The organism is Achromobacter colocynthidis (assembly GCF_057334535.1).
Genome location: NZ_JBHFIZ010000006.1, coordinates 1 through 56,375 on the forward strand (window position 1 = coordinate 1; position 56,375 = coordinate 56,375).

Below are 56,375 nucleotides of genomic sequence, written 5' to 3' on the forward strand. Positions count from 1 at the left end.
GGTCATAGCTGTGGGTGCCGCGGGGCAGCAGCCGCAGGACGTATTCCGCGCCAATGATGGCAAACAGGAATGCCTTGGCGTTGCGGTTCAGGGTGGAAAAGAACACCCAGCCCCCCGGTTTCACCAGGGTGGAGCAGGCACGCACGATGGACGCCGGATCGGGCACGTGTTCCAGCATTTCCATGCAAGTGACCACGTCGTACTGGCCGGGCTGTTCGGTAGCCAGTTCTTCCACGGGCACTTTGCGGTATTCCACTTTCACGCCCGACTCCAGGCCATGCAGGCGAGCCACCTTGAGAGATTTGTCCGCCAGGTCGATACCGGTTACGTCCGCGCCGCCGCGCGCCATCGCCTCAGACAGGATGCCGCCGCCGCAGCCGACATCCAGCACCTTTTTGCCGGCAAGGCTGCCCGCGCATTCCTGAATCCATTCCAACCGCAGCGGATTGATGGCGTGCAGCGGCTTGAACTCGCTTTCGGGATCCCACCAACGGCTGGCCAAGGCACTGAACTTGTCGAGTTCAGCCTGATCAGCATTGACGGCAGGGCGGTCGGAGTCGTGAATTTGCGTGGTCATGGGAAGGTCCAGCGAAAGGCGACGCTATATATATAGAGGGGCCCGCCGTGCGCTGCCGGACAGGCCACGCGCCGGGGCACCATATTGGTGCGCAGCGGACGAAAAAAAGGGCCTCGCTATGCGAGGCCCCTTATTGTAGCTAGTCCGGCAATTACTTGCGGCTACCCACGATTTCGATTTCAACGCGACGGTTTTGGGCACGGCCCTCTTTCGTCTTGTTGGAAGCGATCGGGTTCAGCTCACCCTTGCCTTCCGTGTAGATACGGTTCGGGTCGATGCCCTTGCTGACCAGGTAGGTCTTGACCGAAGCGGCGCGGCGCTCGGACAGCTTCTGGTTGTAGGCTTCCGTGCCGATCGAGTCGGTGTGGCCAACAGCAATGATGGTTTCCAGCTCGATACCGCGAGCTTGCTGGGCGACTTGGTCCAGCAATTGACGGCCTTCGGGCTTCAGGGTCGACTTGTCGAAGTCGAAGAACGTGTCAGCATTGAACACGACCTTTGCCGCCATCGGGGCCGGCTTCGCCTTCTGTTGTGCAACCGGGACACCGTCGCAACCGGGGATACCGGTGGCAGGGGTCCAGAAAGCATCGCGCCAGCACAGTTCGTTCGTACCGTTTTTCCAAACGTCACCGAACGGGTTGCGCCAGTTGTCCACGGTTTGCGCGGAAGCTACACCAGAGGCCGTGACGGCGGCGAAGGCGAGCGCCAGAGCGAATTTGGAGGGTTTGTTCATGTTTCTCCTCGTTGAGCTTGAAGCTGGATAAGTGACTCGCAGCGAACCCCCGCCGCATATCAGGAAAACGGGGCCAGTATAGCAACGCCAAGAGCTGGTTCAAAGTATTAGCTACTGGGTTTCCTGCGTGCTGGAAACAATCTTAAGGCATTTGGGGGCCTTTGGCTTCCCTGGAGAGCCGCATTAATGCTGGATACGACGTTTTCGGCGCTCGTTCGGTTTTCCATGTTGGTTTTTGACAACAGGGCCGTGGGGCGCCATCGGGCGGCCAACGAGGCGGCTTGAGCGATGGGCGGGGCGAACGCCTGGCGGGCTCCTGCGGCAACCCCGGCAAACGGGAACGGAATCGAATGATAGAATTTCCTGTTTACCCGGCCCGGGTTCCTCCTTACACGATTCTGTCGTTATATATATGGATTCCTTTGCCAAGGAGACGCTTCCGGTTTCGCTGGAAGAAGAGATGCGCCGCAGTTACCTCGATTACGCGATGAGCGTGATCGTTGGGCGGGCGCTACCGGATGTGCGGGACGGGCTCAAACCCGTCCACCGGCGCGTGCTCTACGCGATGCATGAGCTTAACAACGACTGGAACCGCGCTTACAAGAAGTCAGCGCGTATCGTCGGGGACGTTATCGGTAAGTACCACCCCCACGGTGACCAGTCCGTTTATGACACCATTGTCCGCATGGCGCAGGATTTCTCCATGCGCTATATGCTTGTCGATGGTCAGGGCAACTTCGGCTCCATCGACGGCGACAACGCCGCGGCGATGCGTTACACCGAAATCCGCCTGGCGAAGATCGCCCACGAATTGCTGGCCGACATCGACCAGGAAACGGTGGACTTCGGCCCCAACTACGACGGCAGCGAACAAGAACCGCTGCTGTTGCCGTCGCGCCTGCCCAACCTGCTGGTCAACGGCAGCTCGGGTATTGCCGTGGGCATGGCCACCAACATTCCGCCGCACAACCTCCAGGAAGTGGTCGACGGCTGCCTGTACTGCCTGCGCAATCCGGCCTGCACGGTCGATGAACTCATCGAGATCATCCCGGCGCCGGACTTCCCCACGGGCGGCATCATCTATGGCATGTCCGGCGTGCGCGAAGGCTATCGCACGGGTCGTGGCCGCGTCATCATGCGCGCCAAGACGCACTTCGAAGACATGGAAAAGGGCAACCGCCAAGCCATCGTCATCGACGCCATTCCCTACCAGGTCAACAAGAAGACGCTGCAGGAACGCATTGCCGAGCTCGTCAACGACAAGAAGATCGAAGGTATCTCCGATATTCGCGACGAGTCCGACAAGGACGGCATGCGCCTGGTCATCGAGCTCAAGCGCGGTGAGGTGCCAGAGGTTGTGCTGAACAACCTGTACAAGAATACGCAGTTGCAAGACACCTTCGGGATGAACCTGGTGGCGTTGGTCGATGGCCAGCCCCGCCTGCTCAACCTGAAGCAGATGATCGATTACTTCCTGCAGCATCGCCGCGAAGTGGTCACGCGCCGCACGGTGTTCCAACTGCGCAAGGCCCGCGAACGCGGCCACGTGCTGGAAGGCCTGGCCGTTGCGCTGGCCAACATCGATGATTTCATCACCATCATCAAGGCCGCGCCGACGCCTCCCGTCGCGCGCCAGGAATTGATGGCGAAGTCGTGGGATTCGTCGCTGGTGCGCGACATGCTTTCGCGCGCCGACGGTGATACGCCGGGAGGCCGCGCTGCCTTCCGTCCGGACGACCTGGGCACCGAATTCGGCTTGCAGGCCGACGGCATGTACCGCTTGAGCGATACGCAGGCTCAGGAAATCCTGAACATGCGCCTGCAACGCCTGACCGGGCTGGAGCAGGACAAGATCGTTGGCGAATACAAGGACATCATGTCCACCATTGCCGACCTGCTCGACATCCTGGCTCGCCCCGAGCGCATCACGGCCATCATCAGTGACGAACTCCAGGCCATCAAGGCCGAGTTCTCCACGAACACGAAGGACTCGCGCCGTTCGGAAATCGAACTGAACGCCACCGAGCTCGACACTGAAGACCTGATCACGCCGACCGACATGGTCGTGACCCTGTCGCACGGCGGCTACATCAAGAGCCAGCCGCTGTCCGAATACCGCTCGCAAAAGCGCGGCGGACGCGGCAAGCAGGCCACGGCGATGAAGGAACACGACTGGATCGACCAGTTGTTCATCGCCAACACGCACGACTACCTGCTGTGCTTCTCGAACCGTGGCCGCGTGTACTGGCTCAAGGTCTGGGAAGTGCCGCAAGGCACGCGCAACTCGCGTGGCAAACCCATCGTCAACATGTTCCCGCTGGCTGATGGCGAGAAGATCACCGTGGTGCTGCCGGTCAAGGAATTCAGCGAAGATCACTACGTCTTCATGGCGACGTCGCGCGGCACGGTCAAGAAGACCCCGCTGTCCGACTTCTCCAATCCGCGCAAGGCCGGCATCATCGCCGTCGACCTTGACGATGGCGACTACCTGATCGGCGCCGACCTTACCGACGGCAAGCACGATGTCATGCTGTTCTCGGATTCCGGCAAGGCCGTGCGCTTTGACGAAAACGACGTGCGTCCGATGGGCCGAAACGCCCGCGGCGTGCGCGGCATGATGCTGGAAGAAACGCAGACCGTCATCGCGCTGCTGGTTGCCGGTGACGAAACGCAGACCGTGCTGACCGCCACCGAAAACGGTTACGGCAAGCGCACGCCCATCGGTGAATACACGCGCCATGGCCGTGGCACGAAGGGCATGATCGCCATCCAGACTACCTCGCGTAACGGCAAGGTCGTGGGCGCGGTGCTGGTCAACCCGACCGACGAAATCATGCTGATCACCACCGGCGGCGTTCTGGTGCGTACCCGAGTCGCGGAAATCCGCGAAATGGGCCGCGCGACCCAAGGCGTCACGCTGATCAACGTTGATGACGGCAGCACGCTGTCCGGCGTGCGTCGTGTTGTGGAAAGCGATGCGGACGACGACGGCGAACTGGACGAAGACGTCCAGGCTGAAGGCGGCGCGACGGAAGGCGGCGACGACAGCAACGGCGCAGCGGACTCGACGGATTCGACGGAACCTACGGAGCAATAATGGCCCGCCCCTGGAACTTCTCGGCAGGCCCCTCGGCCTTGCCCGAGGTGGTATTGCAGCAAGCAGCAGCTGAGATGCTGGATTGGCATGGCAGTGGCATGTCGGTGATGGAAATGTCTCATCGCGGCAAGCACTTCGTGCAGATCTGCGACGAAGCGGAATCCGATCTGCGCGATCTTTTGGGCTTGCCCGCCGATTACGCAGTCATGTTCATGCAAGGCGGCGGTTCCGGGGAAAACGCCATCGTTCCCATGAATCTCATGGGGCGCCGCGGTACGCCGGCCGCCGACTTCGTCGTGACGGGCCATTGGTCCAAGCGTTCGTACAAGGAAGCTGGCCGCTATGGCAGCACCCACGTGGCGGCAAGCAGCGAACAGGCCATCCAGCTGGATGGCCGCGAGCAGGCGCCGCTGACCTGGGTGCCGCCGGTCGACACCTGGAACGTGCGCAAGGAATCGGCCTACCTGCACCTGTGCAGCAACGAAACCATTGGTGGCGTCGAGTTCATGGACTGGCCCGACACCGCCGCGCTGGGCGCGCCGGACGTGCCGCTGGTGGTTGATGCGTCGTCGCATTTCCTGTCGCGTCCGATGGACGTGACGCGTTGCGGCATGGTGTATGCCGGCGCGCAGAAAAACGCCGGGCCGGCAGGCGTGACCATGGTCATCGCCCGCCGCGACCTGATCGGCCACGCCTTGCCGATCTGCCCGTCGGCGTTCGATTACGCCAACGTGGCCGCTGAACATTCGCGCTACAACACGCCGCCCACCTTCGCGATTTACGTCGCGGGCCTGGTGTTCAAGTGGGTCAAGGCCAATGGCGGCGTGGCGGGCATGGAAGCCGCCAACAAGGCCAAGGCCGACTTGCTGTACGGCTACCTGGACAGCAGCAATTTCTATCGCAATCCCATTCATGCGCCCGTGCGTTCGCGCATGAACGTGCCGTTCGTACTGCGTGACGAATCGCTGAACGACGCCTTCCTTCAAGGCGCCGATGCGGCGGGTTTGACCCAGTTGAAAGGGCACAAGAGCGTGGGCGGCATGCGCGCGTCCATTTACAACGCCGTGCCCCTTGCCGGGGTGTCGGCGCTGGTCGAGTACCTGAAGGAATTCGAGCGCCGCTATGGATGACGATCTGCAGCGCAAGCTGCGCCCCTTGCGCGAACGCATTGATGCGTTGGACGCGCAAATCCTCGATCTTTTGTCGCAGCGCGCGAGCGCCGCCCTGGAAGTGGGCGAAGCCAAGCATGCCGCGCAGGCCGATGGCCCGGTGTTGCGCCCCGAGCGCGAAGCCGAGGTCATCCGCCGTTTGCAGCAGATCAACCCCGGCCCCTTCCCGAATGCGGGCGTGGCCTCGGTCTGGACCGAGATCATCTCGGCCTGCCGTGGGTTGGAGCGCGGCATGACCGTTGCCTACCTTGGCCCGCAAGGCTCGTTCTCCGAGCAGGCGGCGCTGGAACATTTCGGCCACGCCGTGCAGAAGCTGCCGTGCGTATCGTTCGATGAAGTGTTTCGCGCGGTCGAGGCCGGTCAGGCGGATGTGGGCATGGTGCCGGTGGAAAATTCCACCGAAGGCGCGGTCAACCGCAGCCTGGACCTGCTGCTGAACACGCCGCTGACAATTCTGGGCGAGCGCTCGCTGGTGATCCGCCATTGCCTGATGTCGCAATCGGGCGGCATGGAGGGCATCAAGACCATCTCGGCGCATCCGCAGGCGCTGGCTCAGTGCCAGGGCTGGCTGACGCGCAACTATCCTGATGTGGACCGCGTCGCGGCGTCCAGCAATTCCGAAGCGGCGCGCGCCGCGGCGGGGGCCCCCACCATTGCCGCAATCGCCGGCGAAGTGGCCGCGCCCGCCTGGAATCTTCAGGTGATTGCGTCCGGCATTCAGGACGATCCGCACAATCGCACCCGCTTCCTGGCCATCGGCAACATCCAGCCGCTGGTCAGTGGCAAGGACAAGACGAGCCTGATCCTGGCCGTGCCGAACCGCGCGGGCGCCGTGTACGAAATGCTGGCGCCGCTGGCGGCCAACGGCGTGTCGATGACGCGCTTTGAGTCGCGTCCCGCGCGCACCGGCCAGTGGGAATACTATTTCTACGTAGACGTCCTGGGTCACCGTAATGATCCGAACGTTGAGCGCGCCCTTGCCACGTTGCAGGCGCAGGTTGCCTACCTGAAGGTGCTGGGTTCCTACCCGGCGCCGTGAGTTCACACCATGACCACCGCATCCAAGCCCCTCGTTGCCCCCGCGCACGTCAGCGCCATCGCGCCGTATCAGGCGGGCAAACCCATTGAAGAACTGGCCCGTGAATTCGGGCTGGACCCGGCCGGCATCGTCAAGCTGGCCTCCAACGAAAACCCGCTGGGCATGCCCAAGTCGGCGCGCGCAGCCATGCTGGCCGCGGCCGAGTCCCTGGCCCGTTATCCGGACCCCAATGGTTTTGACCTGAAGGCGGCGCTGGCCGAACGTTACGGCGTGCCGATGAACTGGATCACGTTGGGCAACGGCTCGAACGATATCCTGGAGATCGCGGCGCTGGCCTTGCTGGAGCCGGGTTCGTCGGCCGTGTACGCGCAGCATTCGTTCGCGGTCTACCGCTTGGCCACGCAAGCGCGCGGCGCGCGCCACATCGTGGTGCCGGCCAAGGACTATGGCCATGATCTGGATGCGATGTTCGAGGCCATTGCCGACGATACGCGCCTGCTTTTCATTGCCAACCCTAACAATCCCACGGGCACCTTTGTGTCGGGCGACAAGGTCACGTCGTTCCTGGAGCGTGTGCATGCCGCCCACGGCGACCGCGTCACCGTCGTGCTGGACGAGGCCTACAACGAATACCTGGATCCGGAACACCGTTTCGACAGCACCGCCCTGGCGCGTCGTTTCCCGAACCTGATCATCTCGCGCACGTTCTCCAAGGCATACGGGCTGGCGGGGCTGCGCGTGGGCTTCTCGGTGTCGCAGCCGCCGCTGACTGACTTGCTGAACCGTGTGCGTCAGCCGTTCAACGTCAACACGCTGGCGCAAGCCGCCGCGATTGCCGCGTTGGGCGACACCGCCTATCTGGAAGAAGCCTATGCGTCGAACAAGTCGGGCAAGGCGCAACTGTGCGCCGCGTTTGACCGCCTGGCGCTTCGCTACGTGCCCAGCTATGGCAATTTTGTGCTGGTGCATGTGGGCGATGCGCCCCGCATCAATCTGGAATTGCTCAAGCGCGGCGTGATCGTGCGCCCCGTCGCGGGCGATGGTTTGCCGGAATGGTTGCGTGTGTCGATCGGCCTGCCCGAAGAGAACGCCCGCTTTATTGATGCCCTGACCGACATTCTGGCCACATGAACGACGCGTTACCTTCTACCGATCAGGGGGCCGCTGGCCCCCTGATTCCTGTATTGGCCGTGGTGGGCGTTGGCCTCATCGGCGGGTCGTTCGCCGCGGCGTTGCGTCGGGCGGGTCAGGTCGGCCGAGTGCTGGGTGGCGGGCGCAGCGCATCGTCGCTGGCGCGGGCGGTCGAACTGGGCCTGATCGACGAAGCCGTCAGCGCGGAAGACGCGGCGGCGCGGGCTGATCTTGTCCTGCTGTCCACACCGGTTGGTGGCTTGAAGAACGTGTTGTCGCGGATGCTGCCGCATCTGGGCGCGGGCACCGTAGTGACCGACGCGGGCAGCACCAAGGCCGAAGTCGTCGATGCCGCGCGTGAGGCGCTGGGCGAGCGGGTCGGATGCTTCGTGCCAGGTCATCCGATCGCAGGCGCAGAGCGCACGGGCCCCGAGGCGGCTGATGCCAAGCTCTACGCCGGTCGCACCGTCATCCTGACGCCGCTTGCCGAGAACAGCGCCGCGTCCATCAGCCTGGTGCGCCGCGCGTGGCAGGCCTGCGGTTCAAGCGTGATCGATATGGATGCGGGCGCGCACGACCGTGTGCTGGCGTCGGTCAGCCATCTGCCGCACCTGCTGTCGTCGGTGTATATGGAGCAGGTGGCCACGGCCGCTGACGCCCGCACCCGGCTTGACCTCGCGGGTAGCGGTTTTCGTGATTTCACGCGCATTGCGGCGGGTTCGCCGGAGATGTGGCGCGATATCTTTTTATCCAATCGCGATGCGATGCTGGCCGAGCTTGCCGACGTGCGCGCCGTGCTGGATCGCGCCGAACGCGCCATTGCCGACGGCGATGACGCGGCGTTGCTGGCATTGCTGGATACGGCGGCCCAAGCGCGCCGCAACTGGCAGAAGGAGTAGCTGACATGGGCGCTTTGCCTTATCTGGACCTGCCGCGCGTGCGGCAGGCGCAGGGCGTGATGGCCTTGCCGGGGTCCAAGAGCATTTCCAATCGCGTGCTGCTGTTGTCGGCGATTGCCGAGGGCACCACCACCATTACCGGCCTGCTGGACTCCGACGATACGCGCGTCATGCTGGGCGCCTTGCGCCAATTGGGCGTGCAGGTGTCTGAATTGGATGCCGGTTGCGTGACGGTCCAGGGCGTGCGGCGTTTTCCGGTTGAAAGCGCCGACCTTTTCATGGGCAACGCCGGCACGGCGATACGCCCGCTGACGGCCGCGCTGGCGCTCATGGGTGGCGACTACCGCCTGTCGGGCGTGCCGCGCATGCACGAACGGCCCATCGGCGATCTTGCTGACGCCTTGAATGCACTGGGCGCCAGTATTGATTACCTGGGTCAGCCGGGTTATCCGCCGCTGCACATTGGCCAGGGCCAGATCTCGGATGATGCGGTGGCGCGCGTGCAGGGTTCGGTGTCCAGCCAGTTCTTGACCGCCTTGCTGCTGGCGGCGCCCTTGCAGGCAGGCCGTAGCGGTAAGCCGGTAACGATTGAAGTGGTCGGCGAGCTGATCTCCAAGCCCTATATCGAGATCACGCTGAACCTGATGGCACGCTTCGGCGTGCAGGTGCGGCGCGATGGCTGGACCCGTTTTGTGATCGATGGCGGCGCGGGCTACCGCAGCCCGGGCCAGATCGCGGTGGAAGGCGATGCCTCCACAGCGTCTTACTTCTTGGCACTTGGCGCGATTGGTGGCGGCCCCTTGCGGGTAACGGGCGTGGGCGCCGACAGCATTCAGGGCGACGTCGCGTTTGCCGACACGCTGGCGCAGATGGGCGCAAATGTGGCGTACGGACCCGACTGGATCGAGGTTTCCGGCGTGCGTGTGGCCGACGGTGCGCGCTTGAAAGCCTTCGACACGGATTTCAATCTGATCCCGGACGCGGCCATGACCGCCGCCGCGCTGGCGCTATATGCCGACGGCCCGTGCCTGTTGCGCAACATTGGCAGTTGGCGCGTGAAGGAAACCGACCGCATCCACGCCATGCAGACCGAGCTTGAAAAGCTTGGCGCCCAGGTGGAGTCGGGGCCGGATTGGCTACGCGTCATCCCGCCGTCGCCGGATGCCTGGCGCGACGCGCAAATCGGCACCTGGGATGACCACCGCATGGCAATGTGCTTTTCATTGGCGGCGTTTGGGCCGGCGGCCGTCCGGATTATGGATCCCGGTTGCGTCAGCAAGACGTTCCCGGGTTATTTTGATGTTTACGCAAGCCTGGTCTCGGCCTAGCGCACTTTCCACATGACTTTGATTTCATCGACAGATTCCCCCGCCGCCGTCATCACCATCGATGGCCCCACCGCGTCCGGCAAGGGCACGGTGGCGCATCGCGTCGCCAAGGCGCTGGGCTGGGCGGTTCTGGATAGTGGCGCGCTGTACCGCCTGACCGCCTTGGCCGCCCTCAAGCAGGGTGTGGCCGCCGACGACGAGGCCGGCGTCGCGCGCGTGGCGGAAACCCTGGATGTTCAATTCGACGGCCCGCACGTCTACCTGGCGGGGGTGGATGTCGGGCATGACATTCGCCGCGAGGAAGTGGGTAATTTTGCTTCCCGCGTGGCGGCATTCCCCGGCGTGCGCCGTGCTTTGCTAGAGCGCCAGCGTGCCTTCCGGCTGCCCCCGGGGCTAGTTGCGGACGGCCGAGATATGGGCACGGTGGTCTTTCCCGACGCGTCCCTGAAGGTGTTCTTGGTCGCCGACGTGGTGGCTCGGGCGGAGAGGCGGCGTAAGCAGTTGATCGAAAAGGGAATTTCTGCTAATCTAGACGACCTTCTGCGAGACATGCGCGAGCGAGACGCCCGCGATACCGAACGCGCCACGGCGCCGCTGGCTCCCGCAGCAGACGCACACGTACTGGATTCGTCTAATTTGACGATTGCTGAAACGGTGCAGGCAATACTGGATTTTTGGCAGCAAGAGAAAGGCAAGGGTGGGTTGTTAAACCCAGTGGGCTAAGCCCGGTGGACTGAAACCCGCCCTGGCATTGGTGAATTTCAGCCAATGTAGCCAAGCCAAAACATCCAGGCCAAGATTTTTTACTTGATTAGGCCCTGTCCTAGCCAGGCGCAACCCCCACGGGCCACCCCGCAGGGCAAACCGGCAGGCAGGTATTTTGACTCCACTGTGGCGGGCAATCCGCTGCGGTGTGTTCTTAACGGCCATTTCGGCCCAATGGATTTCAACCCCATGTCTTCCGTTTCCACTACCGCCACCGGCGGCGAAAGTTTCGCCGACCTTTTCGCACAAAGCCTCAAGAGCCAGGACATGAAGTCCGGCGAGGTCATCAGCGCCGAAGTCGTGCGCGTCGACCATAATTTCGTCGTCGTCAACGCCGGCCTGAAGTCCGAAGCGCTGATCCCCCTGGAAGAGTTCCTGAATGACCAGGGCGAGCTCGAAGTGCAACCCGGCGATTTCGTCTCGGTGGCCATCGATTCCCTGGAAAACGGCTACGGCGACACCATCCTGTCGCGTGACCGCGCCAAGCGCCTGTCGGCCTGGCTGCAGCTGGAAAAGGCCCTGGAAAACGGCGAACTGGTTACCGGCACCATCACCGGCAAGGTGAAGGGCGGCCTGACCGTCATGACCAACGGCATCCGCGCGTTCCTGCCGGGTTCGCTGGTGGACCTGCGTCCGGTCAAGGACACCACCCCGTACGAAGGCAAGACCCTCGAATTCAAGGTCATCAAGCTCGACCGCAAGCGCAACAACGTTGTGCTGTCGCGTCGCCAGGTGCTGGAAGCCAGCATGGGCGAAGAGCGTCAAAAGCTGCTCGAAACCCTGCACGAAGGTGCTGTGGTCAAGGGCGTGGTCAAGAACATCACCGACTACGGCGCGTTCGTTGACCTGGGCGGCATCGACGGCCTGCTGCACATCACCGACATGGCATGGCGTCGCGTGCGTCACCCGTCCGAAGTCCTGCAAGTGGGTCAAGAAGTCGAAGCCAAGGTCCTCAAGTTCGACCAGGAAAAGAGCCGCGTCTCGCTGGGCGTCAAGCAACTGGGCGAAGATCCGTGGGTGGGCCTGGCTCGCCGCTACCCGCAAGGCACCCGCCTGTTCGGTAAGGTCACGAACCTGACCGACTACGGCGCGTTCGTTGAAGTCGAAGCCGGCATCGAAGGCCTGGTTCACGTCTCCGAAATGGACTGGACCAACAAGAACGTCGACCCGCGCAAGGTTGTTACCCTGGGCGAAGAAGTCGAAGTCATGGTCCTGGAAATCGACGAAGACCGTCGTCGTATTTCGCTGGGCATGAAGCAGTGCCGTCAGAACCCGTGGGAAGAGTTCGCTACGAACTTCAAGCGCGGCGACAAGGTCCGCGGCGCCATCAAGTCGATCACCGACTTCGGCGTGTTCGTCGGCCTGCCTGGCGGCATCGACGGCCTGGTTCACCTGTCCGACCTGTCGTGGACGGAAACGGGCGAAGAAGCCGTGCGCAACTTCAAGAAGGGCGACGAGATCGAAGCCGTGGTTCTGGGCATCGATACCGACAAGGAACGCATCTCGCTGGGCATCAAGCAGCTGGAAGGCGACCCCTTCAACAACTTCGTCGCCACGTTTGACAAGGGCGCGGTTGTTCCGGGCACCATCAAGTCCGTCGAAGCCAAGGGCGCTGTGGTTACGCTGTCCGTGGACGTTGAAGGCTACCTGCGCGCTTCCGAGATCTCCTCGGGCCGCGTTGAAGATGCCACCACCGTGCTGAACGCCGGCGAAAACATCGAAGCCATGATCGTCAACATCGACCGCAAGACGCGTTCGATCCAACTGTCGATCAAGGCTCGCGACAACGCCGAAACCGCCGATACGATCCAGCGCATGTCCGACGCCAGCGCTTCGTCCGGCACCACCAACCTCGGCGCGCTGCTGAAGGCCAAGCTGGACCAACAGCGCAACGACGGTTAATTCGTGACCAAGTCGGAGCTGATCGCCGCCTTGGCGGCCCGCTATCCTCAGCTGGCCGCCCGCGACACCGATTACGCCGTCAAGACCGTGCTGGATGCAATGACCCAGGCCCTGGCCTCGGGTCAGCGCATCGAGATCCGCGGCTTTGGCAGCTTCTCGTTGTCGCAGCGGTCTCCCCGCATCGGTCGCAATCCGAAGTCTGGCGAACAAGTGCTGGTGCCTGGTAAACAGGTGCCGCATTTCAAGGCAGGCAAGGAATTGCGCGAGCGGGTTGACCTGGTCGGCGGCAACGATGAGGACGCCCAGTCCTCTGGATCGGGTGAACCGATGACGTCAATGGCAAGCTTGCACGCCATGCACTGACGAATCGGCTAGTAAGGCTGCCTACGGGCAGATCGGACCGAGAACAGGCCCCTTGAGAAATCAAGGGGCTTTGTTTTTTTCCTTCGACTGTTAAGACGTCGCTTACAATTGACAGTCTTGAATCTCTGGAGCATGCGTCATGCGCTATCTCGTCTGGGCCCTGCGATTGCTCGTGTTTATTGCGGTATTGATGTTCGCCTTGAAGAACACCGATCCCGTCGCCGTGAAGTTCTATGCGGACTACGTCGTGCAAGATGTGCCGCTGATCGTCGTGATGCTGGTCGTATTCGTGGCTGGCGCCTTGTTCGGCCTGTTGTTGACCGTGCCTGCCGCCATGCGCCGCCGCCGCGAAGCCATGCGCTTGCGCCGCGAGCTGGACCGCGTCCAGGCCGCCGCCAACGGCACCACGCCCGTCGTGCCGCCCGAAGCCGTTGCACCGATGTCTCCGCTCTGATGGCGGGCCAATCACCGCACGTCCCGCATATCGCACTGAATTACCGCATGAGCCCGAACCGTGGATTTTGAACCTTGGTGGTTGATTTTCGTGCCGGTGTTGTTCGCGCTGGGCTGGCTGGCCGCGCGCTTCGATATCCGGCAGATGCTTCGGGAAACCCGCAGCCTGCCCGACTCCTATTTCCGGGGGCTGAATTTCCTGCTCAATGAAGAGCCGGACCGCGCGATCGATGCCTTTGTCGAAGTCGCCAAGCTGGACCCGGAAACCACAGAGCTGCACTTCGCGCTGGGCAGCCTGTTCCGGCGGCGCGGTGAAATGGAGCGCGCCATCCGCGTGCACCAAAGCCTGCTCAGCCGTTCCGACCTGCCCGATGCCGAACGCGAGCACGCCCAGCACGAACTGGCGCAGGACTTTCTTAAAGCTGGCATGCTGGACCGCGCCGAAAGCGGTTTCGAGCAGTTGAAGGACACGCGCTACGCGCTGCCTGCGCTGCGTTCGCTGATCCGCATCTTTGAATCCGAGCACGACTGGCCGCGCGCGATCGAAGCGGTCAAGACCTTGCAGGGCCTGGTCGACGAGCCGGTGCCGCAAATCGTTCACTACTACTGCGAACAGGCGCAGACCGCGCTGTCGGCCAAGCCCGCGGACGTGGATGCCGCACACAAGGCGCTGGATGCCGCCGACCACGCCTTGTCGACTACCGATGCCACGGTAGGCAAGGGCGCCATGGTGCGCACTGCCATGCTGCGCGCCCGCCTGGCCTCGCTGGAGCAGGACCCGAAGCGCGAACGGCTCTACCTGGAATCGGTAATGACCGACGCGCCCGAATTCGCGGGGTTGGTGGCCGAGCCACTGCTGGCCAACTATCGCGCTGCCAATCAGATCGAGGCGGGCCTGGATTTCCTGATGAAGCAATATCAGCGCCACGCCTCGTTGGATCTCTTTAATGTCGTGTTCCGCGAACTGCGCGCGCAGCAAGGGTCGGAAGTCGCCTGGGCGTTTGCACGCGGTGCGTTGCGCAGTCATCCGTCCCTGCTGGGCTTGGACCGGCTGTTGGAAGCCGAACTGGCCAATCCGGAAGGTGGCGCCGAAAAGGGGCCGGTACCCGGCGCCGACCTGACGCTGCTGCGCAGCCTGATTCACAAGCATACGCAACGCCTGGACCGCTATGCGTGCCGCAGTTGCGGTTTTCAAGCGCGTCGTTTTTACTGGCAATGTCCCGGCTGCAACGCCTGGGAGACCTATGCGCCGCGCCGCCTGGAAGAACTTGAATGAAGCCTTTCCCCGCCGAAGCCATTTCGCAAGGCCGCGTCCTCGTGGTTGGCGACGTGATGCTGGACCGCTACTGGTTCGGTGAAGTTGAACGCATCTCGCCGGAAGCCCCCGTGCCCGTGGTGCGCGTTGCGCGCCGTGAAGACCGCTTGGGCGGCGCCGCCAACGTGGCGCGCAACGTCGCTGCGTTGGGTGGCCAGGTGACGCTGGTGGGCGTGCTGGGCGCGGACGAAGCCGGCGACAGTATCCGCCGCCTATCCGCCGAGGCCGGTATCCATACCGACCTGATTGCCGACCCGTCCCTGCACACCACGCTGAAGATGCGCGTGCTGGGCCGCCAGCAGCAATTGCTGCGCGTGGACTTCGAACAGCATCCCGAACAAGCCGCGTTGGATAGCGTGGACGCCGCGCTGGCCCGTCACCTGGCCAATCACGATGTCGTGGTGCTGTCCGACTACGCCAAGGGCGTGTTGACGCGCGTTGAATCGCTCGTGGCCATGGCGCGCCATGCGGGCATTCCGGTGCTGGTGGACCCCAAGGGCGACGACTATTCGCGCTATCGCGGCGCGACGCTGGTCACCCCCAACCGGGCGGAAATGCAGCAGGCCGTGGGCCGCTGGAATTCCGAAGCCGAATTGACCGAGCGCGCGCAACGATTGCGCGCCAATCTTGACCTCGAAGCACTGCTTGTGACCCGTTCCGAGCAGGGCATGACTTTGTTTACCGATGCGGGACGCGACCACATCGATGCGCAGGCGCACGAAGTGTTCGATGTGTCCGGCGCAGGCGATACGGTGCTGGCCACCTTGGCGGTTTCACGCGCCATCGGCTTGCCGTGGGCCGAGTCGATGGGCTGGGCTAACAAGGCCGGCGGCATCGCCGTGGGCAAGCTGGGCACGTCCGTCGTTACCGCCGCGGAATTGGCAGGAGAATCCTCATGATCGTCGTAACCGGAGCCGCGGGCTTCATCGGCAGCAACCTGGTGCGCGGGCTCAACCGCCGTGGCATCCATGACATCATCGCGGTTGACGATTTGACCGAGGGCGACAAGTTCGTCAATTTGGTCGATTGCCAGGTCGCCGACTACATGGACAAGGACGACTTCCGCCGCCGCGTGGCTGATGGAAGCCTGCCCGAGGTGCGCGCGGTGCTGCATCAAGGCGCGTGCTCGGACACGACCGAGCGCAACGGCCGCTACATGATGGACAACAATTACCGCGTCACGCTGGAACTGTTCGAGTTCTGCCAGGCGCGCCGCATTCCGTTCCTGTATGCCTCGTCCGCCGCCGTCTACGGTGCGTCGTCGGTCTATGTGGAAGACCCGGCCAACGAAGGGCCGCTGAACGTCTACGGCTACTCCAAGCTGCTGTTCGATCAGGTGCTGCGCAAGCGCATGGACAGCCTGACGGCGCAGGTCGTGGGCCTGCGCTATTTCAACGTCTATGGTCCGCACGAACAGCACAAGGGCCGCATGGCCTCGGTGGCGTTCCACAACATGAACCAGTTCCTGGAGCACGGCCACGTGCGTCTGTTCGCGGGTTGGGACGGCTATGTGGATGGTGGCCAAAGCCGCGACTTCATCTCGGTCGAAGACGTGGTGGCGGTCAACCTGCACTTTTTGGATCATCCCGAGCAGTCCGGCATCTTCAACTGCGGCACGGGGCGTGCTCAGCCGTTCAATGACGTGGCCGCCGCGGTCGTGAACACGCTGCGCGCCGAACGGGGAGAGGCCAACTTGACCTTGGCGCAACTGGTGGAACTGGACCTGATCCGCTATATCCCGTTCCCCGACGACCTAAAAGGGCGCTATCAAAGCTATACGCAGGCCGACGTCACGCAACTGCGTGCGGTCGGCTTTCAGGCGCCGATGCGCGATGTGCAAACGGGCGTGGCCGAATACGTACGGTATTGGCGCGCTCGCCGTTGATATCGCGCTAAGGCGCCATGACAAGAAGCCACCCTTGAGGTGGCTTTTTTTCGTCTCCGTATGGCTTCGCCCGCGTAGTTCCCGAGGTGGATCATTCCATTCACTGCCCGGCCCAAAAGCGGGGCGGGAAGCCATGATCTGGGTGTGGTTCGGCACCTGCCGCGCCCATTCTTTCTGGAGACTTCCCATGAACGCTTTTTCCGTACCCGCCGTCGCCCGGCGCTCCTTGACCATGCCTTGGCACAAACGCCATTCGCGTCAGGTGGCTGGGGGCACGCAAGGCGGGCGCCGCTTGTGGCAGCACACCCTGGGTGCGATCCTGCTCATTGGCGGCCTCGGTTTCGCCGCACCCGAAGCGCGGGCGCTGGATGTGAACCAGGCCAGCGCGCAGCAACTGGAGACCATCCGCGGCATTGGTCCCCGCACGGCCGAGATCATCATCAACGAACGCGAGCGGGGCGGCCGCTTTGATTCGTTCGAAGACCTGGCTGAGCGCGTGCGCGGTATCGGCGAGAAGAAGGCAAAGGCACTGGAGGCGGCCGGCTTGCAGGTGGGTGAAGGGGATACCGCAACCCAAGCCGCCGCAGCGACTGCCGCCTCGGCACCGGCTGCCCCAGCCTCGGCGCCAAGCAGTTCGGCCGCTTCCAAACCGGCCGGCAAGCCCGCCAACCGGCCGGCCACCGGCAAAGCCGCGACTCCGCAGCCCGGCCGGCCCTGACGCCAGCCGGCTGCCAGGGAACCCCTGGCACGAGCGCGGCTTTTGCCCGCGCTCGCTGTCGGGCGGAGTTATGATCTTTCGCATGACTACTACCTACCCCACTATCGAGCAGACCGTCGGCAATACGCCTTTGGTGCGTTTGCAGCGCATTCCCGGTGCCGCGGGCGCCGCGCGTGGCAACGTCATCCTGGCCAAGCTGGAAGGCAACAACCCCGCCGGTTCCGTGAAGGACCGTCCGGCCTTGTCGATGATCCAGCACGCGGAAGCGCGCGGCGACATCAAGCCGGGCGATACCCTCATCGAAGCCACCAGCGGCAACACCGGCATCGCCCTGGCCATGGCGGCCGCGATGAAGGGCTACCGCATGATCTTGATCATGCCCGACAACCTGTCGGTGGAACGCCGTGCGGCCATGGCGGCTTATGGCGCCGAGCTGATCCTGACGCCCGCCGACAAGGGCGGCATGGAGTATGCCCGCGACCTGGCCACCGAAATGCAGGCGGACGGCAGGGGCGTGGTGCTGGACCAATTCGCCAACCCCGATAATCCGCGTGCGCACGTGGAATCCACCGGTCCGGAACTCTGGACGCAAACCGATGGGCGCATTACCCACTTCGTCAGCGCCATGGGCACCACGGGCACCATCATGGGGGTGTCGACCTACCTGAAGTCGCGCAATCCGGCCGTACAGATCGTCGGTGCGCAGCCGGCCGAAGGATCGCAGATCCCCGGTATCCGCAAGTGGCCCGAAGCCTATTTGCCCAAGATTTTCGACCGCAGCCGTGTGGATGCCTACGAGTCCATCGAACAGTCGGAAGCCGAAACCATGGCTCGTCGGCTGGCGGCGGAAGAGGGAATCTTTGGCGGTATCTCCTCCGCGGGCGCGCTGGTTGCCGCGTTGCGCGTGGCCGAGCGCGTCAACGACGCGACCATCGTGTTTATTGTCTGCGACCGTGGCGACCGCTACCTGTCGACAGGCGTCTTCAACTGAGCCTGTCTTGTCCCGGGGCGCCTGCCCACAACAAGATCGCCCCGTCATGAACGGGGCGATTTTTTTCAGGCAGGGATATCAGCGGGTGGCTGATCAGCGAGCGACCCGCGCTTCGATCTCGTAGGCCAGATCCGCCACCGAGGTCGCGTAGAAATAGCTGCGGTTGTACTTGGTCAAGGCGAAGAAGTTGGGCGTGCCGACGCGGTATTGCGCCGTGCCCCGCGCTTCCTCGACCAGGTCCACAACGCCCAAGGGCTGGGTGCTCCAGCCTGCGCTGGATGCGCCTGGCTGCAAGCGCGCGCCGGCCGCAGAAAGCGTGCTCCAGCTTTGCTTGGGTTCCAGCCCGCCGTCGACCAGCGGGGTGGGATCGGCCGGCAGCACCACCGGCGCGAACACCGGCAGACCGCGCTGCCAGCCGTGCTGGGCCAGGAAGCTGCCCACCGACATGATGGCGTCTTGCGTGTTGCTCGTCAGGTTGATATGGCCATTGTCATCGCCGTCCACCGCGTAATGCATGATGCTGGTCGGCATGAACTGCGGCATGCCGATAGCGCCCGCATACGAGCCTTGCGTTTCAAGTTCCAGCTTGTCTTTCATGACCAGCGTCAGGAAGTCCGCCAGTTGGCCCCGGAACATCGTGGCGCGCTCGGGTTTGTTGGGGTCGGGGTAATCGAATGCCAGCGTGGCCAGCGCATCCAATACCCGGAAATTGCCCATGTTGCGGCCGTATAGCGTTTCAACGCCGATGATGGACGCAATGATCGGCGCCGGCACGCCGAAGCGCTGGGCCGCCTGGTTGAGCAGGTCGCGGTTTTCGTTATAGAAGTCCACGCCCCAGCCGATACGTTTGGGTTCGACGAAGCGCGACCGGTAGGTCAGCCAACTACGCCAGATTTTCTTGCCCGGTGGTGACGGTGCGATCAAGCGCGACACCGTGGCGTTGTAGCGCGAGCTCTCAAGCGCCTTGACCATCGGGTCCAGCGGCAGTTGGCGCTCGGCCGCCAGTTCTTCGACAAAGCTGCGCACTTCCGGGCGCAGCGCGCCGGTGGCGGTCAGCGTGGCGGGCGCGTCATCCGGCAGTTCGGAGGCTGGTGTCGGCGCGGTGGGTCCGATGCGGATGGCGCTGTTGGCGGAGGCGGCCGTGGGTTGGGCCGAAAGCGAATTTGGAGCGGAGGGAGCGGTGGTGGAGCAGCCCGCCAGCAGGGCGGAAAGCGTTCCGAGTTGCAGTAATCGCCGACAGATGAACATAATCTTCCTTATGGAGACCATGTATCTTACCCACCCGACATGCCGCTTGCATGAAATGGGCAGTTGGCACCCCGAAAGCCCGCAGAGGCTGGACGCCATTTCCGACCAGTTGCTGGCCAGCGGCTTGATGCCTTATCTGGACGATCGGCAGGCGCCCCAGGCGTCGCGCCACGACCTTCTGCGCGTGCACACCGTCCAGTATCTGGACAGTTTGCGCGAACATACGCCGGACCAAGGGTATTACCCAATCGATCCGGACACGCTGATGAATCCCCACACCTATGAAGCCGCCCTGTATGCAGCGGGCGCGGGTGTGGCGGCGGTTGACGCGGTGATCGGCGGCGAGGCCCGCACGGCGTTCTGCGCCGTGCGTCCGCCCGGCCACCATGCTTGCCGGTCCCAGGCCATGGGGTTCTGCTTCTTGAACAACGTGGCGATCGCGGCGCGCCATGCGCTGGACTTCCACGGCCTGTCGCGCGTGGCCATCGTTGATTTCGATGTGCACCACGGCAACGGCACCGAAGACGTCTTCGCGGGCGACGAGCGGGTGCTGATGTGCAGTTTCTTCCAGCATCCGCTCTTTCCCAACAGCGGTACCGAGCAGCCGGCGGCCAATATGGTGAACGTGCCGGTGGCCGCCTACACGGTGGGGGCCGCGGTCAGGACGATCGTGACCGACACCTGGCTGCCCAAGCTTGAGGCCTACCGCCCGGAATTGATCCTGGTGTCGGCGGGATTTGACGCCCACCGCGAGGACGATATGGGCCAGATGGGGCTGGTGGAAGCCGACTACGCCTGGATCACCGAGCAGCTCGTGGAGGTGGCCGAACGGCATAGTCAGGGCCGGATCGTCAGCACGCTTGAAGGTGGTTACAACTTATCTGCCCTAGGGCGCAGCGTGGTTGCGCATATACGAGCGCTGGCGAAGCTGTAGAATCAGGAAAAAATTGTGCAATGCGATCCCGGCGCATGCCGGGTATTTATTTCCATTTGGAGGCAGCGGGATGAAGGTGTTGGTACCTGTCAAGCGCGTCGTTGACTACAACGTCAAGGTGCGCGTCAAGTCGGATCAGACTGGCGTGGATATCGCCAATGTGAAGATGTCCATGAACCCCTTTGACGAAATCGCCGTCGAAGAAGCGACCCGGCTCAAAGAGAAGGGTGCCGTCGCTGAAGTCGTGGCGGTTTCTTGCGGCGTTGCGCAATGCCAGGAGACGCTGCGCACTGCCATGGCCATTGGCGCCGATCGCGGCGTGCTGGTGCAGACGGACGCTGAACTGCAGCCGCTGGCCGTGGCCAAGCTGTTGAAGGCCTTGGTCGACAAAGAGCAGCCGCAACTGGTGATCTTGGGCAAGCAAGCCATCGACGACGACGCCAATCAAACCGGCCAGATGCTGGCCGCGCTGCTGGACTGGCCGCAAGCCACGTTCGCCAGCAAGGTTGAACTGGCCGACGGCAAAGTCACGGTCACTCGCGAAGTGGACGGCGGCCTGGAAACGTTGACGCTGACGTTGCCGGCTATCGTCACCACCGACTTGCGCCTGAACGAGCCGCGTTACGTCACGCTGCCGAACATCATGAAGGCCAAGAAAAAGCAGTTGGACACCGTCACGCCTGAAGAACTGGGTGTTGATGCCGCGCCGCGCCTGAAGACGCTGAAGGTCAGCGAGCCGCCCGCCCGCAAGGCCGGCATCAAGGTGGCCGACGTTGCGGCCCTGGTGGACAAACTCAAGAACGAAGCGAAGGTGGTCTGATGACGACGCTGGTTATTGCCGAACACGATAACGCCCAGTTGAAGGGCGCAACCCTGAACGCCGGCGCCGCCGCCGCCAAGATCGGAGGCGACGTGCACGTGCTGGTCGCCGGCGCCAACGCGCGCGCCGTGGCTGACCAAGCCGCTGCCGCTGCCGGTGTCGCCAAGGTCCTCTTGGCCGACGCGCCGCAACTGGCCGACGGCCTGGCTGAAAACGTTGCTGCCCAGGTGCTGGCCGTGGCGTCGAACTACAGCCACATCCTGTTCCCGGCCACTGCGTCGGGCAAGAACGTGGCGCCGCGAGTGGCGGCCAAGCTCGACGTGGCGCAGATTTCGGACATCATCGGCGTGGAATCCGCCGATACGTTCCAGCGCCCCATCTACGCGGGCAACGCCATTGCCACCGTGCAATCGGCCGACGCCGTCAAGGTCATCACCGTGCGTACGACGGGCTTTGACGCCGTTGCCGCGCAAGGTGGCTCGGCCGCCGTGGAAGAGATCGCCGCTGTTGCCGATTCGGGCAAGTCCACGTTCGTGGGCCGCGAAGTGGCCAAGAGCGACCGCCCCGAACTGGCCGGCGCTCGCGTCGTGGTCTCGGGTGGCCGTGGCTTGGGCAGCGCTGAAAACTTCAAGATCCTGGACCCGCTGGCCGACAAGCTGGGCGCCGCATTGGGCGCTTCGCGCGCCGCGGTCGACGCCGGCTATGCCCCGAACGACTGGCAGGTTGGCCAGACCGGCAAGATCGTTGCGCCGCAGTTGTACGTGGCCGTCGGTATCTCGGGCGCCATCCAGCATTTGGCCGGCATGAAGGACTCGAAGGTCATCGTGGCCATCAACAAAGACCCCGAAGCGCCGATTTTTGGCGTGGCGGATTATGGCTTGGTGGGCGACCTGTTCCAGGTCGTGCCGGAACTGACCGGCGCGCTGTAACGCACAGCAGCTCCACTGGTATGAAAGCCCCGCGGACGCAAGTCCGCGGGGTTTTTTTTGGTCTGCAATCTTCTTCGACTATTTGATATGCCTGTAGTATTTCTTTTGATTTTCTGAAAGATTCTGATAATGTGCTTCGCGCGCAGCAGGATTTTTCGCGCACGTGCTCGGCCTGTACAGAACGAAGGAGATTCGGGATGGAATGGTTTTTTGAGACATTGCGGAAGTATCCAGAATTGGCGGTTTTCCTTACCCTGGGCTTGGGGTATTGGATTGGAGCCAAGAAAATCTTCGGGTTTAATCTGGGCGCGGTAACGGGGACTTTGCTGGTAGGCGTGCTGGTCGGCCAACTGGATATCACGATCGCCCCGATTCTCAAGCAGGTGTTCTTCCTGCTTTTCCTCTTCGGTCTAGGCTACGGCGTCGGCCCTCAATTTTTCCGCGGCATGAAAAGCGATGGCCTTCCCCAGGTCATTTTCGCGGTCATCATTTGCGTCATCTGCTTGCTGGTCACCTGGGCCACGGCGGTGGGTTTCGGCTTTGATGCCGGTACCGGCGCCGGGCTGCTGGCTGGTGCTCAAACCATTTCCGCCGTGATGGGCGTGGCAACGGACACGATCAACGGGCTGGGCGTGGACGCGGCGACCAAGAAGCAGTGGATCGACAGCATTCCCGTGGCCTACGCCGTTTGCTACATCTTCGGCACCGTCGGCAGCGCGTGGTTGCTGGCCTCGCTGGGCCCGAAGCTGATGCGCGTGGACATCGTCAAAGAGTGCAAGGAATACGAAGCCCAGATGTCTGGTGGCGGCGATTCCATGGAACTGTCGGGCTATCGCAAATTCACGGCGCGCGCCTACAAGCTGGACCACACCGAACTGGTGGGCAAGACGGTCGCCGACCTGGAGGCGCGCTTTGTCGATGCGCGCGTCTTTGTCGAACGCATCCGTCGCGGCGATCAAATCATCGACAACGATTCAAGCACCGTGCTGCAGGCGGGTGATGTGCTGGGCGTGACGGGCCGCCATGACGCGCTGGTTTTGCAGGCCGGCGCCATCATCGGCAACGAAGTCGAAGACCGGGACGTGATCAACCTGCCTGCCGAGATTGTCGAGGTGGTGCTGACCAACAAGAACGTGGCCGGCAAGACCCTCAAGGAACTGGCGGAAAACGAGACCGTGCGTCAGCTTGGCCGTGGCGTATTCCTGCGCAAGGTTGTGCGTGGCGGCCACGAGATGCCGGTCAATTGGGGCCTGAAGCTGGACCGGGGCGATCGCCTCTTCGTATTGGGTGCGAAACGCGACGTTGAGCGGGTCGTGGGCAAGCTGGGCTATGTGGACCGGGCAACCGAGCAGACCGACATGGTCTTCGTGGGCTTCGGCATTTTGCTGGGCGGGCTTTTTGGTTCGCTGGTGCTGACGGTCAGCGGTATTCCCATCACCTTGTCGACCTCTGGCGGGGCGCTGATTTCGGGCTTGATCTTCGGCTACCTGCGGTCGGTGCATCCAACTTTTGGCCGGGTGCCGGAACCTGTGCATTGGTTCCTGACATCAGTCGGGCTGACGGCGTTCGTGGCCGTGGTCGGCATTACATCGGGGCCAGGCTTCGTGCAGGGTTTCCAGCAATTGGGCGCCAAGCTTTTTGTGGCCGGCATTATCGCCACCAGCGTGCCGATGATTTTGGGCGTGTTCATCGCCCGCTATGTCTTCAAATTCCATCCCGCCATCGTGCTGGGCGTATGCGCCGGCGCCCGCACTACGACGGCGGCAATCGGACAAATCACGGAAACGGCGAAGAGCCAGGTGCCCGCCCTGGGCTACACGGTTCCTTATGCGATCGGCAATACCCTGCTCATTATCTGGGGCATTGTCATTGTCATGCTCATGACCTAGCGTTCCAAACCAGGAGTACTGAATAATGGCTACCACCTCGCCTCTTACCGTCAGTTTGGCCTCGGCTTTGAAAACGACCCGTTCGCGCCAGCGCGACCTGGAACAGTTGTCTCCGTTTGAATTGAAGGATTATCTGATTACGCTGGCCAAGGAAAACCAGCACACGGCTGCCTTGACCATGTTGAACGCCGGACGTGGCAATCCGAATTGGATCGCGACCGAACCGCGTGACGCGTTTTTCCTGATGGGCCAATTCGCCATGAAGGAAGCGCGCCGCGTGCGCGATGACGCCATTTTGGCTGGCATGCCGGCCAAGAAGGGCTGCGCCGACCGGTTGCGTAAATTCCTGTCCAAGCACAAGGGCGAGGACGGCTACGACTTCCTGATGGGCGTGCTTGAGTACGGCGTGAAGATCAAGAGCTTTGACCCCGACGAGTGGATCCACGAGCTCACTGACAGCATCATCGGCGACAACTATCCCGTGCCGCCGCGCGCGCTGGTGCACATTGAACAGATCGTGCATGACTACCTGATCAAAGAAATGTGCGACGGTCGCCCCCCGAAGGGCAAGTTCGACCTGTTCCCGGTCGAAGGCGGCACCGCCGCCATGTGCTACATCTTTGATTCGCTGATGCAGAACGGCTTGTTGAAGCAGGGCGACACCATCGCGCTGTTCCTGCCGACGTTCACGCCCTATATCGAGATCGCGCACCTTGAGCGCTTCCAGTTCAAGATTGTCGCCATCAACGCCAGCAGCATGCGCGCCGACGGCACGCATGACTGGCACTACCCCGCTTCTGAAATCGCCAAGCTGGAAAATCCGAAGATCAAGCTTGCCGTGACGGTGAACCCGAGCAACCCGCCATCGGTGGCGTTCAACGCGGTCGAGATGAAGCAGATCGTGCGCTTGATCCGCAAGAATCCGGACCTGGTGCTGGTGACCGACGACGTGTACGGCACCTTTGTGCCGAACTTCCGCTCGCTGATGGCCGAGGTGCCGCACAACACCATCTGCGTGTATTCCTTCTCGAAGAACTTCGGCTGCACGGGTTGGCGTCTGGGCGTGATCGCCACGCACGAGAAGAACACCATGGACCGGCGTATTGCCGAGTTGCCCGCGGCCTGGAAGCAGCGGCTGAACAAGCGCTACGGCGCCATGACGATGGAGCCCGAAAAGCTGAAGTTCATTGACCGCATGGTGGCCGACAGCCGCAATGTGGCGCTGAACCACACGGCCGGCCTGTCGCTGCCGCAACAGGTGCAAATGGGGTTCTTCGCGCTGTCGCACCTGCTGGATCTGAAGGACTCCTACAAGCATCTGACCATGGAAATCGTGCGGGCCCGCCGCGACGCGCTGTGGAGTGGGCTGGGCATACCGCTGCCGCCGGAAGACCCCGCGCGCGCCTGGTATTACGTGGAACTGGACTTCATGGTGTGGGCCAAGGTCATGTATGGCGACGCCTTCTGCAAGTACATGACCTCGAACTACGAGCCGGTGGACTTCCTGTTCCGCTTGGCTGAAAAAACCGGCGTGGTCCTGATGGACGGCGGTGGGTTCGGTGGGCCGCCGTGGTCGATCCGTATCTCGCTGGCCAATCTGGACGACGCGGATTACGCCAAGATCGGCAAGTACATGGTCGAGTCCGCGACTGAGTACGTCGAGGCATGGAAGGCATCCGAGCTGGTGCGTTCGGGTCCGACCGCCGGCAAGGGCCAGACGTTGAAGGCCGGCGCCGCCAAGCGCGTGGCCAAGAAGGCCGCGAAGAAGGTGGCCAAGACGGCGGTGAAGAAAGCGGTGAAGCAGGCGGACACGGCCGCCAAATCCGCCAAGAAGGCCACAACCCGCAAGTAGGCAACCACCACAGGCGACATGATCTTATGACATGCTCAGTCGGGTTTTTCAACAGCGTTCCCATCGCGGTGTTGTTCGTGACGGTGGGCTTGGGATACCTGATCGGCAAGTTGAAGGGCGGGCCGATTCAGTTGGGCGGCGTGTGCGGCACGCTCATCGTCGCCCTGCTGATCGGCCAGACGGGTTGCCAGATGCGCGGCGACCTGAAAGAGGTTGCTTTCGCGCTGTTCATTTTTGCCATGGGCTACTCAGGCGGCCCGCAGTTCTTCGCCAACCTGAACCGCTCCAGCCTGCGCTACATCGCCTTGCCGATCATCGAGGCGCTGCTGGTGCTGAGCATCGTGCTGGCGGCGGTGCCGCTGTTTGGCCTGGACGCCGGCACGGCGGCGGGCCTGGCCGCGGGGGCGGCGACTGAATCGGCGGTAGTGGGTACGGCTGCCGAGGCGCTCAAGCACCTGGGCCTGCCGGATGCCGAAGTGCAGCGCATGGAGGCCAACATCGCCACGGCCTACACGCTGACCTATCTGGTGGGCCTGATCAGCATCGTGTTCTTCACCAGCCAGGTGGCGCCCGCGCTGCTGCGCATCAACTTGCGCGAGGCGTCCAAAGCCTTGGAAGCCAAGCTGGGCGTGGCCTCGGGCGATGACGAGGACGTGAACCTGCCTACCTTGCCGCGCCTGGTGGGGCGCGCGCATGTCGTCAAGGATGCGGACGGCATGAAGGTGGGCGATGTCGAGGCGCAGTTGGGCGGGCGCACGGTGATCAGCCGCATCTTGCGCAACGGCGAGGCCGTAAACGCCACGCCCGAAGATACCTTGGTCACCGGTGACGTAGTGGTGGTGCTGGGCTTGCGACGCTTCGCGCTGCGCGCGGGCACGGTCGTCGGGCCTGAAATCCTGCTGCCCGAGGCGCATGCGGAAGACCTTCAAATGAGCGAGCTGGCCGTTATCGTCAATAAAAAGGCGATCAACGGCACCACGATGGGTGAACTGGCCAAACGGCCGGGAGCCCGGCGCGCGCGGGGCGTCTTCGTGCAATCAATCATGCGGTCGGGCCATTTGTTGCCGCTGACGCCGGCCACCGTTGTGCAGTATGGCGACCTGGTGACGCTGGTGGGCACCGAACCCGAACTGTCGGAAGCCGGCGCCGCGCTGGGCAATGAACTGCGCCGCAGCGGCATTACCGACCTGGTGTTCCTGGCCTTTGGCATTCTTGCCGGCCTGATGATCGGCAGCCTGAGCGCGCGCATGTGGGGTATTCCGGTGTCGCTGGGTAGCGGTGGCGGGGCGCTGGTCAGCGGGCTGGTCTGCGGATGGATCAACGCCAAGCGCCCGTCTATTGGCCATATGCCGGATCATGCCGTGCAACTGCTGAAAGACCTTGGGCTGGCGGTTTTTGTGGCGTGCGTAGGCTTGTCGGCGGGGCCCGAGGCGGTATCGCTCATTCGTGAGCATGGCGCCGTGCTGCCCGTGATCGGCTTGCTGGTGTCGCTGGGCCCCGCCTGCCTGTCGCTGTGGGTGGGCCACAAGATACTGAAGATCGAAGGCCCCTTGCTGGTGGGGGCCATCGCCGGCCAGCACGTCAGTACGCCCGCCATCAGCGCCATCCTGAATGCCAGCGGCAGCTCCGTGCCGCTCTTGGGCTACACGGTGACCTACGCCATCGCCAACGTGCTGTTGCCCGTGCTGGGACCGATCATTGTGTCCTTGGCGTACCATCTGAGTTAAGACGCGAATTCAAAAAACGCAGTAGACGCGAGGCGCCCGGCGCCTCGCTGTCGTTTTGCACCCGGAGACACCATGCCCTATGTAACCCCGCTACAGGATTTCCGCTTCACGCTGAAAGAACTGGCCGGCCTGGACGACATCCTTAAATTACCCGGCTTTGACGACGTGACGCCGGACCTCGTCGACGCCATCCTGGAAGAAAACGGCCGCTTTGTTGAGCAGGCGGTGGCGCCGTTGAACGTGCCCGGCGACACGCATCCGCCCGTCTGGAACGATGGGCAGGTCACCACCACACCTGGCTATGCCCAAGGCTTCAAGGACTACGCCGCGGGCGGCTGGCAGGGCTTGCAGCACCCGCAGGCCTGGGGCGGGCAGGGCTTGCCCAAGCTGGTTGCGGCCGCGCCGGCCGAGAACATCCAGGCCGCCAGCCTGGCGTTTTCCTTGTGCCCGATGCTGACCGATGGGGTCATCGAAGCGGTGTTGACCGTGGGCTCTGACGCGCAGCGCAAGGAATACGTGCCCAACCTGATCGCGGGCAAGTGGACTGGCACCATGAACCTGACCGAGCCGCAGGCGGGCTCCGATCTGGCCCAGGTCGCCACGCGCGCGGTGCGCCAGGATGACGGCAGCTTCCGCCTGTTCGGGCAAAAGATCTTCATCACCTTCGGTGAGCACGACCTGGCGGAAAACATCATCCACCTGGTGCTGGCCCGCACGCCGGACGCGCCGGCGGGTGTGAAGGGCATTTCGCTGTTCATCGTGCCCAAGTTCCTGGTCGAAGCGGACGGCAGCCTGGGCAAGCGCAACGACGTCTGGTGCGCGTCGTTGGAACACAAGCTGGGCATCCATGGCAGCCCGACGGCGGTGTTGCTGTACGGCTCGGGCAAGGGTGACGTCGGCGAGGGCGCGGTGGGCTATCAGGGCGGCGAACTGAACCGTGGCCTTGAGTACATGTTCATCATGATGAATGCCGCGCGTTTTTCGGTGGGCCAGCAGGGCATTGGCGTGTCTGAACGTGCGTACCAGCATGCGCTGGCGTACGCGCGCGAGCGTGTGCAGGGGCGTGCGGTGGAAGGGTCCGCCGCGCCGGTTGCCATCGTGCGCCATCCCGATGTGCAACGCATGCTGCTGACCATGAAGGCCTTGACGGAGGCGGCCCGCGCCGTGTCGTACGTGACGGCCGCGGCGCACGACAAGGGTACGCATCACCCCGACCCTGAACAGCGCTCGCGCAACCGCGCGTTCTACGAGTACATGGTGCCCATCGTGAAGGGCTACTCGACCGAGACCGCGGTAGAGGTTGCGTCGCTGGGTATCCAGGTGCATGGCGGCATGGGCTTCATTGAGGAAACCGGTGCGGCGCAGTTTTACCGGGATGCGCGCATCCTGCCCATTTACGAGGGCACCACCGCCATCCAGGCCAACGACCTGGTCGGCCGCAAGACACAACGCGACGGCGGCGCTACTGCCTACGCGGCCATTGCCGCCATGCGCGAGACGCTGCGCGCGGTCGAGGCCGAGTCGGGACGCGCCGCCGCGCCCGAGCGCGACGCGCTGCGCCTGTTGCGCGACAACCTGGATGGCGCCATCCAGGCCTACGAGGCGGGCGTGGGCTTCATTCTTGAGCAGTCGGCCGCGAACGTCCGCGCGGTGTTTTCCAGCAGCGTGCCGTACCTGATGCTGGCCGGTGTGGTGCACGGTGGATGGCAGATGGCGCGCGCCGTGCTGGCGTGCCGTCGGCATCTTGCAGCGGGGTCGTCGGACCCGTTCCATAAGTCGAAGATCGCGACAGGATTGTTCTACGCCGCGCACATCCTGCCGCGCGCGCTGGCCTTGTCCGCCGCGGTGCGAGCCGGGGTGGTGGCGGACGCCTGCGGGGCGGACGCGAATATTGCATAAGGTTATATGGCTTGCGTATTTCGTCGGTCAAAGGTTTGATGGAAGAATCGTTTCTGACGCGCTAAGCTGAACATTCAAGCACCATTCTGAGCGGCCCTTCGACGCCGGGCGGCCAGATCCCTCCCCACTCAATCCGCATACAGGAGACACCATGAGTCATCTACGTCTGGGCGACACCGCCCCTGATTTTGAACAGGATTCCTCGGCCGGTCCCATCCGCTTTCACGAGTATCTGGGCAATAGCTGGGGGGTGCTCTTTTCGCATCCGGCCGACTTCACCCCGGTGTGCACCACAGAACTGGGCTACACGGCCAAGCTTGCCGATGAATTCGCCAAGCGCAACGTGAAGGTGCTGGCGCTGTCGGTTGACGGCACGGATTCCCATTCCAAGTGGATCGAAGACATCAACGACACGCAGTCCACCCAGGTCAACTTTCCCATCCTGGCCGACAAGGACCGTAAAGTCTCCGAGCTCTACGACATGATCCACCCGAACGCCAACGCCACCCTGACGGTGCGTTCCGTGTTCATCGTGGACCCGAACAAGAAGGTGCGCTTGATCATCACGTACCCGGCCAGCACGGGCCGCAACTTCAATGAGATCCTGCGCGTCATTGATTCGCTGCAACTGACCGACAGCCACAGCGTGGCCACGCCGGTCAACTGGGAAGATGGCGACGATGTGATCATCGTCCCGTCCCTGCAGGACGAAGCGGTCATCAAAGAGAAGTTCCCCAAAGGCTACAAGGCCGTGCGTCCGTACCTGCGCGTTACGCCGCAACCGAATAAGTAAATTCGAATTCCGGGGGGTAGCCCCCGCGCTCCGCTGGCGGTTTTCCGCCGCCCGAACCGCCGCCTTTCCCATAGGGAAACGCGGCGGTTTTTTCTGGGTTGGGACGGCGGTCCTATATGCCTGCGAGCGATGAGCAATCAAATAATGATTCGTTCCGTTCAGGATGCCCAACACGCACACTTGCTTCCATATTGCCAAACACAGGGAGCAGGACATATGGCGTTCGGGAAAGCGAATTGGTTGGCCGCGCTGGCGGTGGCGGCGGTTTCTCTGACGGCCATGGCACCGGCTCAGGCACAGCAAAAGCAAACGTTGTTGAACGTGTCTTACGACCCCACGCGCGAGCTCTATCGCGCCATCGATGACGCCTTCATCAAGCAGTACAAGGACAAGGCCAATGTGGACCTGACCATCCGCCAGTCGCACGGCGGTTCGGGCCGCCAGGCGCGTTCGGTCATCGACGGGCTGGAAGCCGATGTGGTGACGCTGGCGCTGGCTTATGACATTGACGCCATCGCCGACCGCGGCTTGCTTCCCGAGAACTGGCAGTCGCGCCTGCCGCAGAACAGCTCGCCCTATACCTCGACCATCGTTTTCCTGGTGCGCAAGGGCAACCCCAAAGGCATCAAGGACTGGGACGACCTGATCAAGGACGGTGTGCAGGTCATCACCCCCAACCCGAAGACCTCGGGCGGCGCGCGCTGGAACTACCTGGCCGCGTGGGCTTACGCGCTGGAAAAGAATGGCGGCAGCGAAGACAAGGCGCGTGCCTACGTTGGTGATCTGCTCAAGCACGTACCGGTGCTGGACACCGGCGCACGCGGCGCCACGACCACCTTCGTGGAACGCGGTGTGGGCGACGTGCTGCTGGCCTGGGAAAACGAAGCCTTCCTGGCGCTTGAAGAACTGGGTCCGGACAAGTTCGACATCGTGGTGCCGTCGCTGTCCATCCTGGCTGAACCACCGGTGGCCGTGGTCGACAAGATCGTGGACAAGAAGGGCACGCGGGCCGCTGCCCAGGCCTATCTGGAATTCCTGTACACCCCGGCCGCGCAAGAGATCATCGCCAAGAATTACTACCGGCCCATCGACAAGACGGTTGCCGCCAAGTACGAAAGCAAGTTTCCCAAGGTCAAGCTCGTCACCATCGACGACAAGATCTTCGGCGGCTGGCGCAAGGCGCAGAAGGACCATTTCAGCGATGGCGGCACCTTCGACCAGATCTATCTGCCGCAGAAGAAATAACGACAAGGTTCTGGAACGACGGCCATGACGACAGCCTCCAATCCGACGGCAAGCGGCGCGCAAGCGCTGTTTGCCGGACGGCGCAACAGCCCGGGCGTGCTGCCCGGATTCGGTATATCCATGGGGTACGCGGTGCTGTACCTGAGCGTGCTCGTGCTCATCCCCCTGGCCGCGCTGCCCATCAAAAGCGCCGAACTGGGATGGCAGGGCTTTTGGGATACCGTGACGGCGCCCCGGGTGATGGCCTCATATCAACTGACCTTTGGCGCGTCGTTGCTGGCGGCGCTGGTGAACCTGGTGTTCGGCTCGGTCGTGGCGTGGGTGCTGGTGCGCTACCGCTTTCCCGGCAAGAAGATTCTGGACGCGCTGGTGGATCTTCCCTTTGCGTTGCCGACGGCGGTGGCCGGCATCGCGCTGACCGCGCTGTATTCGCAAAAGGGTTGGCTGGGCGGGCCGCTGTCAGAGTGGTTTGGATGGAAGGTGGCGTTCACGCCGGTGGGCATCGTGATTGCGCTGATCTTCATCGGCGTGCCCTTCGTGGTGCGCACCGTGCAACCCGTGCTGGAAGACGTGGAACGCGAGATCGAAGAGGCCGCCGCCAGCCTCGGCGCCAGCCGCTGGCAGACCATACGCCGCGTGTTGTTGCCGACCATCCTGCCGGCCTTGCTGACGGGCTTTGCGCTGGCGTTCGCGCGTGCGATCGGCGAGTACGGGTCGGTGGTGTTCATTGCCGGCAACATGCCCATGGTGTCCGAGATCACGCCGCTGTTGATCATTTCCAAGCTTGAGCAGTTCGACTACGCGGGTGCTGCCGCCATCGCCACCGTGATGCTGGTGCTGTCCTTTGTGATGCTGCTGGTTATCAACCTGCTGCAAGGCTGGCAAGCCCGCCGCAACCTCGGGAGGCTGGCATGAGCGCAGCGGATCGTCCTGCCCATTTGACCGAACCGCGCTGGGTGCGCGGCATCCTGTTGTTCGTTGCGCTGTCGTTCCTGACGCTGTTCCTGCTGGTGCCGCTGGCGGCGGTATTTGCCGAGGCGTTCAAGAAGGGCTGGCAGCTTTACCTGGCTGCCATCGTCGAGCCCGATGCGTTATCTGCCATCCGGTTGACCTTGCTGGTGGCCGCGATTGCGCTGCCGGTGAACCTGGTGTTCGGCGTGGCCGCCGCGTGGGCCATCACCAAGTTTCAGTTTCGCGGCAAGCAGTTCCTGATCACGCTGATCGACCTGCCGTTTTCCGTATCACCCGTGGTGGCCGGGTTGGTCTTCATCCTGCTGTTCGGCACGCAAGGGTGGATGGGGGGCTGGTTGCAGGACCATGACTGGAAGATCGTCTATGCCGTGCCCGGCATCGTCCTGGCGACTTTGTTCGTGACCTTTCCCTTTGTTGCGCGCGAACTGATTCCATTGATGCAGGCGCAAGGCAGCGAAGAAGAGCAGGCCGCGTTGACGCTGGGCGCCAGCGGCTGGCAGATCTTCTGGCGGGTGACGCTGCCCAACATCAAGTGGGGGCTGCTGTACGGCGCCATCCTGTGCAATGCGCGCGCCATGGGCGAGTTTGGCGCGGTGTCGGTGGTGTCGGGGCAGATCCGTGGGCTGACCAACACCATGACCCTGCATGTCGAGATTCTCTACAACGAATACCAGTATTCCGCCGCGTTCGCCGTGGCGTCGTTGCTGGCCTTGCTGGCGCTGGTGACGCTGGTGGCGAAGAACGTGGTCGAGTGGCGCAACGCCCGGTTCCTGCGGGCCGCCGACCTGCCGGTCGAGTATCCCGGGCCGGCGACGGCAACCCTCAAGCCGGCCGCGGCGTAACGCGCGGCGGCTCAGACGGAGACAAGCATGAGTATCGAAGTTCGCAATCTATCCAAGCGGTTCGGGCAGTTCCGCGCGCTGAATGATGTGTCGCTGCATATTGAAACCGGCGAGCTGGTGGCGCTGCTGGGGCCCTCGGGCTGTGGCAAGACGACGCTGCTGCGCATCATCGCGGGCCTGGAAGCCCCCGATACCGGCAGCGTGCTGTTCGCGGGCGAAGACGCAACCGACGTTGATGTGCGCCGGCGTCAGGTGGGATTCGTGTTCCAGCACTACGCGCTGTTCAAGCATATGACGGTGTTCGAAAACGTGGCCTTTGGGCTGCGCGTGAAGCATCGGTCGCAGCGTCCTTCCGAAGACCAGATCCAGCGCAAGGTGCATGACCTGCTGACGCTGGTGCAACTGGACTGGCTGGCGGACCGCTATCCGGCGCAGTTGTCGGGCGGGCAGCGCCAGCGCATCGCCCTGGCGCGCGCGCTGGCCGTGGAGCCGCGCGTGCTGCTGTTGGACGAGCCCTTCGGCGCCCTGGACGCCAAGGTGCGCAAGGAGCTGCGCCGCTGGCTGCGGCGCCTGCATGACGAGCTGAACGTGGCTAGCGTGTTCGTGACGCATGACCAGGAAGAAGCGCTTGAAGTCGCCGACCGCGTGGTGCTGATGAACGCGGGCCGCATCGAGCAGGTAGGCACGCCGCGCGAGGTCTGGGAAGCACCGGCGACGCCGTTCGTGTACGGCTTTCTGGGCGATGTGAACCAACTGCAAGGCGTGGCCGCGCGCGGTATTTGGGAAGGGGCCGGGCTGTCGTTGCCCGCGCCCGACCTGGCCCAGGCCGAGGCGCGGCGCGCCACCGCGTACGTGCGTCCGCATGAGTTCGAGATCGAGCGCTATCGCGCGGGCGGCGAGGGCATTGCCGTGCGTCTGTCGCACGCTTATCTGGCAGGCCCCAGCGCCTATCTGGAACTGGCGCGCCAGGATTCCGACGCCATCATCGAAGCGGAAGTGCCCGAGCATCTGTACCGGCAGATGGATCTGCGCGATGGCGATACCTTGTTGGCGCGTCCCCGGCGCGCCCAGATTTTTGCGGTGCAAGCATGACGACTATTGCCGATCTTTCTTCCCACCTGGACGCGGCGCTGGCCGAACGCTGGAACACCTTGACCGACCGCTTGGCCGACGTCCAGCGGCGCTATCCCGACGCCGCGCTGGCCTCGTCGCTGGCGGCCGAAGACATGCTGTTGACGCACGCCATCTACGACTCGGGCCTGGACCTGGAAGTGTTCACGCTGGACACCGGCCGCCTTCACGCCGAAACGCTGGGCGTGCTGGACGCCGTGCGTGCGCGCTATGGGCGCGATGTCACGGTGTACCGGCCGGATGCGGCGGTGGTGGAGCAACACGTTGCGGCGCATGGCGCGTATGCGTTCTATGAAAGCGTCGACCTGCGCAAAGCCTGTTGCCAGATCCGCAAGGTCGAACCGCTCAAGCGCGCGCTGGCCGGACGCGGCGCCTGGATTACCGGGCAGCGCCGCCAGCAATCCACCACCCGTGGCGAATTGCCGCTGGAAGAGCAGGACCCGGTGTTCGGCCTCTACAAGTTCAACCCGCTGGCTGAATGGAGCGAGGACGAGGTCTGGGCCGTGATCCGCGCGCTGGGCGTGCCCTACAACCCCTTGCACGACCAGGGCTACCCGTCCATCGGGTGCGAGCCCTGTACGCGCGCCATCCGGCCGGGCGAGGACGTGCGCGCGGGGCGTTGGTGGTGGGAGTCGTCGGACTCCAAGGAATGCGGCCTGCATGCGGGCAACCGCGTCATCGGCATCGTGGCGCGCGGCGAGTGACGCCATCCATGAATTCACAATCTGTTTTAGGGGAATAACCTATGTCCGCTGTGATCCAACGCAGCCACCTGGATTGGCTGGAATCCGAAGCCATTTTCATCATGCGCGAGGTGGCCGCCGAAAGCGAAAAACCCGTGCTGCTGTTCTCGGGCGGCAAAGATTCGGTGGTGCTGCTGCGCCTGGCCGAAAAGGCCTTCCGCCCGGGGCGCTTCCCGTTCCCGCTCATGCACATCGATACTGGCCACAACTTCGATGAAGTCATCGCCTTTCGGGACCAGCGCGCGGCGGAACTGGGCGAGACCCTGATCGTGCGCAGCGTTGAAGATTCGATCAAGCGCGGCAGCGTGGTGTTGCGCCGCGAAACGGATTCCCGCAACGCGGCCCAGGCGGTGACGCTGCTGGAAGCGATCGAGGAATTCGGCTTTGACGCCTGCATCGGCGGCGCGAGGCGCGATGAAGAAAAGGCGCGTGCCAAGGAACGCATCTTTTCGTTCCGCGACGAATTCGGCCAATGGGATCCCAAGGCCCAGCGCCCCGAATTGTGGAACCTGTTCAACACCCGCGTGCATCGTGGCGAGAACATGCGCGTGTTCCCGATCTCGAACTGGACCGAGCTGGACGTCTGGCAATACATCCAGCGCGAGCAATTGGCGCTGCCGTCCATCTACTACAGCCACGAACGCGAGGTGGTGCGCAGAAAGGGCTTGCTGGTGCCCGTCACGCGCCTGACGCCGCCGCAAGATGGCGAACAGGTCGAGCGCTTGCCGGTGCGTTTTCGCACGGTGGGCGATATCTCGTGCACCTGCCCGGTGGCCTCCGACGCCGCCGACACCTACGCCATCATCGCCGAGACGGCGGTAACCGACATCACCGAGCGCGGCGCCACGCGCATGGACGACCAGACTTCCGAGGCCTCGATGGAGCGCCGCAAGAAGGAAGGCTATTTCTGAATGCACAACGCCGGCTGCGGCCGGCGGCAGGGGACGCACATGAACGCACTGAACGATTCTTTTCTTTCCGGCGCCGGCACGGGCGTGCTGCGCTTGATCACGGCGGGCTCCGTCGATGACGGCAAGTCCACCTTGATCGGCCGTCTGCTTTACGACAGCAAAGGCGTGTTCGCCGACCAGTTGGATGCCATCTCGCGCGCCAAGCACAAGCGGGTGGCGGGCGACGGCATCGACTTTTCGCTGCTGACCGACGGCCTGGAAGCCGAGCGCGAGCAGGGCATCACCATCGACGTGGCCTACCGCTATTTCTCCACGCCCGCGCGCAAGTTCATCATCGCGGATGCGCCGGGCCACGAGCAGTACACCCGCAACATGGTGACGGGCGCATCGACGGCGGATGTGGCGGTGATACTCATCGACGCCACGCGCGCAGCCGACGGCAAGCTGCTGGCGCAGACCAAGCGGCACAGCACGATCGCGCGGCTTCTGGGCATCCGCCACATTGTGGTGGCGGTGAACAAGATGGACCTGGTGGATTGGGACCGCGCCGTGTTCGACCGCATCCGCGATGCGTATGCGGACCTGGCCACCAAACTGGGCATTGCGCATTTTGATGTGCTGCCGCTGTCGGCGCTCAATGGCGACAACGTGGTGACGCTGTCACCCAAGACGCCTTGGTACGAAGGCCAGCCCTTGCTGGCGTTGCTGGAATCGTTGGATCTTGCCAGCGACGGGCGCGCGTTGCCGCTGCGCTTTCCGGTGCAATGGGTGGCGCGCCACGGCGGCGATCAGAAGGAAGACTTTCGCGGCTACGCGGGGCTCGTGGCCAGCGGCGTGCTGCGCGCGGGCGATGCGGTCACCGTGCAGCCGTCGGGTGTGACGGCGGTGGTTCGCGAGGTGCGCGTGTTTGACCGCGTGTTGGATGAGGCGGTGGCAGGCGATTCCGTCACGCTGGTGTTGGACCGTGATGTGGACGTGTCGCGCGGCGACGTGATAGTGCACACGGCCGCGCCCGCGCAAGTGACGCGCGAGTTCGAAGCCGAGCTCTGCTGGCTGGATGCGCAAGCCTTGAATCCGGCACGCAAGTATCTGTTGAAGTCGGGCACGCGACTGACGTCGGCGAAGATTCGCGCGGTGCTGTCGCATCGCGACATCCACGAATTGCAGGAAGTGGAGAACACCGAAGGCACCTTGCAGATGAACGACATTGGTCGCGTGACCTTCACCACGCGCGAGGCCTTGGCAGTGGATCGCTATGCCGATGTTCCGGCCACCGGCGCCTTTATTTTGATCGACGAAGCCACGCATCAGACCGCGGCGGCGGGCATGTTGCGTTAGGCCAGGATTGGGCTGGAAAACAACGAATTTTCAGCCCTTTTTTTGGTGTTGTATTTCTTCCAAACGTAATGCTGGTGCGCGTTTCCAGGTGATATCGCCTGGTGAAATCGATTTGTTCAGACGCGCTCCGCGTCTTGCGGTAAAGTGGGGCTGTCTTACGAAAAGGCTTTTGGTGCTTGTCAAAACCACTGTGTTTTTGTACAGTAGTTTTTATGGCACGCACCGATCATTCTTTTCCCGCCGGTTCTGGGTCCCCGGCTGCCGCCCCCGCCGCCTTGCGCGGTCGGGGTGCGGTTACTAATGTTCGGCATCGCTTTCAGCGCGATGACCGTGTGCAGGTCGATGACGGTTGGTCCGGTTCCGGCCTGCCAGCGGATTTCGTCGAATCCGTCCCTGATAATTTCTCCGACGATTCTCCCGAAAGCGCGTCCGCCCATTCCTCCGCAGCCGGCTCTGGCTGCTTGCGCGGCACGACGGTCATTCCCATCCTGCCCGATACGCGCCTTGAGCCGCCCGCTCCCAAGACGACGGTTACCGCGGAAGAAGCCCGCAAGATGCTGTCGCGCAATGATTCGCCCGATATCCCCTTCGACGTTGCGGTCAACCCTTACCGGGGTTGCGAGCACGGTTGCGTGTATTGCTACGCGCGGCCCACGCATTCGTACCTGGGCATGTCGCCGGGGTTGGACTTTGAAACCCGCCTGGTAGCCAAGGCCAACGCCGTCGAGGCCTTGCGCGCCGAGCTCGCGCGCCCTGGCTATAAGCCGTCGCCCATCAATATCGGTTCTGCTACCGACGCCTACCAGCCCATCGAACGCGACTGGCGCCTGACGCGCGGCATGCTCGAACTGATGCTGGAAACCCGGCACCCGGTAACCATCGTGACGAAGAACGCGCTGGTGGCGCGTGACCTGGACCTGCTGGCGGCGCTGGCGGAACAGAATCTGGTGGTGGTCTACATCAGCATCACCACGCTGGACGCCGGCATGGCCCGCACGCTGGAACCGCGCGCCGCGGCGCCCTGGCGGCGGCTGGAAGCCGTGCGCAGCCTGACGGATGCCGGCGTGCCGGTGGGCGTGCTGGTGGCGCCGGTCATTCCGTTCATCAACGACGAATCCATGGAACACATCCTCCAGGAGTCCAAGGCGGCAGGCGCGCATTACGCCAGCTACACCGTCTTGCGCCTGCCCTGGGAGGTCAAGACCCTGTTCGAAGACTGGCTCAACGCCCATTACCCCGACCGCGCCCAGCGCGTGTTGCACCGGATAGAAGACTTGCGCAATGGCCGCCGCAATGACCCGAACTTCGGTTCGCGGATGCGCGGTACAGGCATCTGGGCAGACTTGCTGCGTCAGCGCTTTGCCGTTGCCACCCGCAAGCTGGGGCTGAACCGCCACCGTCTGGCGCTGGATTGCGATCGCTTCCAGCCCCCGGTGATGGCAGGCGGCACGCCATCACTGTTCGCGGCGGGCCTTGCGGCCGGCTCGGGCGGGGCGTCTTCCGGGGCCACCTCTTTGGGTGCCAGGTCTTCAGGCTCCACCTCTTCTTCCGATTTCCTATCCCCGGTTGGCGCGCAAGCGTCTTCAGGGGTCCCCCATTCTGCCGGTTTGCCTGCCGTCAGCGGCGCCTATGGGCGCGGCGAGCGCCAATTGCGGGCGTTGGCGGCTGGCCAGTTGTCGCTGTTCGATTGATCGCGGCTCGTCGCCGTGTCGGCCGCTGCGGCGGCTTGGAATCATTTCTTCAAGGAGTTCTTATGAACACCGCTGATTTTTCCGTTTTGTCCGACGAGCTTGTCGTCTCGCTGAACCCACTGCGCCGCGGGGCTCATCGCGCCCGTGCCGTTTGCGCCAAGCTGACGGGGCTTGCCATGCCGTGGACGACCGCATCGGCTGGGGGCGAACGACGCGACCGCAGCCGGTCGGGCACCGCGCCGGCACGCTGGCCCTTTCCGCCCGCGCCGGTTGAAGAGGGCTCGCTGGTGGGGCAGGCCGTGTCGGTTCCCATGTCGGCGCCCGTGGCCTCGCCCGCGGCAGTGTCGATGCCTGTCATTCGTCCCGTCGCTGCACCAGCAGCGGCTCCCACCGCTCCGGCCGCCGAGCGCGAGCGCAGCCTGGGCAATGCCACGGTAGAGCCGGTGACTTCCCAAGTGACCATGAAGGCGATGGTGTTGGATGTGGTGATGGTGCTGGCGTGGGGTGCAATCATCCCCGGCCTGATGTGGCTGGGGGCGGCGGCTGGCTTCTAAGCAGTCAGAGCCCGTCCCAGCCGCAACGCAATCAGCTGGAACCCAGCAGGACCACGCCCACCAGAATGGCAAGGCAGCCGGCCAAACGACCCGGGCCTACCTTTTCGCGCAGCAGGAACATGCCGGCCAGGGTGCCAAGCATCATCGACATTTCGCGGGCAGGCGCCACCAGGCTCAAGGGCGCACCGTTGCGCAAGGCGTACAGCACCAGGATGTATCCCAGCGGAGACAGCAGGCCTACGGCCAAGGCCAGATGCCAGTGCCCGCGCATGGATTCCCAGGCTTGAGCGCGCCGGCTCAGCATGTGGGGCGTCATCATCGCGGTTCGGGTAACGCAGGTAAACCAATCGAACAGCACGGGGCTGATCAGCAGCACCTTGACGCCATAGGCATCCACCACGGTGTAGGCGGCAATGAACAGGCCGATCACCACGCCCCAGCGCACGCCAACCCAGGCTTGCGCCTGCTTGAAGATGGTCAGCCGGCCCTGGGTGGCGATCAGCAGCACCCCAATGACCACGCACAGCATGCCGATAATGCCGGTGCTTGTGGCCGGTTCGCCCAGCAGCAGGAAGGCCCCTGTCGTGGACAGTAGCGGGCCGGTGCCTCGCGCAATGGGGTACACCACGGACAAGTCAGCCACCTGATAGCCGCGTTGCAGGCACAGGCTGTAGCCCAGATGCAACAGGCTGGATGTCAGGATGGCGCCCACGACGGGCCAGGTCCAGCTCATGCCGTCGTGTATCAGCACCCAGATCACCCATGGGGCATAGAGCACCGATGCGCATAGCCCGTAGGCAAACACGAAAGGCGCGCCCACCATGGCCGCGCGCTTGGCAAGCAGGTTCCACGTAGCGTGGGCCATCGCCGCCAGGACGACCAATATCAGGGACGTATACGACATGAGGGAACAGCGTCAGATGACGTGTTTGTTACAGAAGTGGCAAGGGTACAGCAAGCCACGGGAAGGGCGCCATTCTACTCGACGGCTGACAGAACTTTTGGTGTAGAATCATTGGTTTGCCAAATCTCATCCTCTGCTTGCGGCACGAGTAACAACATCGGTAAAAATCGCACGGCAAAAATTTTTAGCCCGCAAAGACATGATGATCTAGGAGTTCTCATGAACCTTATCGCTATCCTGGAACAGGAAGAAATTGCCCGTCTGACCGGCGGCCAAGCCAAGCCTGAATTTGCTCCTGGTGACACCGTCATCGTGAGCGTGAACGTCGTTGAAGGCACCCGCAAGCGCGTGCAGGCCTTCGAAGGCGTTGTTATCGCCAAGCGCAATCGCGGCCTGAACTCCGCGTTCACCGTGCGCAAGATTTCGTCGGGTGAAGCCGTGGAACGTACGTTCCAGCTGTACTCGCCGCAAATCGCCGGCATCGAAGTCAAGCGCCGCGGCGACGTGCGCCGCGCCAAGCTGTACTACCTGCGCAACCGCTCGGGCAAGTCGGCACGTATCAAGGAAAAGCTGGTCAGCAAGCAAGCCTCGGCGGCTTGATCGCTTATCGGCACACGGCCCTTCCAGTGTCGGACGTTCGCGCCATTCAGCGTTTCCGTCCGGCACAGGTTTCCGGGTTAAAAAGGCACCTGCGAGGGTGCCTTTTTCTTTTTGCAAAGCCGTATGTCTGATTCCTCGTATTCCGCGCGGCCCCGACGGCCGCTGGCGCGTCCCGGCTTCGATCCGGCGACGCAACCGTGGGTGGTGGCCAACGAGTCCTTGCCGGCCGTGCCCGCCAGCCTGCTGACCCCGCATCGCCTGCGGGGCACACTGACCCAGCCGTCCACCTGGACGCTGGAGCTTTCTCGCGACAACGACCTGCGCTATCCCGGCCGCGAAGGCACGCCAGTGCCTGCCGCCGTGCTGATCCCGTTGGTCACCCGTGACAACGGCGTGCACATCATGCTGACCCAGCGCGCGGCGCACCTGCATGACCATGCCGGGCAGATCAGCTTTCCGGGTGGCCGCATCGAGACCAGTGATTCGACGCCCGTTGCCGCCGCCTTGCGCGAAGCGCAAGAGGAAACGGGCTTGCCCGCCGACCATGTCGAAGTGTTGGGCAGCATGCCGCCTTACCTGACGGCAACCGGTTTTTCGATCATTCCGGTGGTGTCGCTGGTGCGTCCGGGCTTTGAGCTGGCGCCCGACGCTTTCGAGGTGGCCGAAGTGTTCGAAGTGCCGCTGTCCTTTCTGATGGATCCGGCCAACCATCGGCTGTATGAAGCCCGCCTTGATGACGGTCGCGTGCGCAATTATTACGGCATGCCGTACGGCAAGCACTTCATTTGGGGCGCCACGGCAGGCATGCTGCGCAATCTTTATCACCTGTTGCGCAATGGCTTGCAGCCTGGCTGACAAACCTGGCTTGCAACCCCAAACCATGCAAAAAAAGACGGCCGTTTCGGGCCGTCTTTTGTTTGGCGGTGGGGCGTATCAGTAGCGCTGCTGGCCTGCCAGATTCTCTTCCAGAATACGTTCGTACAACGCATAGCGCAGCGGGTTGATCTTGCCTGCCTGCAAAGCGGCAACCACGCCGCATCCGGGCTCACGCCGATGCGTGCAGTTGTAGAAGCGGCATTCCTCGATGGGCTGCGTAAATTCCGGGAAGCCACGGATGATGTCGTCGCGCGTCAGGTGCTGCAAGCCAAATGCCTGGAACCCCGGCGAATCGATCAGATCGCCGCCCGGGTCGGGCAAATGGTATAGCCGCGTGCTGGTCGTGGTGTGCTTGCCCATGTCCAGCGCGGTGGAGTGTTCGCGCGTGGCGGCGCGAGCGTCGGGTATCAGGGCATTGAGCAGGGTGGACTTGCCCATGCCGCTTTGGCCCAGCAGCAGGTTGGTGCGGCCGGCCAGGCGCGGGGCCAGCAAGGTATGCACCTTCTCTGGTTCCAGCGCGCTGAGTTCGACCACCGGCACACCCAGTGCGGCGATAGGGGCAAGACGCGCGCGCGCGGCCGGCAGTTCTTCCGTCAGGTCGGTCTTGTTCAAGACGATCAGCGGCGAAATGCCGGCGCTCCAGGCGCCAGCCAGGGCGCGCCCGGTCAAGTCGTCCGAGAACGTCGGTTGCACCGCGATCACGATCAGCAACTGGTCGACGTTCGAGGCGAACTGCTTGGAGCGCATTTCGTCTGACCGATACAGCAGGTTGCTGCGCGGCAGGATGGCGTCAATGGCGCCTTCATCCTTGCCTTGCGGGGCGATGCGCACGCGGTCGCCAACGGCAGCGCCGGCTTTCTTGCCGCGCGGAAAGCACTTGCGCAGGGAACCATCGGCAAGCTCCACCGTGTAGTGGCGCCCGTGCGCGGCGATGATGCGGCCGTCGATCTGGTCGCCTACGGCTTCGGATGGTGGGGCCGTGGCGCCGTTCCTGGAATTGCGCGTGTTGCTCATGCGGCAGTCGCCATCAGGTGGCGGATGCGCTCGGCGGCGGGGGGATGGCTGTCGTAGAAGGCGGAATGCACAGGGTCGGGAGTCAGCGTAGCAGCGTTGTCGTCATAGAGTTTGACCAGAGCGGACACCAAATGCGCCGGCGAACTCTGCTCGGCCGCATAGCGGTCCGCCTCGAATTCGTCGCGACGCGAGTACCAACTGGCCAACGGCGTGAACATGAAAGTAAAAACGGGAATGACCAGGAAGAACAGCAACAGCGCCATGGCGTCGTTGCGGCCGCCCAGTTGGGGCATCACGCCCAGGTCCACATAGAACCAGGGTTGCTGGGACACCCAGCCCAGGATGGCGAAGAAAGCCAGCGCGGCGCCGAAGCTGAAGAGCACGCGCTTGATGATGTGGCGCTTGGCGAAGTGGCCCAATTCGTGCGCCAGCACGGCTTCGATTTCATCGCCGTTCAGGCGGGCAAGCAGGGTGTCGAAGAACACAATGCGGCGCGAGCGCCCGAAGCCGGTGAAATAAGCATTGCCGTGCGCGGAGCGGCGCGAGCCGTCCATCACGAACAGGCCATTCAACGCAAAGCCGCAGCGCTGCGCCAGGCGTTGGATGCGGCCGGCCAGTTCCGGGTCGGACAGCGGCGTGAATTTATTGAAGAGCGGGGCGATGAACATCGGGTAGACGATCAGCAGCGCCAGGTTGAATACGGTCCACAGCGCCCAGGCCCACACCCACCAGTAGGCGCCCGCGCTGCCCATCAGCCACAGCACGGCGGCGGCCAGCGGCAGGCCCAGCACGGCCGCCACCAGCAAACCCTTGGCGGTGTCCGCGATGAACAGTTCTGGCGTCATGCGGTTGAAGCCGAAGCGCGCTTCCAGTTTGAACTGCCGCCATAGCGTGAACGGCAGGCCCAGCAGACCCAGCACCAGCGCCACCACCACCAGCAAAAGCATCTGGCGCAAAAAGTCATTGCTGGTAAGCTGGCCCACCATCAGGTCTATGAATTGCAAGCCGCCCATCAGCGTCAGGCACACCAGCAGAATCGCGTCGTAGGTGCGTTCCAGCATGCCCAGCTTGACGCGCGCAACGGTGTAGTCAGCGGCGCGCTGATGGCTGGTCAACCCGATGCGGGGCGAGAATTCGGCGGGCACCTGGTCGCGGTTGCGCGCGACGTGGCGGATCTGGCGGCTGGCCAGCCACAGGCGCACCGCGATATCGGCAAGCAGGAAAGCAACGAACAGCAGTGTGAACATGGGCGAAGCGGATGGCTCAATAGGGATGTGCGAAAATCGCGTGTTTTATAGGCAAATTATATGGCTGTGAACGAAAATCGCCTGGTCTGGCTCGACATGGAAATGACCGGGCTGGATCCCGAGAAAGAACGCATCATCGAGGTTGCCGTTGTGGTCACCGAACCCGACCTGACGGTAGTGGCCGAAGGCCCGGTTCTGGTCGTCCACCAGCCCGACAGCCTGCTGGATGCCATGGATAACTGGAACAAATCCACCCACGGCAAGAGCGGCTTGATCGACAAGGTTCGCGCGTCGACCGTGTCCGAGGCGCAGGCAGAGGATACGCTGTTGGCGTTTTTGGCGCAGCATGTGCCGGCGGGAAAATCGCCGCTTTGTGGCAACACCATCAGCCAGGACCGCCGCTTCATGTTTGCTTACATGCCGCGCCTGGAACAGTTCTTCCATTACCGCAATCTGGACGTCAGCACGCTGAAGGAACTGGCGCGCCGCTGGGCGCCGGCCGTGTACAAGGGCTTCGAGAAAAAAAGCCGCCACGAAGCGCTGGCCGACATCTACGAATCCATCGACGAACTCAAGTACTACCGCGAACACTTCCTGAAAGTGTAAGCAGGCGGCTAGTGCCGGGCTTGTCCGGCAATCAGCCCGCCGCGCGGTAGGACCTTACTCTTTTCGCGCCATGCCCAGTCATTCCGTTGCTCAGATTCGCCGCGCCGAGCAGTTGGCGTTGGCAGCGGGCGCGTCGCTCATGCCAAGGGCCGGCGCGGCTGCGGCTGCATTTGCGGCCGAACGGGTGGGTCCCTTCGGCTCCGTCCTGGCCGTGGCCGGTCCTGGCAATAACGGTGGGGATGCCCTGGAAGCCGCGACACGCCTGCTGGCGTTGGGCCTGCGCGTTCAGGTGGTGCTGCCGTCTGGCCCCGAAAAATTACCCGCCGATGCGGCGCGCGCCTGGGCGGGCTGGCTTGCCGTCGGCGGTCGCACGCTGGCGTCGCTTCCCTCCACGCCTCCTGATCTGCTTATCGACGGCCTGTTCGGCATCGGGCTGAATCGTCCCTTGGATTCCTCGTGGCAGCAGTTGGTCGATACGATCAATGCGTGGCGGGTGCCCGTGTTGGCGCTGGATGTGCCCAGCGGCATCGACGCCGATACCGGCGCGGCGCTAGGCCGGCCGGTCCAGGCCACCTGGACGCTATCTTTTATCGCTACCGCGCGGGGTTTGACTCGCCCCGGTGCCGGTCGCGACGCCGCGGGCGAATGCCATGTGGACACCCTGGGTGTGTCGATGCCGTCCGGCGATGCTGCCGGCTAGGCGGATTACCCCGACGTACCATTCCCGAGGCCACGCGCCCTGAAGGCGCGACACCCCTCAGGCCGGCCGCCCTCCGAAGCGGGATTCCACCTCAGCCGTCAGCGGCGTGTAACGCTCGTTGTCTTGACCGGCGCGCGCGTTCAGGTGCGTTTCTGACGCATCGAACACCTTCCAGTAGATGCGCCCGCATAGGGCGCGGGCGGCGTGGCCCGGCCAGTTGTCGGGCAGCATCGGCCCGGGTAGTTGCGGATCGTGCAGCACGATCCGGCGCCAGTGGTGCAGCAGCATGACCCGCACGACAAAGGCATCGGCGGGCGGCGGCGTTTCGTCCAGCAGCTTTTCCGCCGGGCCGAAATTGCGCGAGAACTGGCGGTACTGCTCGGCCACGTCGTCCAGGTTCCAGCACTGCGATGCCAGGCTGGCGATGGGCAAGCCGCCCGCGCCGGCCAGGTCACGGGCAGACAGCACCAACGCCCGGTCCGGAATGCCCAGTTTTTCCAGGATGTCGTGCGCGGCGCTCGCCTCGGTGTGCGGATGCGCGAACAAGCCCGGCGCGATCATGCCGAACCCTTCCCAGACCAGTTCCCGGCGTAGCTCGGCGCGCTCGGCCAACCCGTTGCCGGTGCGCGGCAACGCCACCAGCGTCCATTCGCCGTTCCAGTCCTGCGTCGCGCCTTCGTAAATGCGCTGCGAGGCATGCGCGGTATGTCGCTGCCCCTGTTCAGAAATCAGGTACAGGCTGCGCCGGCCATGCCGTTCCGATTGCAGCCAATTCTGCGCCACCAGCCGGAAGACGCTGGTGCGCAGCAGGCGTTCGTTGATGCCCAGCGGGGCCAGCAGTTCGATCAGGTCGCCCAGCCAGATGGCGCCACCATGAGGCGCGAGCGCGTCCCCCAGCAAGCTGACGCAAAGGGATTTGGCGCGAGGGGGGTCGCTTTTCAACAAGCGGGACAGGAAACGGTCCAAAGGCGACGTAGGGTTTGCCATAGGGTGGGCCAAATGCGGCCGATATCGGGATCCGCAATATGATACATAAATCCAATGTGATACAGCTTTGCGTTTGACAATGGTTTTTTTGTATTAAATAATCCGTCTATGACATGACGGCGCTGTGGAACGTTTGCCTTGCGTTTTCGCAAACCGTCTCAAGGAGACAAACATGTACGCTCAACTCGTCGAAACCGGCGTCAAGCAGGTCAAGACCGCGGACCAGCTTGAAGGCCCCGAACAGACGTTTCAGCGCCGCATAGACGATGGCGTGCGCATCGAGGCCAAGGACTGGATGCCCGATGCCTATCGCAAGACGCTGGTGCGCCAGATCTCGCAGCACGCGCACTCGGAAATTGTCGGCATGCTGCCCGAAGGCAACTGGATCACGCGCGCTCCGTCCCTCAAGCGCAAGGCGATCCTGCTGGCCAAGGTGCAGGACGAGGCCGGCCACGGGCTGTACCTGTACAGCGCCGCCGAGACGCTGGGCGTGTCGCGCGATGACCTGATCGACGACCTGCACGCAGGCCGCGCCAAGTACTCCAGCATCTTCAATTACCCCACCCTTAGCTGGGCCGATATCGGCATGATCGGCTGGCTGGTCGATGGCTCGGCCATCATCAACCAGATCCCGCTGTGCCGCTGCTCATACGGCCCCTACGCGCGCGCCATGGTGCGCGTCTGTAAGGAAGAATCCTTCCACCAGCGCCAGGGGTACGACCTGCTGATGCAGATGTGCCTGCACGGCACGCCCGAGCAAAAGGCGATGGTGCAAGATTCGCTGAACCGCTGGTGGTGGCCCGCCCTGATGATGTTCGGCCCGTCCGACGCCGATTCGCCCAACAGCGCGCAGTCGATGGCCTGGAAAATCAAGCTCTTCTCCAACGACGAGCTGCGCCAGAAGATGGTGGACCAGACCGTGCCGCAGGCCGAATACCTGGGCCTGACCGTGCCGGATCCCGACCTCAAGTGGAACGCCGAACGCGGCCACTATGACTTCGGCGAGATCGACTGGAGCGAGTTCTACGCCGTGCTCAAGGGCAATGGCCCGTGCAACCGCGAACGTCTGGCCGCCCGCGTCAAGGCGCACGAAGACGGCGCCTGGGTGCGCGATGCGCTGGTTGCCTACGCGGACAAGAAGGCGCAGCGCAAGGCCGCTTGAAGCCAAGCGCTTGAACCGCTTTAACCGGCCGAAGCGCGCCTGCGTTCCTCTATTTCACCCGACATCACCTCATCATTGCCGTCCGGAGCGCGCCGCGCGCGCCCGGCATTTCAAGGATATTCATCATGAGCAAAGACTGGCCTTTGTGGGAAGTGTTCATCCGCAGCCAGCACGGCCTGGCCCATAAGCACGTCGGCAGCCTGCACGCCTCGGACGCCGAAATGGCGATCAACCACGCTCGCGACGTCTACACGCGCCGCAACGAAGGCCTGAGCATCTGGGTCGTGCGCGCCTCGGATATCTCGGCCAGCAGCCCCGGCGACAAGGAACCCTTGTTTGAACCGGCCAACAGCAAGGTCTACCGGCATCCCACGTTTTTCCCGATGCCTGACGAAATCAAGCACATGTAAGGCGGTGGGCAGACATGGACAAGACTTTGTTTGAATACCTGCTGCGCCTGGGCGATTCGTCGCTCATCCTGTCGCAGCGCCTGGGCGCGTGGACCGGCCACGGCCCCATCCTGGAAGAAGACCTGGCGCTGACCAACACCGCGCTGGACCTGCTGGGCCAGGCCCGCATGTGGCTGACGTTGGCGGGCGAAGTCGAAGGCGCCGGTCGCGATGAAGACGCGCTGGCCTATCACCGCGACACGCATCAATTCCACAACGTGCTGCTGGTTGAACGCGCCAACGGCAACTACGCCGACACCATGGCGCGCCAGTTCCTGTTCGACGTGTGGCACTACTTCCTGTTGCAACGCCTGGAACAGTCCAGCGACGAACGTGTCGCCGCCATCGCCGCCAAATCCATCAAGGAAGTCACCTACCACGTGCGCCGCTCGTCGGACATGGTGGTGCGCCTGGGTGACGGCACCGACGAAAGCCACGCCAAGATGCAGGCCGCCATCGACGACGCCTGGCGCTTCACCGGTGAATTGTTCGCCGACGACGCCGTGGACCAGGACGTGGCCGCGCGCGGCATCGGCTGTGAACTTTCCGCCCTGCGCGAACCGTGGATGGCCCACGTGCGTGAAGTGCTGGAAGAAGCCACGCTGACCGTGCCCGATGAAACCGCCGCCAACCATCTGGCCTATCGTGGCGGCCGCCAGGGCAGGCACACCGAAGAACTGGGCTACGTGCTGGCCGAAATGCAGTACCTGCCGCGCGCCTATCCGGGAGCCACGTGGTGAACGCGCTGGCGCCCATTTCCGCCGACCAGGTCTACGCCTGGCTGCAGGAGGTTCCCGATCCGGAGATCCCCGTGCTGTCCGTGGTGGACCTGGGCGTGGTGCGTGACGTGACCTGGGACGGCGACACCTGCGTCGTCGTCATCACGCCCACGTACTCCGGCTGCCCGGCCATGCGCGAGATCACGCAGGACATCCAGCAGACGCTGGCGCGCCACGGTATCGACGAGGTTCGTGTCGACACCCGCCTGGCGCCCGCCTGGACGACCGACTGGATGAGCGAAAAGGGCCGCGAAGCCCTCAAGGGCTACGGCATCGCCGCGCCCGCCGAACGCGCCATCGACATCTCGGGCATCAGCCGCCGCGCCGCCGCGCCCGCCATCGCGTGCCCGCGCTGCGGGTCGCGCGACACGCGGATGGTCAGCAATTTCGGGTCCACGTCGTGCAAGGCGCTGTATCGCTGCGTGTCTTGCCGCGAACCCTTCGATTATTTCAAGACTCACTGAGAGCGGTTTCAAGATGAGCAACCAATTTCATTCCTTGAAGGTGGCCTCGGTGGCGCGCAATACGCGCGATGCCGTGGTCGTCACCTTTGACCTGCCCGACACGCTGACCGACGAGTTCGCCTTCCTGCCGGGGCAGTACCTGACCCTGCGCACGCAACTGAATGGCGAAGAGCTGCGCCGCTCGTACTCGATCTGTTCCGCCCCGCACGACAAGCTGCTGCGCGTGGCCATCAAGAAGGTCGACGAAGGCGCGTTCTCCAGTTGGGCCAACCACGAACTGCAACCCGGCCAGACGCTGGAAGTGATGGCGCCCGCCGGCAACTTCACCGTGGATTTCTCGCCCGAGAACCAGCGCCATTACGTGGCCTTCGCGGTGGGCAGCGGCATCACGCCGGTGTTCTCGCTGGTGAAGACCGCGCTGTCGACCGAACCGCGCAGCAAGTTCACGCTGTTCTTTGGCAACCGCGCATCGTCGGCCGTGCTGTTCCGCGAAGAAATCGAAGACCTGAAGAACCTGTACATGGAGCGCTTCTCGCTGGTCTACGTCATGAGCCGCGAGACGCAAGACATCGAACTGTTCAACGGCCGCCTGGACGGCGACAAGGTCGACCAACTGATGTCGGCCTGGATGAGCCCCGAAGACATCGATTACGCTTTTGTCTGTGGTCCGCAGACCATGACCGAAAGCGTGGTCGAGCGGCTGCAAGCCCGTGGCATTCCGAAGGCGAACATCAAGTTCGAGCTCTTCGGCGCGCCCAAGGGACCCCGCGCGCTGCGCACCGGCCACGACGCACCGCAGGCGCCGGGCAAGGGCCAGTGCGAAGTGACCGTGGTGCAGGACGGCCACAGCCGCATGTTCGTGATTGATAAGAATAAAGACAGCGTGCTGGACTCGGCGCTGGCGCAGGGCATCGAGCTGCCGTACTCGTGCAAGGGCGGCGTGTGTTCCACCTGCCGTTGCAAGGTCATCGAAGGCGAAGTGGACATGGACGCCAACTTCGCCCTGGAAGACTACGAAGTGGCGCGCGGTTTTGTATTGAGTTGCCAGAGCTTTCCGGTCAGCGACCGCCTGGTTATCGACTTCGACCAGGAAACCTGACGCGGCCTGTGCCAGTCAGACACCCCTAATTCATTGGAGAGACAAGCGTGTCCCAAAAATTCTTCGAACGTCACCAGCCCGTGCTGGAACAATCCCTGGCGGCAGCCGCGTTGCGTGGCTACTGGAGCCCGTTTGCTGAATCGCCCAGCCCGCGCAACTATGGCGAAACGGCCAATGACGACGGCCGCGCCGCCTTCGAAGCCCTGAAGGGCAAGCCGTTTCCGTTGAACCTGCACGATGCCGACGGCACCGTGGGCGGCGAAAAATCGCCGTATGGCTTTGACCTGGGAATTACGTACCCGCACGTGCCGGTCGACAAGCTGATCAGCGCCTCCAAGCGCGCGCTGGAAGACTGGCGTCGTGCAGGGCCGCAGGCCTGGGTGGGCGTGTCGCTGGAAATCCTGGCGCGCCTGAACAAGCTTAGTTTTGAAATTGCCTACGCCGTGCAGCACACCACCGGCCAGGGTTTCATGATGGCCTTCCAGGCCGGCGGCCCGCACGCGCAAGACCGTGGCTTTGAGGCCGTGACCTACGCCTGGCAGGAAATGTCGCGCATTCCGGGCGTGGCGATCTGGGAAAAGCCGCAAGGCAAGAATGACCCGATCCGCATGGAAAAGCAGTTCACCGTGGTGCCGCGTGGCGTGGCGCTGGTGATCGGCTGCTCGACCTTCCCGACCTGGAACGGCTACCCCGGCATGTTCGCCAGCCTGGCCACCGGCAACACCGTCATCGTCAAGCCGCACCCGGGCGCGATCCTGCCGCTGGCCATCACCGTGAAGGTCGCGCGCGAAGTGCTGCAAGAAGCGGGCTTCGACCCCGATGTGGTCCTGCTGGCCGCGCACGAAGCGGGCGACGATACGGCGCAGAAGCTGGCGCTGGACCCGGCCGTCAAGATCGTGGATTTCACCGGCAGCACCGCCAACGGCGACTGGCTGGAAAACAATGCTCGCCAGGCACTGGTCTACACCGAGAAGGCCGGCGTCAACCAGGTCATCATCGATTCCACCGACGACTTGAAGGGCGTGGCGCGCAACCTGGCGTTTTCGCTGGCCTTGTACTCGGGTCAGATGTGCACGGCGCCGCAAAATATCTACGTGCCGCGCGACGGCATCAACACGCCGGAAGGCCGCGTCAGCTTTGATGACGTTGCCGCCGCCTTGGGCGTGGCGCTGGAGAAGCTGGGCGCGGACGCCGCTCGCGCAGTCGAACTGACCGGCGCCATCCAGAACGACGGCATCGTTGAACGCATCGAAAAGGCCCGCGCGTTGGGCCTGCCGGTGGTGGCCGACAGCAAGACGCTGACGCACCCGCAGTTTGAAAACGCGCGTGTGCGCACGCCGTTGCTGCTGCGCACGGAAGCGGGCAACGCGGCCATCAGCCAGGAATGGTTTGGCCCGATCGCCTTCGTGGTGGCCACGGATTCCACCGCGCACAGCGTCCAGTTGGCGCGCGACAGCGTCATCCAGCACGGTGCCTTGTCCTTGTCGGCCTACACGACCGACCCACAAGTGGCTGACCAGGTGCAGGACGCGGCGGAAGTGTCCGGCGTGTCGTTGTCGTTGAACCTGACGGGCGCGGTGTTCGTCAACCAGACCGCGGCCTTCAGCGACTTCCACGGCACCGGCGCCAACCCGGCCGCCAATGCTGCGCTGTCCGACACGGCCTTCGTGTCGAACCGCTTCCGCGTGGTGCAAACCCGCCGTCACGTCTAAGCAGGGCGACGCTTATGAGCTACCAGGATATTCAATTCGACCTGTCGGGCGGCATCGCCCGCCTGACGCTGAACCGCCCCGACAAGCTGAACAGCTTCACGGCCAACATGCACGCCGAAGTGGCCGACGCGCTGACGCGCGTGGAAACCGAAGGCGCGCGCGTGCTGGTGCTGACCGGCGCGGGCCGTGGCTTTTGTGCGGGCCAGGACTTAAGCGAGCGCAAGCCCGCCGAAGACGGCACGCCGCCCGATCTGGGCGAAACCGTCGACAAGTTCTACGCGCCGTTGGTACGCCGCCTGAACGCCTTGCCCATGCCCGTTGTGGTGGGCGTGAACGGCGTGGCGGCCGGGGCGGGCGCCAACCTGGCGTTCGCGGGTGACATCGTCATCGCCAAGGCATCGGCCAATTTCATTCAGTCGTTCTGCCGCCTGGGCTTGATTCCCGACACGGGTGGTACGTTCGCGCTGCCGCGCCTGGTGGGCCGCGCGCGCGCCATGGGCCTGGCCATGCTGGGCGACAAGCTCAGCGCCAAGCAGGCCGAGGAATGGGGCCTGATCTGGCAATGCGTGGCGGATGAAGAGTTCGACGCAACACTGGAACGCCTGGCGCAGCACTTCTCCACGGCGCCCACCAAGGGCCTGGCGTTCACCAAGCAGGCCATGCAGGCCAGCCTGGGCAATGACCTGTCGACGCAATTGGATCTGGAGCGCGACATGATGCGTGAGCTGGGTCGCAGCGCTGACTACGCGGAAGGCGTGGCCGCCTTCCTGGGCAAGCGCGAACCGCAATTCAAGGGGCAATGATGAGCGTACACGTTCCCCCCGTTGAAGCGCCGAGCGATCCGCAGGAACTCGCGCAGGCCGTTGGCACCGTGATGTACGCGGGTGATGCGGCCTCGCAAGGCTTGGAAATGAAGATCGAGGAAATGGCGCCGGGCTATGCGCGGCTGACGATGCGCGTGCGCGCCGACATGCTGAACGGTCACAAGACCTGCCACGGCGGCTTCATCTTCGCGCTGGCCGACAGCGCGTTCGCGTTCTCTTGCAATTCCCGCAACGTCAGCACCGTGGCTTCGGGTTGCACCATCGATTACCTGGCGCCGGGCTTCGAAGGCGACCTGTTGACCGCCGTGGCGCAAGAGCGCTCGCTGGCCGGCCGCACGGGCGTGTATGACGTCACCGTCACCAACCAGGACGGCCGCAACGTCGCCCTGTTCCGTGGGCGGTCCTATCGCATCAAGGGCCAGATCGTGGGGGTTCCCGCCGAAGGCTGAGGATGACATCCCAACGCCAATAGAAACGTCGTCATCCAACCAAAGCCAAGGCCAACGGCAGGGCGGCAGCAGCGCGGACCGAGAACCCCGCGCGCCGTCCACACCGGTGTAGAAAGAATTTCAGGAGAGAGATAACCATGTCCAACACCATGAGCAAGCCGGGGCTGGACCCCATCGAGCATGCCAGCGAGGATGAACTGCGCGCGCTGCAGCTTGAGCGCCTGAAGTGGTCGCTCAAGCATGCGTACGACAACGTCCCGCACTACAAGAAAGCGTTCGACGAAGCGGGTGTGCACCCCGATGACCTGAAGCAGCTGTCCGATATTTCCAAGTTTCCTTTCACGACCAAGAAGGAACTGCGCGACAACTATCCGTTCGGCATGTTCGCGGTGCCGCGCGAGCGCATTTCGCGCATCCATGCGTCCAGCGGCACGACCGGCAAGCCGACGGTGGTGGGCTACACCAAGGGCGACCTGGACAACTGGGCCAACCTGGTGGCGCGCTCGATCCGCGCGGCCGGCGGCAAGCCCGGCGACACCGTGCACATCGCCTACGGCTATGGCCTCTTCACGGGCGGCCTGGGTGCGCATTACGGCGCCGAGCGCCTGGGTTGCACGGTCATCCCGATGTCGGGCGGGCAAACTGAAAAGCAGGTGCAGCTGATCAATGATTTCCGTCCGGACATCATCATGGTCACCCCCTCCTATTTCTGCAATATTCTCGAAGAACAGCGTCGCCAAGGCATTGATCCGCGTCAAAGCTCGCTGCGTATCGGCATCTTTGGCGCCGAGCCGTGGACGGGGCAGATGCGTGCCGACATCGAGGCCGAGGCGGGCATCGATGCGGTCGACATCTATGGCTTGTCGGAAGTGATGGGGCCGGGCGTGGCCAGCGAATGCGTGGAAACGAAGGACGGCCCCGTCGTCTGGGAAGACCACTTCTACGCCGAGATCATCAACCCCGACACCGGCGAGCCCGTGGCCGACGGCGAGCCGGGCGAATTGGTGTTCACGTCGTTGACCAAGGAAGCGATGCCCATCATCCGCTACCGCACGCGCGACCTGACCCGCCTGTTGCCGGCTACCGCGCGCAGCATGCGCCGCATCGGCAAGATCACCGGCCGCAGCGACGACATGTTGATTGTGCGGGGCGTGAACATGTTCCCGACGCAAGTGGAAGAGCTGGTGCTGAAGATTGCGCAACTGGCGCCGCACTACCAGTTGGTGCTGTCGCGCACCGGCAATATGGACGAGCTTGAGATCCTGACGGAAGTGCGCGCGGAGTTCTCGGGTCTGTCCGATGCCGAGCGCAATAACCTGGGCAAGCAATTGCAGCATGCCGTGAAGACGCACATCGGCGTCAGCGCGCGCATCCAGGTGTCGGACGCGGGCCATGTTGAACGCACGCTGACGGGCAAGGCGCGTCGCGTGATCGACAAGCGTCCGAAGGTGGTCTGACACCGTCGTGTCCGGTGCAATAAAAAAGCAGCCGCTTGGCTGCTTTTTTTTATCTTGCCAAGGTCCGCACGATGCGCCGGTACCAGATGTGCAGCAGGATGGCGGACAGCGCCAGGCCCACCATCGCCATCAGCCACATGCTGCCGGCGCCTTCGGGTGAGCCGGGCAAGAGCACGTTGCGGATACCGTCCAGGCCGCCACGGCCCGGGCCGAAACCGAACCACCAGCCGCCGACCAGACCCACGCCCGCCAGCGCCACCACCTGCAATAGCAGTGGAACCACGGCCACCTTGTACGCGCGCAGCAGGTAAGAGTTGATGCACTGCATGGAATCGAACAGGTGAAACAGCGGCAACACGGCTAGCAGCGTCGTCGCCACGGCGGCCACGCCGATGTCGTCCGTGTACGCGGCCAGGATCAGCGGGCGGCCCACCAGTAGTACGGCGGAGGTCAGCAGCGCGCCGATCAGGCCCAGCGCCAGCCCGGCCATGCCGGTGCGGTGCGCGTGCGCCAGATTGCCGGCGCCAATGGCCTGTGCGGTCAGCGCGGCGGTAGCCACGCCCAGCGCCATGGGCATCATGTAGCACAGGGCGGCCAGGTTCGACATGATCTGGTGCCCGCCGGTCACATACGTGCCTTCACGCGCCACCAGCAGGGCCATGAAGGTAAAGGCCGACACTTCCACCAGGTACGAACCGCCCATCGGTACGCCCAGGCGCAGCAACTCTTTCAGCGTCTTCCAATCGGGCTTGCCGACGCGCAGATTGAAGCGCCGGTAGAAGCGGTCATGCGTGATGACCCAGAGGCCCAGCCCCAGGCTCATCCACGAGACGATCGCGGTCGCCAGCCCTGCGCCGGTGGCGCCCATGGCGGGCAGGCCCAGGTTGCCGTAAATAAGCAGCCAGTTGAAGAATGCCTTGAAGGCGATGGCCGACAGGTTGATCGCCATGACGAGCTTTGGGCGCGATACCGAAGTGCCCAGCGCGTAGATGGTGCGAAAGACCAGTGCGGCCGGTAGCGCCAGCACCAGCGCCTGCAGATACGACCCGATCCGTTCGCGCACGCCAGGGGCCACATCGCCCGACATCGACAGCCACACGTCCGGAAACAGCATCAGCACCGCGCCCACCATGGACAGGCCCAGCGCCAGCCAGACGCCTTGG

Annotated in this window: 54 protein-coding genes (1 of these 54 running past the window's edge); 45 read left to right on the forward strand and 9 right to left on the reverse strand. The window is 63.6% G+C overall.

Annotation, left to right across the window (positions count from 1 at the left end):
- Both ubiG and ompA read right to left on the reverse strand, forming a co-directional pair.
- Positions 1-577: bifunctional 2-polyprenyl-6-hydroxyphenol methylase/3-demethylubiquinol 3-O-methyltransferase UbiG (gene ubiG / locus ACE04A_RS02880; protein ID WP_485819846.1), on the reverse strand; the 577-nt coding region annotated here is incomplete at its 3' end.
- 151 nt (positions 578-728) lie between these two features.
- Positions 729-1,310, reverse strand: coding sequence for an outer membrane protein OmpA (ompA, locus tag ACE04A_RS02885; protein ID WP_050447851.1), 582 nt, complete (start codon positions 1,308-1,310; stop codon positions 729-731).
- Between the two features lie 412 nt (positions 1,311-1,722).
- On the opposite strand from ompA, the gene gyrA reads away from it, so the two are divergent.
- The 15 genes from gyrA to cysM all read left to right on the forward strand — a co-directional run bounded on the left by gyrA (position 1,723) and on the right by cysM (position 18,365).
- Positions 1,723-4,407, forward strand: coding sequence for a DNA gyrase subunit A (gene gyrA, locus ACE04A_RS02890; protein WP_485819847.1), 2,685 nt, complete (start codon positions 1,723-1,725; stop codon positions 4,405-4,407).
- Positions 4,407-5,537 (forward strand): 3-phosphoserine/phosphohydroxythreonine transaminase, encoded by a 1,131-nt coding sequence (serC, locus tag ACE04A_RS02895; protein WP_259251769.1) that lies wholly within the window; start codon positions 4,407-4,409, stop codon positions 5,535-5,537. Before gyrA ends, serC begins: the two co-directional genes overlap by 1 nt.
- Positions 5,530-6,615, forward strand: coding sequence for a prephenate dehydratase (pheA, locus tag ACE04A_RS02900; RefSeq protein ID WP_485819848.1), 1,086 nt, complete (start codon positions 5,530-5,532; stop codon positions 6,613-6,615). The genes serC and pheA overlap by 8 nt, the downstream gene beginning before the upstream one ends.
- Positions 6,616-6,624: 9 nt before the next feature.
- Positions 6,625-7,746: a histidinol-phosphate transaminase gene (gene hisC, locus ACE04A_RS02905; protein ID WP_100857195.1), complete on the forward strand. Its 1,122-nt coding sequence runs from the start codon at positions 6,625-6,627 to the stop codon at positions 7,744-7,746.
- On the forward strand, positions 7,743-8,645 hold the full coding sequence (locus ACE04A_RS02910; RefSeq protein ID WP_485819849.1) for a prephenate dehydrogenase: 903 nt from the start codon (positions 7,743-7,745) through the stop codon (positions 8,643-8,645). The genes hisC and ACE04A_RS02910 overlap by 4 nt, the downstream gene beginning before the upstream one ends.
- A gap of 5 nt (positions 8,646-8,650) precedes the next feature.
- The gene (gene aroA, locus ACE04A_RS02915; RefSeq protein WP_259251765.1) at positions 8,651-9,973 is read left to right on the forward strand and encodes a 3-phosphoshikimate 1-carboxyvinyltransferase; all 1,323 of its coding nucleotides are present in this window, start codon (positions 8,651-8,653) and stop codon (positions 9,971-9,973) included.
- 12 nt (positions 9,974-9,985) lie between these two features.
- Entirely contained in the window at positions 9,986-10,696 is a 711-nt protein-coding gene (cmk, locus tag ACE04A_RS02920) for a (d)CMP kinase (RefSeq protein ID WP_279996672.1), read from the forward strand.
- A gap of 231 nt (positions 10,697-10,927) precedes the next feature.
- Positions 10,928-12,640, forward strand: a complete 1,713-nt coding sequence (gene rpsA / locus ACE04A_RS02925; protein WP_006225145.1) for a 30S ribosomal protein S1 — start codon at positions 10,928-10,930, stop codon at positions 12,638-12,640.
- A gap of 3 nt (positions 12,641-12,643) precedes the next feature.
- Positions 12,644-13,003 (forward strand): integration host factor subunit beta, encoded by a 360-nt coding sequence (locus tag ACE04A_RS02930; RefSeq protein ID WP_046802728.1) that lies wholly within the window; start codon positions 12,644-12,646, stop codon positions 13,001-13,003.
- A gap of 139 nt (positions 13,004-13,142) precedes the next feature.
- A complete protein-coding gene (locus ACE04A_RS02935; protein WP_046802729.1) occupies positions 13,143-13,457 on the forward strand; it encodes a LapA family protein in 315 nt (104 codons plus the stop codon).
- 60 nt (positions 13,458-13,517) lie between these two features.
- A complete protein-coding gene (lapB, locus tag ACE04A_RS02940) occupies positions 13,518-14,732 on the forward strand; it encodes a lipopolysaccharide assembly protein LapB (RefSeq protein WP_259251761.1) in 1,215 nt (404 codons plus the stop codon).
- Positions 14,729-15,670 (forward strand): D-glycero-beta-D-manno-heptose-7-phosphate kinase, encoded by a 942-nt coding sequence (rfaE1, locus tag ACE04A_RS02945; protein ID WP_259251760.1) that lies wholly within the window; start codon positions 14,729-14,731, stop codon positions 15,668-15,670. Before lapB ends, rfaE1 begins: the two co-directional genes overlap by 4 nt.
- On the forward strand, positions 15,667-16,656 hold the full coding sequence (rfaD, locus tag ACE04A_RS02950) for an ADP-glyceromanno-heptose 6-epimerase (RefSeq protein WP_100857188.1): 990 nt from the start codon (positions 15,667-15,669) through the stop codon (positions 16,654-16,656). The genes rfaE1 and rfaD overlap by 4 nt, the downstream gene beginning before the upstream one ends.
- Positions 16,657-16,843: 187 nt before the next feature.
- Positions 16,844-17,374, forward strand: a complete 531-nt coding sequence (locus tag ACE04A_RS02955; RefSeq protein WP_485819850.1) for a ComEA family DNA-binding protein — start codon at positions 16,844-16,846, stop codon at positions 17,372-17,374.
- 82 nt (positions 17,375-17,456) lie between these two features.
- Positions 17,457-18,365 carry a cysteine synthase CysM gene (cysM, locus tag ACE04A_RS02960; RefSeq protein WP_100857887.1) on the forward strand — a complete coding sequence of 303 codons (909 nt, stop codon included), beginning with the start codon at positions 17,457-17,459 and terminating at the stop codon, positions 18,363-18,365.
- Positions 18,366-18,458: 93 nt separating this feature from the next.
- Here cysM and mltB read toward each other — a convergent pair whose 3' ends face one another.
- Positions 18,459-19,613, reverse strand: a complete 1,155-nt coding sequence (gene mltB, locus ACE04A_RS02965; protein WP_448718504.1) for a lytic murein transglycosylase B — start codon at positions 19,611-19,613, stop codon at positions 18,459-18,461.
- Positions 19,614-19,623: 10 nt separating this feature from the next.
- Here mltB and ACE04A_RS02970 point away from each other — a divergent pair, with 10 nt between their 5' ends.
- The 15 genes from ACE04A_RS02970 (at position 19,624) to ACE04A_RS03040 (ending at position 37,638) form a co-directional block, all read left to right on the forward strand.
- Positions 19,624-20,547: a histone deacetylase family protein gene (locus tag ACE04A_RS02970; protein WP_259251755.1), complete on the forward strand. Its 924-nt coding sequence runs from the start codon at positions 19,624-19,626 to the stop codon at positions 20,545-20,547.
- A 70-nt stretch (positions 20,548-20,617) separates the two neighbouring features.
- Positions 20,618-21,367 (forward strand): electron transfer flavoprotein subunit beta/FixA family protein, encoded by a 750-nt coding sequence (locus ACE04A_RS02975; RefSeq protein WP_054423710.1) that lies wholly within the window; start codon positions 20,618-20,620, stop codon positions 21,365-21,367.
- Positions 21,367-22,296, forward strand: a complete 930-nt coding sequence (locus ACE04A_RS02980; RefSeq protein WP_485819851.1) for an electron transfer flavoprotein subunit alpha/FixB family protein — start codon at positions 21,367-21,369, stop codon at positions 22,294-22,296. The genes ACE04A_RS02975 and ACE04A_RS02980 overlap by 1 nt, the downstream gene beginning before the upstream one ends.
- Positions 22,297-22,493: 197 nt before the next feature.
- Positions 22,494-24,185, forward strand: coding sequence for an aspartate-alanine antiporter (aspT, locus tag ACE04A_RS02985; RefSeq protein WP_259251754.1), 1,692 nt, complete (start codon positions 22,494-22,496; stop codon positions 24,183-24,185).
- Positions 24,186-24,210: 25 nt separating this feature from the next.
- A complete protein-coding gene (locus ACE04A_RS02990; RefSeq protein ID WP_448718503.1) occupies positions 24,211-26,037 on the forward strand; it encodes a bifunctional aspartate transaminase/aspartate 4-decarboxylase in 1,827 nt (608 codons plus the stop codon).
- A 26-nt stretch (positions 26,038-26,063) separates the two neighbouring features.
- Positions 26,064-27,764 carry an aspartate-alanine antiporter gene (aspT, locus tag ACE04A_RS02995; protein WP_448718502.1) on the forward strand — a complete coding sequence of 567 codons (1,701 nt, stop codon included), beginning with the start codon at positions 26,064-26,066 and terminating at the stop codon, positions 27,762-27,764.
- A gap of 72 nt (positions 27,765-27,836) precedes the next feature.
- On the forward strand, positions 27,837-29,663 hold the full coding sequence (locus ACE04A_RS03000; RefSeq protein ID WP_485819852.1) for an acyl-CoA dehydrogenase: 1,827 nt from the start codon (positions 27,837-27,839) through the stop codon (positions 29,661-29,663).
- A 151-nt stretch (positions 29,664-29,814) separates the two neighbouring features.
- Positions 29,815-30,456 (forward strand): peroxiredoxin, encoded by a 642-nt coding sequence (locus ACE04A_RS03005; RefSeq protein WP_100857180.1) that lies wholly within the window; start codon positions 29,815-29,817, stop codon positions 30,454-30,456.
- Between the two features lie 216 nt (positions 30,457-30,672).
- Positions 30,673-31,701, forward strand: coding sequence for a sulfate ABC transporter substrate-binding protein (locus ACE04A_RS03010; RefSeq protein ID WP_404976435.1), 1,029 nt, complete (start codon positions 30,673-30,675; stop codon positions 31,699-31,701).
- A gap of 24 nt (positions 31,702-31,725) precedes the next feature.
- On the forward strand, positions 31,726-32,616 hold the full coding sequence (gene cysT / locus ACE04A_RS03015; RefSeq protein WP_279996676.1) for a sulfate ABC transporter permease subunit CysT: 891 nt from the start codon (positions 31,726-31,728) through the stop codon (positions 32,614-32,616).
- Entirely contained in the window at positions 32,613-33,515 is a 903-nt protein-coding gene (cysW, locus tag ACE04A_RS03020) for a sulfate ABC transporter permease subunit CysW (protein ID WP_279996677.1), read from the forward strand. The genes cysT and cysW overlap by 4 nt, the downstream gene beginning before the upstream one ends.
- Positions 33,516-33,542: 27 nt before the next feature.
- Positions 33,543-34,607: a sulfate/molybdate ABC transporter ATP-binding protein gene (locus ACE04A_RS03025; protein ID WP_391441271.1), complete on the forward strand. Its 1,065-nt coding sequence runs from the start codon at positions 33,543-33,545 to the stop codon at positions 34,605-34,607.
- Entirely contained in the window at positions 34,604-35,350 is a 747-nt protein-coding gene (locus tag ACE04A_RS03030; RefSeq protein WP_448718499.1) for a phosphoadenylyl-sulfate reductase, read from the forward strand. Before ACE04A_RS03025 ends, ACE04A_RS03030 begins: the two co-directional genes overlap by 4 nt.
- Positions 35,351-35,391: 41 nt before the next feature.
- The gene (gene cysD, locus ACE04A_RS03035; protein ID WP_259251746.1) at positions 35,392-36,300 is read left to right on the forward strand and encodes a sulfate adenylyltransferase subunit CysD; all 909 of its coding nucleotides are present in this window, start codon (positions 35,392-35,394) and stop codon (positions 36,298-36,300) included.
- A gap of 39 nt (positions 36,301-36,339) precedes the next feature.
- On the forward strand, positions 36,340-37,638 hold the full coding sequence (locus ACE04A_RS03040; protein ID WP_448718498.1) for a sulfate adenylyltransferase subunit 1: 1,299 nt from the start codon (positions 36,340-36,342) through the stop codon (positions 37,636-37,638).
- A 179-nt stretch (positions 37,639-37,817) separates the two neighbouring features.
- Here the strand turns inward: ACE04A_RS03040 and ACE04A_RS03045 are convergent, their stop codons facing one another.
- A complete protein-coding gene (locus ACE04A_RS03045) occupies positions 37,818-38,075 on the reverse strand; it encodes a hypothetical protein (RefSeq protein WP_448718698.1) in 258 nt (85 codons plus the stop codon).
- On the opposite strand from ACE04A_RS03045, the gene ACE04A_RS03050 reads away from it, so the two are divergent.
- Positions 37,971-39,329, forward strand: coding sequence for a PA0069 family radical SAM protein (locus ACE04A_RS03050; RefSeq protein WP_448718497.1), 1,359 nt, complete (start codon positions 37,971-37,973; stop codon positions 39,327-39,329). The two genes, ACE04A_RS03045 and ACE04A_RS03050, sit on opposite strands and share 105 nt — an antisense overlap.
- 62 nt (positions 39,330-39,391) lie before the next feature.
- The gene (locus ACE04A_RS03055) at positions 39,392-39,883 is read left to right on the forward strand and encodes a hypothetical protein (RefSeq protein ID WP_448718496.1); all 492 of its coding nucleotides are present in this window, start codon (positions 39,392-39,394) and stop codon (positions 39,881-39,883) included.
- Between the two features lie 31 nt (positions 39,884-39,914).
- Here ACE04A_RS03055 and ACE04A_RS03060 read toward each other — a convergent pair whose 3' ends face one another.
- Positions 39,915-40,787, reverse strand: coding sequence for an EamA family transporter (locus ACE04A_RS03060; protein ID WP_259251742.1), 873 nt, complete (start codon positions 40,785-40,787; stop codon positions 39,915-39,917).
- Positions 40,788-41,006: 219 nt separating this feature from the next.
- On the opposite strand from ACE04A_RS03060, the gene rplS reads away from it, so the two are divergent.
- The gene (gene rplS / locus ACE04A_RS03065) at positions 41,007-41,387 is read left to right on the forward strand and encodes a 50S ribosomal protein L19 (protein ID WP_006218237.1); all 381 of its coding nucleotides are present in this window, start codon (positions 41,007-41,009) and stop codon (positions 41,385-41,387) included.
- A 123-nt stretch (positions 41,388-41,510) separates the two neighbouring features.
- Complete coding sequence (locus ACE04A_RS03070; RefSeq protein WP_259251741.1) at positions 41,511-42,242, forward strand: CoA pyrophosphatase; 732 nt, start codon at positions 41,511-41,513, stop codon at positions 42,240-42,242.
- A 78-nt stretch (positions 42,243-42,320) separates the two neighbouring features.
- On the opposite strand, the gene rsgA is transcribed toward ACE04A_RS03070, so the two are convergent.
- On the reverse strand, positions 42,321-43,277 hold the full coding sequence (gene rsgA, locus ACE04A_RS03075) for a ribosome small subunit-dependent GTPase A (RefSeq protein ID WP_259251740.1): 957 nt from the start codon (positions 43,275-43,277) through the stop codon (positions 42,321-42,323).
- A complete protein-coding gene (locus ACE04A_RS03080) occupies positions 43,274-44,524 on the reverse strand; it encodes a M48 family metallopeptidase (protein ID WP_100857169.1) in 1,251 nt (416 codons plus the stop codon). Before ACE04A_RS03080 ends, rsgA begins: the two co-directional genes overlap by 4 nt.
- 60 nt (positions 44,525-44,584) lie before the next feature.
- Here ACE04A_RS03080 and orn point away from each other — a divergent pair, with 60 nt between their 5' ends.
- Both orn and ACE04A_RS03090 read left to right on the forward strand, forming a co-directional pair.
- Positions 44,585-45,130, forward strand: coding sequence for an oligoribonuclease (gene orn, locus ACE04A_RS03085; RefSeq protein ID WP_050447887.1), 546 nt, complete (start codon positions 44,585-44,587; stop codon positions 45,128-45,130).
- A gap of 70 nt (positions 45,131-45,200) precedes the next feature.
- Positions 45,201-45,830, forward strand: coding sequence for an NAD(P)H-hydrate epimerase (locus ACE04A_RS03090; protein ID WP_448718495.1), 630 nt, complete (start codon positions 45,201-45,203; stop codon positions 45,828-45,830).
- A gap of 57 nt (positions 45,831-45,887) precedes the next feature.
- Here ACE04A_RS03090 and paaX read toward each other — a convergent pair whose 3' ends face one another.
- Positions 45,888-46,817 carry a phenylacetic acid degradation operon negative regulatory protein PaaX gene (gene paaX / locus ACE04A_RS03095; protein ID WP_279996683.1) on the reverse strand — a complete coding sequence of 310 codons (930 nt, stop codon included), beginning with the start codon at positions 46,815-46,817 and terminating at the stop codon, positions 45,888-45,890.
- Between the two features lie 172 nt (positions 46,818-46,989).
- On the opposite strand from paaX, the gene paaA reads away from it, so the two are divergent.
- From paaA to paaK, 9 genes are all read left to right on the forward strand, one after another.
- Positions 46,990-47,979 (forward strand): 1,2-phenylacetyl-CoA epoxidase subunit PaaA, encoded by a 990-nt coding sequence (gene paaA / locus ACE04A_RS03100; protein WP_050447890.1) that lies wholly within the window; start codon positions 46,990-46,992, stop codon positions 47,977-47,979.
- A 125-nt stretch (positions 47,980-48,104) separates the two neighbouring features.
- On the forward strand, positions 48,105-48,389 hold the full coding sequence (paaB, locus tag ACE04A_RS03105) for a 1,2-phenylacetyl-CoA epoxidase subunit PaaB (protein ID WP_050447891.1): 285 nt from the start codon (positions 48,105-48,107) through the stop codon (positions 48,387-48,389).
- A gap of 14 nt (positions 48,390-48,403) precedes the next feature.
- Positions 48,404-49,168 carry a 1,2-phenylacetyl-CoA epoxidase subunit PaaC gene (paaC, locus tag ACE04A_RS03110; RefSeq protein WP_448718494.1) on the forward strand — a complete coding sequence of 255 codons (765 nt, stop codon included), beginning with the start codon at positions 48,404-48,406 and terminating at the stop codon, positions 49,166-49,168.
- Positions 49,165-49,671, forward strand: a complete 507-nt coding sequence (gene paaD / locus ACE04A_RS03115; RefSeq protein ID WP_100857884.1) for a 1,2-phenylacetyl-CoA epoxidase subunit PaaD — start codon at positions 49,165-49,167, stop codon at positions 49,669-49,671. The genes paaC and paaD overlap by 4 nt, the downstream gene beginning before the upstream one ends.
- Before the next feature lie 13 nt (positions 49,672-49,684).
- Entirely contained in the window at positions 49,685-50,770 is a 1,086-nt protein-coding gene (paaE, locus tag ACE04A_RS03120) for a 1,2-phenylacetyl-CoA epoxidase subunit PaaE (protein WP_447988202.1), read from the forward strand.
- Between the two features lie 47 nt (positions 50,771-50,817).
- Positions 50,818-52,482, forward strand: a complete 1,665-nt coding sequence (gene paaN / locus ACE04A_RS03125) for a phenylacetic acid degradation protein PaaN (RefSeq protein WP_100857163.1) — start codon at positions 50,818-50,820, stop codon at positions 52,480-52,482.
- 14 nt (positions 52,483-52,496) lie between these two features.
- Positions 52,497-53,285, forward strand: a complete 789-nt coding sequence (gene paaG / locus ACE04A_RS03130) for a 2-(1,2-epoxy-1,2-dihydrophenyl)acetyl-CoA isomerase PaaG (protein WP_100857162.1) — start codon at positions 52,497-52,499, stop codon at positions 53,283-53,285.
- On the forward strand, positions 53,285-53,755 hold the full coding sequence (paaI, locus tag ACE04A_RS03135) for a hydroxyphenylacetyl-CoA thioesterase PaaI (RefSeq protein ID WP_448718491.1): 471 nt from the start codon (positions 53,285-53,287) through the stop codon (positions 53,753-53,755). The genes paaG and paaI overlap by 1 nt, the downstream gene beginning before the upstream one ends.
- 137 nt (positions 53,756-53,892) lie before the next feature.
- Entirely contained in the window at positions 53,893-55,212 is a 1,320-nt protein-coding gene (gene paaK / locus ACE04A_RS03140; RefSeq protein WP_100857161.1) for a phenylacetate--CoA ligase PaaK, read from the forward strand.
- A gap of 49 nt (positions 55,213-55,261) precedes the next feature.
- On the opposite strand, the gene ACE04A_RS03145 is transcribed toward paaK, so the two are convergent.
- Positions 55,262-56,375 carry the 3' portion of an MATE family efflux transporter gene (locus ACE04A_RS03145; RefSeq protein WP_438858843.1) on the reverse strand. It continues 287 nt past the right edge of the window, so 1,114 of the gene's 1,401 nt are visible here — the last part of the coding sequence; its start codon lies off the right edge, out of view; it ends in the stop codon at positions 55,262-55,264.

Excerpts from the sequence above, each read along its gene's own strand:
- ompA (WP_050447851.1), bottom strand. The coding sequence starts at position 1,310 with ATGAACAAACCCTCCAAATTCGCTCTGGCGCTCGCCTTCGCCGCCGTC.
- gyrA (WP_485819847.1), top strand. The coding sequence starts at position 1,723 with ATGGATTCCTTTGCCAAGGAGACGCTTCCGGTTTCGCTGGAAGAAGAG.
- serC (WP_259251769.1), top strand. The coding sequence starts at position 4,407 with ATGGCCCGCCCCTGGAACTTCTCGGCAGGCCCCTCGGCCTTGCCCGAG.
- pheA (WP_485819848.1), top strand. The coding sequence starts at position 5,530 with ATGGATGACGATCTGCAGCGCAAGCTGCGCCCCTTGCGCGAACGCATT.
- hisC (WP_100857195.1), top strand. The coding sequence starts at position 6,625 with ATGACCACCGCATCCAAGCCCCTCGTTGCCCCCGCGCACGTCAGCGCC.
- ACE04A_RS02910 (WP_485819849.1), top strand. The coding sequence starts at position 7,743 with ATGAACGACGCGTTACCTTCTACCGATCAGGGGGCCGCTGGCCCCCTG.
- aroA (WP_259251765.1), top strand. The coding sequence starts at position 8,651 with ATGGGCGCTTTGCCTTATCTGGACCTGCCGCGCGTGCGGCAGGCGCAG.
- cmk (WP_279996672.1), top strand. The coding sequence starts at position 9,986 with ATGACTTTGATTTCATCGACAGATTCCCCCGCCGCCGTCATCACCATC.
- rpsA (WP_006225145.1), top strand. The coding sequence starts at position 10,928 with ATGTCTTCCGTTTCCACTACCGCCACCGGCGGCGAAAGTTTCGCCGAC.
- ACE04A_RS02935 (WP_046802729.1), top strand. The coding sequence starts at position 13,143 with ATGCGCTATCTCGTCTGGGCCCTGCGATTGCTCGTGTTTATTGCGGTA.
- rfaE1 (WP_259251760.1), top strand. The coding sequence starts at position 14,729 with ATGAAGCCTTTCCCCGCCGAAGCCATTTCGCAAGGCCGCGTCCTCGTG.
- rfaD (WP_100857188.1), top strand. The coding sequence starts at position 15,667 with ATGATCGTCGTAACCGGAGCCGCGGGCTTCATCGGCAGCAACCTGGTG.
- ACE04A_RS02955 (WP_485819850.1), top strand. The coding sequence starts at position 16,844 with ATGAACGCTTTTTCCGTACCCGCCGTCGCCCGGCGCTCCTTGACCATG.
- cysM (WP_100857887.1), top strand. The coding sequence starts at position 17,457 with ATGACTACTACCTACCCCACTATCGAGCAGACCGTCGGCAATACGCCT.
- mltB (WP_448718504.1), bottom strand. The coding sequence starts at position 19,613 with ATGTTCATCTGTCGGCGATTACTGCAACTCGGAACGCTTTCCGCCCTG.
- ACE04A_RS02970 (WP_259251755.1), top strand. The coding sequence starts at position 19,624 with ATGGAGACCATGTATCTTACCCACCCGACATGCCGCTTGCATGAAATG.
- ACE04A_RS02975 (WP_054423710.1), top strand. The coding sequence starts at position 20,618 with ATGAAGGTGTTGGTACCTGTCAAGCGCGTCGTTGACTACAACGTCAAG.
- ACE04A_RS02980 (WP_485819851.1), top strand. The coding sequence starts at position 21,367 with ATGACGACGCTGGTTATTGCCGAACACGATAACGCCCAGTTGAAGGGC.
- aspT (WP_259251754.1), top strand. The coding sequence starts at position 22,494 with ATGGAATGGTTTTTTGAGACATTGCGGAAGTATCCAGAATTGGCGGTT.
- ACE04A_RS02990 (WP_448718503.1), top strand. The coding sequence starts at position 24,211 with ATGGCTACCACCTCGCCTCTTACCGTCAGTTTGGCCTCGGCTTTGAAA.
- aspT (WP_448718502.1), top strand. The coding sequence starts at position 26,064 with ATGACATGCTCAGTCGGGTTTTTCAACAGCGTTCCCATCGCGGTGTTG.
- ACE04A_RS03000 (WP_485819852.1), top strand. The coding sequence starts at position 27,837 with ATGCCCTATGTAACCCCGCTACAGGATTTCCGCTTCACGCTGAAAGAA.
- ACE04A_RS03005 (WP_100857180.1), top strand. The coding sequence starts at position 29,815 with ATGAGTCATCTACGTCTGGGCGACACCGCCCCTGATTTTGAACAGGAT.
- ACE04A_RS03010 (WP_404976435.1), top strand. The coding sequence starts at position 30,673 with ATGGCGTTCGGGAAAGCGAATTGGTTGGCCGCGCTGGCGGTGGCGGCG.
- cysT (WP_279996676.1), top strand. The coding sequence starts at position 31,726 with ATGACGACAGCCTCCAATCCGACGGCAAGCGGCGCGCAAGCGCTGTTT.
- cysW (WP_279996677.1), top strand. The coding sequence starts at position 32,613 with ATGAGCGCAGCGGATCGTCCTGCCCATTTGACCGAACCGCGCTGGGTG.
- ACE04A_RS03025 (WP_391441271.1), top strand. The coding sequence starts at position 33,543 with ATGAGTATCGAAGTTCGCAATCTATCCAAGCGGTTCGGGCAGTTCCGC.
- ACE04A_RS03030 (WP_448718499.1), top strand. The coding sequence starts at position 34,604 with ATGACGACTATTGCCGATCTTTCTTCCCACCTGGACGCGGCGCTGGCC.
- cysD (WP_259251746.1), top strand. The coding sequence starts at position 35,392 with ATGTCCGCTGTGATCCAACGCAGCCACCTGGATTGGCTGGAATCCGAA.
- ACE04A_RS03040 (WP_448718498.1), top strand. The coding sequence starts at position 36,340 with ATGAACGCACTGAACGATTCTTTTCTTTCCGGCGCCGGCACGGGCGTG.
- ACE04A_RS03045 (WP_448718698.1), bottom strand. The coding sequence starts at position 38,075 with ATGGGCGGACGCGCTTTCGGGAGAATCGTCGGAGAAATTATCAGGGAC.
- ACE04A_RS03055 (WP_448718496.1), top strand. The coding sequence starts at position 39,392 with ATGAACACCGCTGATTTTTCCGTTTTGTCCGACGAGCTTGTCGTCTCG.
- ACE04A_RS03060 (WP_259251742.1), bottom strand. The coding sequence starts at position 40,787 with ATGTCGTATACGTCCCTGATATTGGTCGTCCTGGCGGCGATGGCCCAC.
- rplS (WP_006218237.1), top strand. The coding sequence starts at position 41,007 with ATGAACCTTATCGCTATCCTGGAACAGGAAGAAATTGCCCGTCTGACC.
- ACE04A_RS03070 (WP_259251741.1), top strand. The coding sequence starts at position 41,511 with ATGTCTGATTCCTCGTATTCCGCGCGGCCCCGACGGCCGCTGGCGCGT.
- rsgA (WP_259251740.1), bottom strand. The coding sequence starts at position 43,277 with ATGAGCAACACGCGCAATTCCAGGAACGGCGCCACGGCCCCACCATCC.
- ACE04A_RS03080 (WP_100857169.1), bottom strand. The coding sequence starts at position 44,524 with ATGTTCACACTGCTGTTCGTTGCTTTCCTGCTTGCCGATATCGCGGTG.
- orn (WP_050447887.1), top strand. The coding sequence starts at position 44,585 with ATGGCTGTGAACGAAAATCGCCTGGTCTGGCTCGACATGGAAATGACC.
- ACE04A_RS03090 (WP_448718495.1), top strand. The coding sequence starts at position 45,201 with ATGCCCAGTCATTCCGTTGCTCAGATTCGCCGCGCCGAGCAGTTGGCG.
- paaX (WP_279996683.1), bottom strand. The coding sequence starts at position 46,817 with ATGGCAAACCCTACGTCGCCTTTGGACCGTTTCCTGTCCCGCTTGTTG.
- paaA (WP_050447890.1), top strand. The coding sequence starts at position 46,990 with ATGTACGCTCAACTCGTCGAAACCGGCGTCAAGCAGGTCAAGACCGCG.
- paaB (WP_050447891.1), top strand. The coding sequence starts at position 48,105 with ATGAGCAAAGACTGGCCTTTGTGGGAAGTGTTCATCCGCAGCCAGCAC.
- paaC (WP_448718494.1), top strand. The coding sequence starts at position 48,404 with ATGGACAAGACTTTGTTTGAATACCTGCTGCGCCTGGGCGATTCGTCG.
- paaE (WP_447988202.1), top strand. The coding sequence starts at position 49,685 with ATGAGCAACCAATTTCATTCCTTGAAGGTGGCCTCGGTGGCGCGCAAT.
- paaG (WP_100857162.1), top strand. The coding sequence starts at position 52,497 with ATGAGCTACCAGGATATTCAATTCGACCTGTCGGGCGGCATCGCCCGC.
- paaI (WP_448718491.1), top strand. The coding sequence starts at position 53,285 with ATGAGCGTACACGTTCCCCCCGTTGAAGCGCCGAGCGATCCGCAGGAA.
- paaK (WP_100857161.1), top strand. The coding sequence starts at position 53,893 with ATGTCCAACACCATGAGCAAGCCGGGGCTGGACCCCATCGAGCATGCC.